Here is a 57643-nt window from a genome sequence, read left to right as displayed (position 1 = left end):
GTTTATTTTATAGCCTTTTTAAAGCTTATCTAAAGGTTAGTAATAAGCTTGTTTACCTTCAGCCATATCTACAATTGGCTGACAAGGTTCAAAGTGTTGATTTAGCTGAGATAAAGAAGTTAATCGTGATGCAAGCTCACTGGCACCTAACTTATCCATATAGCTAAATGGACCACCTAAGAAAGGCGGGAAACCAATACCAAAAATAGCACCGATATCACCATCTCTTGCACTGGCGATAATGCCTTCATCTAAACAGCGTGCAGCTTCATTTAACATTTGGCTCACACAGCGTTGTGCTATTTCTTCTTTATTTAATTTTGGTTCAAGCGTAATGCCTAAAAATTCATAAACGGATTCATCAACTTTTTTACCTTTAGACTTACCTGTGCCATAAGTATAAAAGCCAGAGCCAGTTTTACGCCCTAAACGTTTTGAATCAATCATTTTAGAGAATGCATCAGGTGCTTTAAATCGATCGCCTAGCTCTTTTTCTAAGATTGGCGCGATTTTAGACCCTATATCGATACCCACTTCATCTAATAAAGCCAAAGGTCCAACAGGGAAACCAAACTCAACTAAAGCTTCATCTATTTTATCAATTGGTTCGCCTGCTAATAATAAATTTGCAGCCTCATTTACATAAGGTGCTAAAATACGATTTACATAAAAACCTGCTTTGTCTTTAACTACAATAGGTGTTTTACCTTGGCGACGTGAATAGTTGACTACTTTTGAAATTGTCTCTTCACTGGTGTTTTCATGAGGAATAATTTCAACTAACGGCATTTTTTCAACTGGTGAAAAATAATGTAAACCTACTACATTTTCAGGTCTTTGTGCAGTTTGTGCTATTTGAGAAATAGGCAATGATGACGTATTACTGGCAAAAATAGTTTTTTCAGAACAATTTTCTTCAATCGCTGCAACCATATCTTGTTTTAGCTTTAAATCTTCAAATACAGCTTCAATTACCAGCTCTACATTTTTAAAACCGCTGTGATTAGTTGTGCCAGTGATACGGTTCATTTGCTGCTGTAAGTCAGTTTTGGATATAAAACGACGTTTTTGCTTTTTATCTAAAATTTTAAAACTGTAATTTAAAGCATTTGAAATGCCTTGCTCTGCCACATCTTTAATACGAACTTTACTGCCCGCTTTACACGCACTGACATGCGCAATACCTGCCCCCATTAATCCACCGCCTAATACAGCAATGCTATTAATTTTTTCACCTGACTCATCTGCCCATTCTTTTTTCATTTCTGTCGTAGCAAAGAAAATACCACGTAAAGATTTAGATACTTCGCTCATGCATAATGATGCAAAACCTTCAGCTTCAACAGCATATGCCGCTGACTTTTCCATCTCTACACTTGCACGCACCGCTTTGATAATTGCGATAGGCGCAGGGTAATGACCGCCGGTTTTCTTTTCTACATTTTCTTGGGCTTTCTTAAATATTAAGTTTCGACCAAAAGGATTTGACTCTAAAAGCTGGCTTAATTTATCTAATTTAGGTTTTACTGATTTAACTTTACCTTTTGCAATCCATTTAGCAGCAACATCAACTAACACTGCTTGTGGTACGCAATCATGAGCAAGGCCCGCTTTAACAGCTTGCTTAGCACGTACTTGTTTACCTGTTAGCATCCACTCTAGTGCTTTTTGAATGCCCACTAATTTAGGCAATCTTTGTGTTCCACCACCACCTGGTAGTAAACCAAGTTGCACTTCTGGTAAGCCAAGTTTTGTTTTATCTGAGTTACTACAAATTCGATAGTCACACGCCATTGCAAACTCTAATCCACCACCTAGCGCGGCACCATGAATCGCTGCAACTGTTGGGAAAGGTAGTTTTTCAAGATCACTAAAACTTGTGTGACATGTTTGTGATAAATATAACGCATCAGAATGTGACTCTGCGGCTTCTAACATTTTAATGTCAGCGCCAGCGATAAAGTTATCTGATTTACCACTGATAAATATCAAACCTTTAACTTGTGCATCAACTGCTTTGCTTATCACTTCGTTAAGTTCATCAACAAAGCTGGCACGCAGTGTATTCATTTTTTCGCCTGGCACATCAATCGTAACCAAGGCAATTTGTTGTTCATTTACTTCAAAACTAAATACAGAGTCTGTCATTTGGTTTTCACTCTCCATAACTATGCACTCTCAACAATAAATGCCGCACCTAAACCGCCTGCCGCACATGCTGTTGTTAAACCAATACCACCGCCTCGGCGTTTTAGCTCATAAAGTGTTTGTGTAATAAGTCTTGCACCGGTTGCTGCAAATGGATGACCATATGCAAGAGAACCACCATTTACATTGAATTTATCCATATCAATTTCACCAATTGCTTTAGATAAACCTAGTTTTTCTTGTGCAAATTTGTCTGATGCAAACATTTTCATATTCGCTAATGTTTGCGCTGCAAATGCTTCATGCATTTCAATTAAATCTAAATCGGCTAATGTTAAACCCGCACGACGTAATGCAATAGGCGTTGAATGCGCTGGACCCATTAGCATATCGTCATAAACATCTATGGCACTAAATGCAAAGCTTTTTAAATAGCCTAACACTTCATAACCTAATGCTTTTGCTTTACTTTCACTCATCATCAATACAGCAGCTGCACCATCAGTTAATGCTGTTGAGTTAGCAGCTGTTACTGAACCATGCTTTTTATCAAATGCAGGGCGTAATTTAGCATAACCTTCTAATACTGAGTTATGGCGAATACAGTTATCTTCGCTAATAAAGCCCTTATAAGGTGCAACATGTGCAGTCATTACTTCATCTGCAAATTTACCATCAGCCCAAGCTTTACTCGCTAAAGTATGAGAACGATGCGCCAATGCATCTTGATCTTCACGTTTAATCTCGTGAGTTTTTGCCATTTGCTCCGCTGTTTGACCCATAGAAAGGCCTGTTGAGTATTCAGCAACTGCTGGCGGAACTGGCATTAAATCTTTTAATCTTAATTTTGAGAATATTTTTAAGCGTTGCGATAAAGTACGCGCTTTATTTAAGTCAACTAAACTTCCCGCCAGTTTTTTACTTACGCCAATCGGTAAAACAGAAGAAGAATCAGCACCACCTGCAATACCAACATTAACAGTGCCCGCCATAATAGATTCTGCGACGTTAGCTATTGCTTGAAAACTTGTAGCACATGCACGTGATACAGAATAAGCATCAACGCCTACAGGCATACCTGTGCCTAAAACAATTTCACGAGCAATATTAGGTGCTTCTGGCATTTGCACTACTTGACCAAAAACCAGTTGATCTATTTCTTTTTTATCAAAGTTAAGACGCTCAAGCATCTCATTGACAACAAGCTTGCCCATATCAACTGCAGGTACATGATGAAAAGCACTTGCTTGTTTTGCAAAAGGTGTTCTAAGACCGCTTACTATAGCAATGCGATCTCCCTGGTGTGTTTTTAATTTTATTTGCCCAGTCATTTTTCTTCCTCGTTATACAGGTCAGACCTGTTAGTTATACCCTGATTCTAAACAAACTGCCTTTTTTTGCAAACACTTGTTGAAAATTAATTAACAAAGTCATAATAAAAGTAGTGTAAAAACATCAAATTTTCCTGCTAAATTAATGAAAAACAAAAGTGTTATCACTGGGTAACACATTCAGTACAAACGACAACAAACACTCACGCTTTATTGCTACTTATTAACCATGTAATCGGTAACAATTTCCGCAGATGAAAATTAAGATCCTTTGCAAAAGAGTGAGCATATTATGAAACTAGCACAATTTTTAAAAACTGAACTTGGCCGTGAATGGAATGCAAATAGTATTTCAGAAACAACTGAAGGCGCACTAAGCAAGCGTACTGCAAATAACTGGTATAACGGTGAAAAGCGTCCAATCTTAGATTTAGTTGTTGATGGATTAAAATACCGCCAAATGCAAGAACAAGTAAAAGCCGATTAGTATTATGACAAATGATGAAAAAGTAAAAGTTTTCATTACATTTACTCACTTTAAAAAGTGAATACTTAATAAAACAAGCTATTTGCCATGTTTTTTAGTCAAAAAGCTTGTTTTTAATAAAAATGAACCTTATAAATATCCCATAGTCTTAAACTGACAAATATGCCAATTTGGTAAAGGATTTATTGTCGCTATGGCCGTTGAAAAATTTAAACAATTACAAACTTATCTTAATACCCAAATTATTGGGCAAGAACGTCTTACTGATTCATTGTTAATTGGTATTTTAGCTGATGGACATTTATTAGTTGAAGGTCCTCCAGGACTTGCTAAAACTCGTGCAGTAAACGCATTATCAAAATGTGTTGAAGGGTCTTTTCAGCGTGTTCAATTTACTCCTGATTTATTACCTGCTGATATAACTGGTACTGATATTTATCGCCAGCAAACCAGTGAGTTTGTTTTCGAAGCGGGTCCTTTATTTCACAATCTTATTTTAGCCGATGAAATAAATCGTTCTCCTGCAAAAGTACAATCTGCATTACTTGAAGCCATGGCGGAGCGCCAAATTACCGTAGGTAAAACAACTTACCCGTTATCTGATTTATTTTTAGTGATGGCTACCCAAAACCCACTAGAGCAAGAAGGCACTTACCCGTTACCTGAAGCTCAGCTAGATAGATTTTTACTGCATTTAAATATTGATTATCCAGGGGCTGAAACTGAACTTGAAATCTTACGTTTAACCCGCGGTGAAGCTTTATCTGAGCAACAAGCACCTGCCCCACAAATATCTCAAGAGACTTTATTTGAAGCACGCAAAGACGTTTTAAAGCTTCACTTATCAGAGCCACTTGAACAATACTTAGTGCAGCTCATTATTGCGACGCGCCAACCAACAAAACTTGATGATACACTCGCAAACTGGCTTGAGTATGGTGCAAGTCCACGTGCTACTATCGCACTAGATAAATGTGCACGTGCACATGCTTGGCTGCAAGGTCGTGATTTTGTAACCCCTGAAGATATTCAAAGTGTTTTCCATAACGTATTACGTCATCGTATTATCTTAAGTTACGAAGCACAAGCTGATGGTATATCAAAAGATCAAGTACTTGACCGTATATTAGAACTTGTCGCCGTTCCATAAATAAGAGTAAGCAATGATAAATACAACTGAGCACTTGCAGTGGTTAAAAAGCTGTCAGGCCAATGGTGTTTCTCTTGATTTAAAAGAGCTTATCTATTACCGCGCAAAAGCGCGGTTATTGGATTTAACACCTCAAAGTCAAATTAAACATAAAATGGCTGGTCAATATTTAGCGCCTCAAAAAGGGCGTGGTATGGAGTTTGCTGAGGTAAGGCATTATCAACCTGGCGATGATATTCGTTCAATTGATTGGCGAGTAACAGCACGTACTGGCCAAACACATAGTAAAATTTATCAAGAAGAAAAAGAACGTCCTGTTTTTATCTTTACTGATTTTAGCAATACCATGTTATTTGGTAGCCAATTGTTATTAAAATCTGTTCAAGCTGCACATTTAAGTACGTTAGTTGCTTGGTCTGCAAGTGAACGAGGTGATCGTGTTGGTGGCTTAGTATTTAACCAAAATCAGCATTTAGAATTAAAACCAAGTTCAGGTGGCAAAGCCGTATTAAAACTAACGCATAATTTAATTACCAATCACCAAGAAGCACTAAAAACCCATGGTTCAGACTCAGTTCAAAACATTAATTGTTTTAGTGAAAACCTTAAACGATTAAATCAAATAGCAAAACCTGGCAGTTTGATTTATTTAATATCTGATTTTTGTCATTTAGGTACCGAGCAACAAAGTAATGAAGCTTTAAAACAATTACAGCTATTATCTCGCCACTGTGAACTTGTGGCGTGCCATATATCAGATCCCTTTGAAACACATTTACCAGATCATAATAGTGTGATTAAAGTGGATACCGGTAATACGCAATCAAGTTTGCCACTGATGAATAAATCATTTAGAAAGCAATTTAATAATCAAGCACAACAAACTTTAAATAACCGAATTGAAATGTTGAAAAAATCTGGATTACATATATTTTCATTTTCAAGCGCGACCCCTATAGAACAACAAATTTTAGGGAAGGCTTAATCATGGCTGATGCAAACACCTCCACTTCTCCATTAGAACAATTACATGATGTCATTGTTGTTGAACAGGTTTCAGCTTGGCCACCTGCACCTATTTGGTATATGGCTTTAATTCTTACACTGGGGCTTTTAACTGCTTTATTTATCTATTTAAAAAAACAAAGACAATACAAAAAAGCAAAAAAAGAAGCTGTTAATTTGGCGAATAGTTTAATGAGTAACAAAGGCAACTTAGATATAACGCATTTAAACGAATTACAACATATTTTAAAACGCTTAGCTAAGCACTATTATGGTGCACAAACAGCAGCATTAAGCGGTAAAAGCTGGGCGAAATTTGTAAATAGTAGCTGCAATACTCAATGTGAAAGTTCAGCGTTTAACCTGCTTTATCAGGCTAAACTCTCTGATGAGCAAATATCAGACTTAAAGTCTTTACTGCTCAGTGCAATAAAAAAAATGAACATAAGTAAAAGTCATATCAATCTCACTAAAGGAAGCTTTTAATGTTTGAAGTAAGCTGGCCTTGGGTATTTTTAGCATTGCCCCTCCCCTATTTATTAAAAAGATTTAATAAGCGTGCTGCTAATATCCCAACGCTTAAAATACCAAGTTTTGAGCATAATCCACTATTAACGGGTCATAATGAGCAAAAAGCACAAAAAGTCTCATTAATACATTGGCTATTTTGGATCTGTTTATGTTGCGCCTTATCAAATCCTAAATGGTTAGGTGAACCTATTAGCCTACCAAATGAAGGTCGAGACATCATGCTAGCGGTAGATTTATCGGGTTCGATGAAAGAGCAAGATATGGAATACCAAGGCCAGTACGTTGATAGACTCACTATGGTAAAAGCAGTATTAAAAAACTTTATAGAGCAACGTCAAGGCGATAGATTAGGATTAATTTTATTTGCTGATACTGCATTTTTACAAACCCCGCTTACCCGAGATTTAAGCACTGTTAGCCAAATGCTTGCAGAGTCACAAATCGGTTTAGTTGGTCGTGCAACAGCGATAGGTGACGCCTTGGGTTTATCTGTTAAGCGTTTCTCACAGAAAAAAGATAGCAACCGAATTTTAGTATTACTCACTGATGGTCAAAATACCGCTGGTAACTTATCTCCAGAAGAAGCTTTATTGCTCGCTCGAGAAGAAGGCATAAAAGTCTATACCGTAGGTGTTGCTGGTGATGGTGGTAATAACCGTTTTGGCTTATTTGGTATGAATACACTCTCATCAGGTTCAGGTTTAGATGAAAAACTGTTAACTGATATCGCAGAACAAACTGGTGGGCTTTATTTCAGAGCAAAAGATGTAGCTGGATTACAGCGTATCTATCAAGAGCTTGATACCTTAGAGCCGATAGCCAGCGATGTGCAAACGTTTAGACCGCAAACTGCGTTATTTTATTATCCACTATTAATCGCTTTATTTTTATTATTAATAGCTGGTATTAAACCTTGGTTTAATTATAAAAAACCAACCATAAATGGAGAACGCACCTAATGGACTTCAATTTAATGGAATTTGAATTTTTAAGATCTGAACTTTTATGGCTTTATATACCTGCTTGCATATTAATTACCTTAATTATGCTGCAAAAGCAAAAACATAAAGGTTCACAAACCGTGATTGCATCACACTTAGCACAGTTCATTATGTCTGATGGAAAAAAACAAACTAAGCCCAGTTCAATTTGGTTAGTGCTATTTTTATTAATTGGTGTATTAGCTGCCGCTGGTCCTAGCTGGCAAAAGCACAGTGTGCCTGTATATCAAGCAAAACATGCCCGTGTCATTGTCATGGACATGTCGTCTTCTATGTACAGCGAAGATATAAAACCAAATAGATTGAGCCAAGCACGATTTAAAACTTTAGATATGGTTGAGCTATTTAAAGAAGGTGAAACAGCTTTAATTGCTTATGCAGGCAGTGCTTTTACGATATCTCCACTGACAAGCGATGCCCAAACACTGACTAATTTAATACCCAGTTTAAGCCCAGAAATCATGCCAGAAAAAGGCTCTAATGTTCTTGCTGCACTCGTACTTGCAAAAGAGCTATTGCAACAAGCCGGTTATTTAAATGGCGATATTATTTTAGTAACCGATGGTATTGATAGTGAAGATATGAGCGATGTTTCTGACTACGTTGCTGATATGGATTACAAACTTAATATTTATGCGGTAGCCACCGAGCAAGGTGCACCAATAAAATTACCTCAAGCTGGGTTTTTAAAAGATCAATATGGTCAAATTGTAATACCTAAAGCAAACTTTTCCGCTTTAAATAATATCACTAAACAAGGTACTGGTGTGTTTTCTAATTATCAAACAAATAATTCAGATATCGCAATATTTAATAGCTCTTTATCTGCAGATGATTTACAACAGCAACTTGTTGAACAAGAAGAACAAACATTATGGCGTATTGACGGTGGGATTTATTTAACATTACTACTGTTACCCATCGCTTTATTGATGCTACGTCAAAACAGTGCCTTATTTATTTTACCTTTAGTTTTGATCAGTATGCCCTCAAAAAATGCGCATGCATTAAGTTTTGATGATGTTTGGCAATCAATATCACAAAATCAAGATCAAAAAGCATTAAAAGCCTATAAAAATCAAGATTATAAAAGCGCAACGGATACCAAGCTTAAAGATATTAAAGGTGCGGCACATTATAAAGAAAGTAACTTTGAAGCTGCATTGTCTGAGTTTGAGCAAGATACCAGCGACAAAGGCCTTTATAACCAAGCTAATACATTGGCACATTTAGGTAAGTATAAAGAAGCCATAGATAAATATGAGCAAGCTTTATCTCTTAACTCTGAGTTTTCACAGGCAAAAGATAACCTAGAAATTGTTAAGCAGCTTGAGCAACAAGAACAGCAAAAACAACAAGGCGATGATAAAAACCAAGACGGCGATCAATCTAAAAAAGATGATCAGCAAAGTGAAGGTGATAAATCAGAACAAAATAAAGATCAACAAGGCGATAAACAAGAAGATCAGCAAAACGGTGAGAAGCAAGATCAACAAAGTTCTGATGAGCAAGATTCTGACAAACAATCAGATAACTCTCAAGAAAGTAGCGCCGATAAAAAAGGATCTGAACAAGAAAACAAACCAGAACTAGACGAGCAATCACAAGAAGCAAAAGAGCAAGAAGCCCAGCAATCTGAAGAAGAAAAACAAACTCAGCAGCAAGCGCAACAAGAGGCTCAACAAACTACTCAAGAACAAGCAGAAAAAACCAAAGAAGAAATGTTGATGCGAGAAGTTGCTGAACTTAGCAACGAGGAAAAAGAAAAAGCGCAGCAGTTAAACCAAATTCTTAGAAAAGTACCTGATGATCCGGCTACTTTATTACGCAATAAAATGAGACTTGAGTATCAAAATAGACTCAGACAAAGAACACCTCAAGGAGTACAAAAATCATGGTAAGAAGTTTTACATTACTGTGCCTTTTAGTTTTAGCATTACCAAGCTTCGCTTTAACCGAGCTTACAGCAAGTGTCGATAAAAACCCCGTTCTACAAGGGGAATACTTTGTATTATCTATCGGTGCCGATGATACAGTTCAAGGCTCACAACCCGATACAGCCGCTTTACTTAAAGATTTTATTGTGGGACCAACAAGTGTTAGTAGCCAAACCAGTATTATTAATGGTTCAGTTACAAGAAAAACAGTTTGGAAAACTGAGCTTATGTCTCGTAAATCAGGCGTGTTTCAAATTCCTGCGTTTGAGCTAAATGACATAAAATCACAACCATTTAAATTAGAAGTAAAAGCCAGAGAAGCACAAAGCAGTAATAATAAAGATATATTTATTAAAACAAGCCTGACACCAAACACTTTATACGTGCAACAAGCGGGAGTTTATAACGTTAAACTATATCTTGCAAAAGATTTAAGTGAAGGAAGCTTAACAACACCTGAGCTTGAAAATGCTCAAATATCGCAACTTGGCAAACAGGTTGAATCAAACGAAATTATTGAAGGTAAACGCTATTTAGTTGTTAGTCGAGATTATCTTGTTCAGCCACAAAAAAGTGGCGAATTCACAATTGAAGCACCTGCATTTAATGGTCGTATAAGACAAAACTATCGCTCAATTGCAGTCTCCGCAGTAGGAGAAGATACACAGCTAACAGTAAAACCTATTGTAGATAACTATCAAGGCAATTGGCTGCCAAGTGAACTAGTTACTTTACACGAAGAGTTCCAACCAGATAATATGAGTGTAGAGGTAGGTACACCGATTACCCGCACTATCACACTTACTGCGGTTGGTATTACTAAAGAGCAACTTCCTGAAATAAAATTAACCAAATTAGATGGCATTAAAAGTTATCCTGACCAAGCAGAAAATAAAAATGTAGTAAGAGATGGTAGAATCATTTCACAGCGCATTGAGTCTTTTGCCTTATTACCACAAAAACCAGGAAACTATACCTTACCTGAAGTTAAAATTCCTTGGTTTAATACCGTAGTAAATAAAGTTGAATTCGCAACATTGCCTGCTAAACAAATCACAGTTACAGGCTCAGCGCTGACAACTCAAGCGCCTATCGTTTCAAATACAACTACTAACAGCGATAATCAAGCTCAAACATCTTCAGATTCAGCGACACCTACAATTATCACTCAAGTTGAACCGGTTTCATTGTGGATCACAGTATTAGGTTATGCTCTGTGGGTTATGACACTTATCACTTTAATTATTTTTAGGGTTCGAAACAAAAATAAAGTATTGATAAATAAAGAAGAAAAACCTCAAGATAAAACAAAAATGAATATTAAAGATGCTTTATCAAATCTAAAAATCGCAGAAAAACAAAGTGATCTAAAAGATTTTAATCAAGCTTTAAATACTTTTAGTAAAATAAAATGCAATTGTGAACAAGCAACAAGTTCACATTTAATCAATTTATACCAAAATGATGAACTGACTGCTCAAGTCCATAACCTGCAAAAAAGCCTATATTCTCAAGGTGCTGGTAATGTCGATTTAAATAAAATCATTTCTCTTTTACAACAGCCAGTAAAAGCGAAAAGAGGTGCTAAGCAAACATTAGAAACGCTTTATTAAATCACTTTAGTTCAGCGATTAAGAGCCGATTACTTAAAACCGGCTCTTCTTTTTTAACATTACGACTCTCCCGCTTCCCCTCTCTATTGAAACTATTGAAACTATTGAAACTATTGAAACTATTGAAACTATTGATTTAAAATGTAAAAATAATGAATTAAATCACCGCTTAAAGGAATAAACATGCGAGTTTTCTTATTAATTTTAATCATTACCAGTTGTAGTACTTATGCCGGAGTAACACCTTGGCTTGATTTTGAGCTAGATAATGGTCATATAAAAATTCCTGTTACTGTAAGTGGTATTGAAGCCAAAGCCATTTTAGACTCTGGCTCACAAGTTAATGCAATTAACCAAAGCTTTATAAATAAAAACAAATTAAAATATGGCTCGGGCCAAAAAATCATAATCAAAGGCGTTTACGGCCAAGAAAAAAAACCTACCTATAACAATGTTCCTACAGAATTATTTGGTACGCAATTTGATTTGGATAGTCTGGTTTCCATGCGCCTAGGAAAGGCAAGTAATGCATTATTAATCGGCGCTGGCTTTTTTGATAAATTTATTGTGCAAATTGATTATCCCAATAAAAAAATGCGTTTACTTACCCGAGATGCGGTTGATTTGAAAAAGTTAAAAAATATTCAAATGAAAGCCCACAAAGGGACTGGTATGCCAATCGTTAAAGTTAATCTTAACAACGAAAAAAATGTTTGGCTATTACTTGATACTGGCAATAGTGGTGGATTATTTTTAAAGCGCTCTATTGCAACTGGAAGTGGTTGGCTAGAAAAGTTTTCAGTTGAGGGTTCTCTTGCTATGGGTGCTAACACTTTTGGAATTAACGAAACCTTTCACCTTCCTAGCCTAAAGTTTGGCCCTTTTGAGCTTGAAAATATCTTAACTAGCGTACCTGCTGAAGGTCAAAAAACACAAAGTTTTTCTTCAAGTAGCGGCTCTTTAAGTCGAATAAAAGGAAAAAATATAAAGGGTTTGCTTGGTTATGATATTTTAAAACATTTCCTGATCACTTTAGATTATAAAGGTGGCAGAATGCATATTGGTCTGCCGCAATAAAGTTTGCACTCATATCTAAATATAAAAAAAGCCATCAATTGATGGCTTTTATCTATTTTAAAATACAAAGATTTATTGAGCGACTAACTCTCTAATAAGCAGTTGCAGCGTAAACTTGCCTCTAAACTCATTAATATCTAATACAAACGCACATTTTAAATTTTGTACATTGGCATTTGGCCATTGTTTAATATCTACATTAAAAGCAATGCCATCAATTAAAAATCCGGTTTGATGTTTTAATACCAATTTAAGATGTTTTTCGCCTACTATACGTTGTTGTACTATTTCAAAAACATGTTCAAACACTGGTTCAGGGAACTCTTGCCCCCAAGGACCAGCTTGTTTTAAGTATTGGGCAAAGTCTAATGTAAAGTAGCCACCTGGTAGTTCACCATCTGTAAGTACAATGCTTTCTCTTAAATCATCTGTGAGTTTATCGCTCACTGCTTTTACAAATATCTTCTCAAACTTTTCAAAATCAGCTTGTTTAATTGATAATCCAGCCGCCATAGCATGGCCGCCAAATTTTGGAATTAAACCTGGATTTGCAGTACTTATTGATTCTAAAATATCTCGAATATGTAAACCTGGAATTGAGCGACACGACCCTTTTATTTCAGGTTCACCTTCACTGCTATCACCACATGCGAATATAATTGTCGGTCTATGATATTTTTCTTTTAAGCGTCCAGCTAAAATACCGATCACACCTTGATGCCAATCATCTTGAAATAAGCACACGGCATCTGGTACTTGCTCATCTGTTTTACATAATTTATCTAAAACAGCTTGTGCTTCGACTTGCATACTTTGCTCTATTTCTCGGCGCTCAACATTTAATGCATCAAGTTCACCTGCGAGCCTTCTCGCATTATTAATATCAGGACTTAATAAACAAGCTATGCCTAAACTCATATCATCTAAGCGCCCCGCTGCATTAAGCCTAGGAGCAAGTGAAAAGCCAAAATCAGAGGCTGATAATCTTGCTTGATTGCGATTTGAGACTTCTATCAGTGCTTCGATTCCGGGACGAGTTACCCCATTTTTGATCCTAGCTAAACCTTGATGTACTAAAGTACGATTATTTGCATCTAATGGCACAACATCAGCAACGGTGCCTAATGCCACTAAATCTAATAAACTAGCAACATTGGGTGGTGTTTGATTATTTAGCTCAAACCAATTTTTCTCTCGTAATTCACTTCTTAGCGCTAACAATAGATAAAAAGCAACGCCTACCCCAGCAAGCGCTGTAGATGGAAAGTCACAATCTACTTGGTTAGGGTTAACAATTGCATCGGCTTTAGGCAGTTCATTACCAGGTAAATGGTGATCAGTAACAATGACTTTTATGCCAGCCGCTTTTACAATATCAACACCCGCAATACATGAAATGCCATTATCAACGGTAATTAATAGATCTGGCGCCATCTTCACAACTTCTTGAGCCAGTGCAGGGCTTAAGCCATAGCCAAAATCAAATCGGTTTGGTACTAAATAATCGACATAAGAAAAACCAAACATGGGTAAACCACTCATTAAAGTAGCTGTACTTGTTGCGCCATCAGCATCAAAGTCACCCACTATCAGAATTTTACTTTGGCTCACTAAGGCTTTTACTAAAACATCGCTTGCTTGTTCAATGCCCTTTAAGAGTTTAAAGCTATGTAAGGTCGCAGCGCTATTATCTAGCTCTTCATTTTGCTTTACACCACGAGAAGCATAAATCTGTTTAATAATCGGATCTAAATCTTGTGGTAAATGTGCGTCTTTGACACGTTCTCTGCTAATTATTTGTTTTTGCATAATATTCTTTTTATAAAATTCTGATATAAAAAAAGGCCTTTCGGCCTTCTTTTAAAGCAAATAAACGCTTAGTTCATTTGTTCTAAACGTTGCTTTAATGCAGCAGCTGGTTGGTAACCTGGAATTAAAGTACCATCATCAAAAATAATTGCTGGCGTACCATTTATGCCAAAGCTTTGACCTAACTGATAATGCTCTGCAACAGGTGCCGTACAGCTTTGTACATCAGCTACATCTGTACCTGATTTTGCATCTGTCATCGCTTTTAATTGATCGTCAGCACACCATACATTCATTAAATCAGTGTAACCTTCGCTTCTTACACCGCCTCTTGGAAATGCCATATAGCGTACTGTAATACCCGCATCTAGATAATCTTCTAACTCACGGTGTAATTTACGACAGTACCCACACGTAATATCTGTAAATACAGTAATTTGATGTTTTTCTTCAGGTGCTTTATAAACAATCATAGAGTCAGCATATTTTGCAACACCTTCTTTACGAACACCATTCAGTGCTTTTTCAGTTAAGTTTTCACGGTTTTCAATATCAATTAATGTACCTTGTAATAAGTACTGACCACTATCACTGGCGTACATCACACCTTTATCAGTAATTAATTCTTTTAAACCTAAGATAGGGCTAGGTTTAATATCTTTTACAACTAAACCAAGTTGAGAAAATTTTTCAACAATAGGATTTGTTTTAGATACTTCGTCTGAACTTATTGTACTTGGCGCAGAGGCAATACTCGTTAACGGTGTTAACGTCAGAGAAAAGGCCAATGTAGCTAATAATTTTTTCATTCTTTAATCTCTTTTCTATCTAAATATTTCATCTATCTATAAGACCCAGTATATCTGAGAATAATTCCCACGACTAGTAACTATATTTTTAAGCCCTAGGATGATGTTCTTGATGAATTGACTTTAATCTCTCATTAGCAACATGGGTGTATATTTGCGTTGTTGATAAATCGCTATGGCCTAACATCATTTGTACTACACGCAAATCAGCACCATGATTAATTAAGTGCGTAGCAAATGCGTGTCGCATAGTATGTGGTGAAAGATCACTTTGTATATCAGCCACTAAAGCATAGTGTTTAATTCTGTGCCAAAAAGTTTGTCGTGTCATACCTGTGCCACGTTTTGATGGAAAAACAAAATCTGTAGCATGTTTAATTAGCGCTAACCTTCCTTTAGATATAAATAGCTCCAACCAATACATGGCTTCTTCACCTAAAGGCACCAATCTTTCTTTATTTCCTTTACCTTTTACAAAAACCACTGCTTGCCTTAAATTAACTTGCTCCATTCTAAGGCCCACTAATTCACTTACCCTCAGACCTGAAGCATATAAAACTTCAAGCATGGCTTTATCTCTGAGCCCCATAGGCTCTTCCACATTTGGGCTAGCTAATAAGCTTTCAACTTCCTCCTCAGATAACGTTTTAGGCAAATTTTGAGATGCTTTTGGTTGCCCAATATGTGCCATAGGTGTAATTTCTAAACGTTTCTCTCGTACAAAATACTGATAAAACCTTTTTAATGCACTGATAGTCCGTGCAGTGCTTCTAGATTTAAAACCATTATCTTGACGATAAGCTAAATAGGATTGCACATCTAATTGATCTATTACTAATAACGCTTTGGGCGCGATAAAATCCGCAAACTTATTAATATCAGTACGATATGCACTGAGGGTATTTTCACTTAGACCTTGTTCTAACCATATTGCATCTAAAAAATCTTCTAACAATTCTCTATTAATAGCAGGCTGCTTAACTTGTTCGCTCAAGTGAGTTCCTTTTATTGTTCTTTTTAAGGTAAAATGCTCAGCCTATATAATAGCAACCAACTAAGAAGTAATAAACATCATGAAAATTGGTTTATTTTACGGCTCTACAACCTGTTATACAGAAATTGTAGCTGAAAAAATACGTGATATTTTAGGTGAAGACTTATTAACACTGCACAATATTAAAGATGAGCCACTAAAAGGCGCCGAACAATATGATTTTATTATATTTGGCATTTCAACTTGGGATTATGGTGAATTACAAGAAGACTGGGAATCTCAATGGCAAGACGTTGAAGCATTAGATCTAAATGGTAAAACAGTTGCTATTTACGGCATGGGTGATCAAGTAGGTTATACCGATTGGTTCCAAGATGCAGTAGGCATGTTACATGATAAAATAGCCAATCAAACAATCAATCGCATTGGCTTTTGGCCAAATACGCCTGATTATGAATTTGAAGCATCTAAGGCTTTAACTGAAGATGAGAGTCATTTTGTTGGTTTAGCACTAGATGAAGATAGCCAATATGATTTAACAGACGATCGCATGGCGACTTGGGTTGAGCAAATTCTAGTTGAATATCAAGGTTCTCTTTAATTGAGGTTGTGGATTAAGTTTTGCTCTTTAGTTTCAAAACCTCTCATTAGTACTTCTAAAGCCTTAATCATATCAGGGTGGGTTAAGGCTTGTATTAATTGCCTATGTACTAAATCTGAGCTAGTGTTTGATAGCGCTAAATACAAGCCTATTTTACTGATATAATACTCTTTAAATACGCCTACCCGTTCAAGTTTATCTATATTGATATCTAACTCAGTTAACTTGCCATAAACACCAAAAATACTGCCAACATATCTTTGAACATGACCTTTTATTAACGCTTCCAATGCTTGTTGTGAGTCTAAAAATTCATATACATTTTTGGGTTTATAATAACGCTTTAATAAGTCTGCTTTATGGGAATTTCTCTCCATTGAAACTAATATATTTTTGGGATCAACTGCATTCGCTTTTTTCCAAATATATTGTTCTCCACGATATATTTGTTTTAACCATATGAATTGAGTTTCTCTTTTGGGTGTTCTTGAAATAGATAAAATTAAACGATTCGGTTTTAGTGCTTCTTTTTGCATAATTCGAGCCCAGGGCAAGGCCTCAAATTTAATATCTAAATCTGTGTATTTAACTAATTGTTGTGTGAACGCAATTACTGGGCCATAACCAGTGCCATTTGATTTTACCATTTGGAATGGTGGATTATGCTCAAATACCACAATTAATTGCTGTGCTTTTAAAGGTAAACAGCATAAGCCTAAAAAAATAATCAATGTTTTGATGAGATAGCCAAAAAATTTATTTTAATCATCTAAATATAGTGTCAAATTTTAAACCTTACATTTTTAAATAAAAATCTTTAGTTAAATTAATAAAATCTTGAGAGTAACCGCCATTATCATGAATACATAGCTCACTCTGTTCAAGCGCGATGTTATTTTTACTGACCTCAATAAGTATCCTTTTTGCCGGTTTATTTTTTTTAGTGTAAACAAATACCAATTTATTAAAATATAAACCAAACGCTTTTACGAGTAATTTAATCTCATCTAAAGCATCAGATGGTAAAACTAAAGCAAGCCTGCCATGATCATGAGTAATATGACAAAACTGTTGAATTAAAGCTTTAAAACTTAAACTAGAAGTATGGCGCGCTGTATTTCTCGATTCATCGGGCCCTTTAAGACTGTTTACAAAGTATGGCGGGTTTGAAACCACTAAATCAAACTTTGTATCTAGTTTAAATTCATTAAAATCAGCATAGTAAATACTTATATTGTGCCACGGGCTGTTATTAAAGTTTTCAGTCGCTTGTAAAAAAGCAGCGTCATCAATTTCTAAAGCTGAAATATTTACATCAATCAAATCATGCTTTTGTGATCTTTGTTTAAGCATTAAAGCAATTAACCCCGTGCCAGTACCAACATCTAGGATGTTTTTACATTGTTCGATATTAGCCCACGAACCCAGCAATACCCCATCAGTTCCGACCTTCATTGCGCAGTTATTTTGTGCTAAATAAAATTGTTTAAATTGAAAACCTGACATTTTTATTTTAGATCTACCATTTACTAAGTATAATAGTCTTATTGTCCTTTATTTATGACGCCTTATGCAATTGCAATTCGCAGATCTTGAACTAGATGAAAAACTATTAAACGCTGTAAACAAGGTTGGCTATACCGAACCAACTAAAATTCAAAAGCTTGTGATCCCTCGCGCCCTTGAAGGTCGTGACATTTTAGCTTCAGCACCAACCGGTACAGGAAAAACAGCTGCATTTTTATTATCAGCAATTCAGTTTTTAATTGATTTCCCTAGACGTGATCCAGGTTTTGCTCGCGTTTTAATCATGACGCCTACCCGCGAACTTGCTTATCAAATTCACGAACAGTGTTTATTATTGTCAGCAAATACCAACTTGCAAGTGGGTGTGGTAACGGGTGGTATTAACTACGGCACACATAAAGATATCTTTGAAAAAAATAACGATATATTAATTGCGACACCAGGCAGATTAATGGATTACATGGAAGGCAATAATTTTCATGCTGAAAATGTAGAACTATTAATCCTTGATGAAGCTGATCGTATGTTAGATATGGGCTTTAAAAATGAAATGGTAAAAATCTGTGAAGAAGCTGAAAATCGCAGACAATGTTTCCTATTCTCTGCAACGCTTGAAGGCCATAATGTTGAGTTATTCGCAGATAAAGTATTAAAAGACCCAGCTTTGTTAGAAGCCAAAGTATCAACTGAAGCGCAAGGACAAATAAGCCAATGGGTTCATTTAGCCGATAGCCGACTTCATAAACTAAAGTTACTAACACGTATTTTAACAAGTGAAGAGCTCACTAAAGCCATTGTATTTGTTAAAACGAGAGAGAAATTAGAACAACTTGTAGGTGAATTATATAGCCAAGGTATTAAAACTATTTGGCTACGTGGTGAAATGCCACAAGATAAACGTATGCGTTCTCTTGAAAACTTCCATCTAGGTAAAGCTGATATTCTGGTTGCTACTGATGTTGCCGCACGTGGCTTAGATGTTGCTGATGTAAGCCATGTTATAAACTATGATATGCCTTATAGTCCAGATATCTATGTACATCGTATTGGCCGTACAGGACGCGCTGGTAAAGATGGTATCGCGATTTCTTTAGTAGAAGCACATGATATTGCTATGGTAGGTAAAGTTGAGCGTTACACTGAACAACAGCTAAAACGTAAAAACATCAAAGGACTCGCTCCAAGGCATAAAGAAGCTAAGCCACCAGCGAAAAAGAAAAAAGATCCTGTGAAAATGAAAGCCAAGAAAAAGGCTAAGAAGAAAGCAGCTAAAGCGAAGAAGTAATATTTTTTAATTTACCAAGCTTTTAATATAAAAACCTAACTAACTTGTTAGGTTTTTTATTAAAAGCTTACTGTTACTGCGATATTTTTTTGAAATTCACTAAAAGCACTTTCATTAAAGCCTGTTGAAAGTGGGTTCATAAAGCCATGTTGATACTTGGTATGGCTTATTTTTAATAACTCATAATTTGTTAAGCTTGCTATCACATCTTTCACCTCAAAATGACTTTCTGTTTGAGGAAATATAATATGTGATTCTATATTAAGCTGAATATCTAAATGGTTTCGAATTTGTGACGGATAATAACCAATAAACTGACATGCTTTATCTGATTTATAACCATCTAGCGCACGCCAAATAGCACTGGCTCCGGCACTAAATCCTAAAAGACATATATTATGGCCTTTATTATCTGTAATCACTTGTTTAATTAAAGATAAATAATGTTCATGACCGCCTAAGCTCATATACTTTTCATATGCTTGAGTATCATTATAAAATTCAAAGATTTGTCCTTGATACGGGTCAACTAATACAAGTTCAACATCTTGATTTAACATTTGAGCTAAAATTGATTTTTGCACAGTGGCATATTGCTTAAACTCAGTTGTACAACCAAAAATGTCAGGAACAAGTATTAGTTTCATTACATCACCTCTAAAATCAATTGTGCTCTATATTACTTGAACTGCTCAGCGCGAAGAAATACAGGTTCATTTTCTTTCGCCGTCATTTCAGGGCTAAAATAATAACCAGCAGAATCAAATTTCTTTAAATCTTCAACAGTTTTAATTTTATTTTCCATAATATAACGTGTCATTAAACCACGTGCTTTTTTAGCGTAAAAGCTGATCACTTTATATTGACCATTTTTACAGTCTTTAAAAATAGGTGCAATTATTTGACCTTTTAATGCTTTTTTATCTACCGCTTTAAAATACTCATTGGATGCTAAATTAACTAAAGTATCTGTACCTTGTTGCTCAAAAAGTGCATTTAATTTTTCAGCAATTAACTTACCCCAAAATTGATATAGGTTTGTGCCGCGCGGATTTTCAAGCTTAGTGCCCATTTCTAAACGATAAGCTTGCATTAAATCTAACGGTTTTAAAATACCGTATAAGCCAGATAAAATACGTAAATTATCTTGAGTATACTCAAGCGTATCTTCATCTAAACTTGTTGCATCTAAGCCTGTGTATACATCGCCATTAAATGCAAAAATTGCCTGCTTAGCATTCTGGATATTAAAAGGTTGTGACCATTGTGCAAATCTAGCAGCATTCAAACCCGCTAGCTTATCGCTTATTTTCATTAAGCTGCCAATGTCTTGAGGCGCTAGCGCTCTACACACTTCAATCAACTCTTGGCTATGTGTTAGTAATTCTGGATTTGAATGTTTTTCAAACGCTACTGGTGTTTCATAATCTAGGTTTTTAGCAGGGGAAATTACAGTGATCATATTAAACCTTATATATATTCGCTGCAAAAGCGGATATGTATTGACTTGTATTTAGAATAATGACAATTTCATCATTAAACGCGAACAAAATCACGTGTTTTATTAACTTGCCTTCACTTAAATTAATTTTTCGTTTTTTTAAGCGGACAATTGACCTGTTAGTGACCTGTAACTTAAGTGCAATATTAGGCATGTATATTCAAAGTGTATTCTTTTTGGAATGAGGAATAAAAAATGACAGCAGTATTAGCGGCATTAAAAGCCCAATCAACTATCGTAGCCGACACCGGCGATATTGAAGCAATTAAACAGCACAAACCACAAGATGCGACTACAAACCCATCTTTATTATTAAAAGCCAGTGAAATTCCGGCTTATCAAACCTATTTAAAACAAGCTTGGCAGTTTGCAAAAGAATGTGAATCTGACACAGATAAACAATTAAGCCTAGCATGTGATTATTTTGCTGTATTAATTGGTAAAGAAATTACTGAAGTTGTTCCAGGATATATTTCTACAGAAGTAGATGCGCGCCTTTCTTTTGATACAGAGGCTACAATCGCAAAGGCTAAAACATTATTATCTTTATACGAAAAAATTGGTGTATCAAAAGATAAGATCCTAATTAAAATTGCATCTACTTGGGAAGGTATAAAAGCCGCAGAAATATTAGAAAAAGAAGGCATTAAATGTAATTTGACGCTACTTTTCAGTGAAGCGCAAGCACGCGCTTGTGCTGATGCTAAAGTATTTTTAATCTCTCCATTTGTTGGTCGTATTTTAGATTGGCATGTTGCCAATGGCATGGAAAAACCAACAGATCCACTACAAGATCCAGGTGTACAATCTGTACGTAGTATCTACAGCTTTTATAAAAGCCATGGTTACGAAACAGTTGTTATGGGTGCAAGCTTCAGAAACACAGGTGAAATCTTAGCGCTTACAGGTTGTGATAGATTAACAATCGCGCCAGCATTATTAGATGAATTAGCCACTTTAAAAGATGTACCTAACTATACTTTAGAAAAACCAACTGAAATTTCAGCTAAGCCAGCACCATTAACACAAAGCGAATTCCGTTGGTTACATAACGAAGATCCTATGGCAACAGAAAAGCTAGCTGATGGCATTAGTCAATTTGCTAAAGCGCAAGTTGAACTAGAAAAAAGATTCAGTGAGTTAAAGCTATAGTTTCTTAACCCGTTATACCAATTCTATTCATATAGGTTCATATTTTAAATAGAATTGGTATTAATTAAACGAAGAGAAATACATGATTCAAAACAGTAAGGACGTCTGCGTATTTAATGCGCTTGAAACTGCTGCTACTGAAATAAAAAAGCGTCATTTAATGACGCTTTTTTCTGAGCAGCCAAATAGAGCACATACCTACAGTCTACAATTTGATTCATTTTATTTAGACTATTCAAAACAAGCAATCAACGATAATGCATTTAAAGCATTGATCAATTTCGCCCAACATCAACAGCTAGAAGCAAAACGCGATGCGATGTTTCAAGGTGATAAAATAAATCATACAGAAGAGCGCTCTGTACTGCATACCGCACTGAGAAACTCTAGCCAAATAATTTCAAAATTCCCAGATATCACTAAAGAAATAGAGTCAACAAAAGTAAAAATGCTAAATTTTGTTGATTCAGTCAGATCACAGCAGCATTTGGGTCATACAGAAAAAGCCATCACCGATGTAATAAGTATCGGCATAGGTGGATCTTTTTTTGGCCCTAAAATGCTACAAAGTGCTTTAGTTAAAAATGCCTGTAATAAAATAAAAGTACATTATTTAGCAAATATAGATGGCGACCAAATTGCTCATGTACTTCATAATCTTAATCCTGAAACGTGTTTAGTGGTGGTTGCGTCTAAATCTTGGACAACAGCAGAAACACAATTAAATGCTCAATCAGTTTTAAAATGGTTTCAAGATACACTGCCTCAAAAACAAGCAATACAAAAACATTGGGTTGCGTTAACAGCAAAACCTGAGCAAGCACAAGAATTTGGTATCGCAGAGCAAATGACTTTTCCTATGTGGGATTTTGTAGGTGGCCGATACTCAGTTTGGTCAACAATAGGATTGCCATTAGCTTTAAGCATAGGTTCAAAAGCTTTTACTCAAGTGCTTGAAGGTGCTGCATCTATAGATAAACACTTCTTAGAAGCGCCTTTAGATAAAAATATGCCGGTGATTATGGCTTTATTAGGTTATTGGCAACAAGAATATTTTGGTCTCAATAACTTAATGGTTTTACCTTATAGTCATAGTTTAAAAAGTTTACCTGCTTACCTTCAACAGCTCGATATGGAAAGTAATGGCAAAGCTGTTAATAGCAAAGGCGATAACATAACAAATTCAGGGCCTATTCTTTGGGGTGCTGAGGGTACAAACTGTCAACATTCATTTATGCAGCTTTTTCATCAAGGCAAACAATCAGGCATGATAGATTTTATTTTACCTGCAAAAGGTCATGACACATATCCTGAACAACATAAACTCATGGTGGCAAACTGTTTAGCGCAAGCACAAGCTTTATTACAAGGTAAAACGCTCACTCAAGCTAAAACTGAATTACTTGATTCTGGCCTAAATGAAGAACAAGCTGAAAATTTAGCAAAACATAAAACTATGCCAGGCAATACAAGTTCAAATATGCTGATTATTGATGACATTACGCCTCATAGCATGGGCGCATTACTTGCTTTGTACGAACATAAAGTATTTTGTCAGGGCATTTTATTCGATGTAAATAGCTTTGATCAATGGGGTGTAGAGCTAGGTAAATCACTCGGAAAGAACCTACTTATCAGTATGAATACTGGCAATATAGAGAATTTAGACCCTTCAACTGCTAAACTTTTAGAATATATAAATATAAACTAATAAAAACAATATACTAGCAAACTTAAAATTAACTTTTAAGTTTGCTAGTATATTAAAGCCTTGTCGTAGATCAAAAAATGTAACAATTCAATCACGCTATTTTCATATAATCGTTTCAAAATCACTCGCTGTATGATATATATGCACTGTGCTTTATTTTCGGACTATTTAATTCTTTTTTATACAAAAATTGAATTAAAAACGTCCTAGGATAAGTAATTCCAAGGTAAATAAAAAGGAGTGACCATGGATAGTCTAGATAATGTGACAATTTTAGAAAGTGCACAGCCAAAAACAAAAACAACTAAGCAAAATAAAAAACGTAAATGGCGTGAAATAGAAGCATATAAGGATAAACAACTCTTAGAAAAAGAGCTGGAAGACTTAGATTGGTCTTTCGATTTGGATTAAACCCCACTTTAAAATAAATTTTAAAAGGCTCCTAATAGGAGCCTTTTTTATTTTGACAATGCTCCTATTAGGAAATCGCATTCTCTGGTAAATGCCAATTAATTTCAGTCTTGCCTTGTTGTTTTAATAAGTTATTTGTTTGTGAAAAATGCTTACAACCAAAAAAACCACGGTATGCAGATAATGGCGATGGATGTACACCTTTTAATACATGGTGTTTTGTGTCATCAATATTTTTACCTTTTTTATGAGCATGTGCCCCCCACAGTAAAAATATAATACCTGACTTTTCTTGATTAAGTGTTTCAATCACTTTATCAGTAAATTTTTCCCAGCCTAAACTTTTATGAGAATGCGCTTTTCCTTGCTCTACAGTCAATACCGTATTTAAAAGTAATACGCCCTGCTGTGCCCAAGACTGTAAATAACCATGCTCTGGAATAATAAAATCTTCGATATCAGTGGCTAACTCTTTATACATATTCACTAAAGAAGGCGGCGTTTTAACACCAGGTAAAACTGAAAAACACAAACCATGTGCTTGCCCTTCTCCGTGATACGGATCTTGACCTAAAATCACAACCTTCACATCATCAAACTTAGTTGCATCAAATGTACTAAAAACGTCTTTATCACATGGAAAAACTTCAACACCTTCAGCTCTTCTTTGACTTACATACTCAAATGTTTCTTTTAAATAATCTTTTTTTGATTCTGAATCGATTAGTTTTGACCAACTCATCATAATATAAATGTGCTCCGCAGCTTTATTTAAGGCCATTGCATGGCTAGATAAGGAATAGGCTATTAGTTTATCAGAATGTACTTATCTATCACGTTAGTTTAAGCATAAAAAAACCACTCAATACAATTAAGTGGTTTTTATTATGAATTTCGTCAAATAGTGACTATCAATAAAACTGCGCTTTATTAAGCAAGCTTAGCTAATATCGCTTCTCTTAATACATAGTAATCATTAACTAAATCTTCAGCTAAACAAGGCTGTGCGAGTGCATCTGCCAAAGGTTTTGGCATATCTAACTCTATATTTAGAATATCTTCAACGCTTTCTTTAAACTTAGCAGGATGTGCTGTTGATAAGAAAATACCAACACCATCATCTGCCATATCACGTTTTAAACCTTCATAAGCGATTGCAGTATGAGGTTCTGCGATATAGCCTTTTTGATGTACTTCTGTCATTACAACTTGTGTTTGTGCCTCATCAACTGTTTGTGAATAGAAGTTATCATATGAGAACCAGTTATTATCTAACATCGTTTGTACACGAGGCCAGTTATTTGGGCGGCTCACATCCATTGCATTTGATAATGATTCTTTAGTATCTACAGGAGACCATTCTTTGTTTGCAATAAAACGTGGCACGGTATCATTTTGATTTGTTGTTGCAGACAATTTATCTACTGGTAAACCGATAACAGAACCTATCATAGCAGCACATACGTTACCAAAGTTACCACTTGGAACAGAGATATGCGCTTTAGCACGTTTTTCTTTCGGCAACTGCGCTATTGCTTCAAAGTAATAACAAACCTGAGCAACCAAACGACTGATATTGATTGAGTTTGCAGAGTTTAATCCTAAACGCTCTTTTACTTCATCATCTAAGAATGCTTGTTTAACCAGTGATTGACAATCATCAAAACAGCCATCTACTGCATAACAGTGAATATTTTCACCTAACGTTGTAAATAGCTTCTGCTGAGCGAGTGATACTTTCCCTTTAGGGTATAAGATCACAACATCAATGTTCTCTTTTTTATAAAAAGCGTGAGCAACAGCAGCCCCCGTATCACCACTTGTTGCTGTTAGGATAGTTGTTTTTCCATCTTTATTGAATGTCGCTAAACATTCAGCCATAAAACGACCACCAAAATCTTTAAATGCTAGAGTTGGACCGTGAAAAAGCTCAAGACAATGCATGTTTTCTTCAACTTCAACGAGTTTCACATCGAAGTTAAATGCATTTTTCACCATTTGTGCAACAGTATCTTTTGGTAATTCATCACCAATTAAGTGAGATAAAATAACACTACTTCTAGTTACAAAGTCTAAATCTAATAAAGCATCAATCCCTTGTGGGAAAGAGTTTTCTATTTTCTCTAATTTAATTGGAAAAAATACACCTTGATCACGACCTAAGCCTGTTTTTACAGCTTCAACAAATGAAACCTGTTGTGAGTTATCTTTTAAATTATGCAGTTTCATCTGCTTCTCCATTTATTTCGTGTGAAGCCAGCTCTCTTGTCCCAGCTTCATCTAACTGACATATATGACAAAAACCTTCGTCATTTATATAATTTTTTTGTAACCAATCAGCACATAAATTTGCTTCTTCGATATTTGTACACACAGCAAATAATGTAGGTCCTGCACCTGATATGCTCATAGCCTTGGCACCGAGCTCAGGTAAAGCTTGTTTTGCTTCACTAAAACCTTTGATTAAAGGTGCGCGATGCGGCTCTGCAACATCATCTTGCATCAATTCTAGTGCTTTTTGATATTCTCCAGCTTGACCACTTGATTGTAATAGCGCTATAAAAGCAGATAAACGCTGGGCAAATTCTACACTTTGGTGCATACCCAGTTGTTTAGGTAATACTGAACGTGCTTTAGATGTATTTAATGAAAAACCAGGGAAAGCAACAACATAATACCACTCTTTTGGTACTGATATTTCAATTGAACGACCAGGGATAAGCTCACCCGTTAGCTGCAATCCACCTAAATAACATGGGCTAATATTATCGTAATGGCGACCACCGCTTACTATGGCTTCAAAGTCAGCCATGAGTTCAATTAACTCATCTTGGCTTAGCTGAGTTTTAGCAAATTTATCAAGTGCAGCAAATGTTGCTACAACAGAACACGCACTTGAACCTAAACCTGAACCTATAGGTAAGTTCTTTTGTAATTCAAGCCTTACCGCTTGCATATCCGGTTTTATATTTTTCTTAAAGTGCAATAAACATAAGTAAGATAAGTTTTCATTAGCTTCACCCGGCAGCTTATCTGCATAAGCACCTGTACATACAAACTCATCCTGCTCTGATGCAGTTACTTTTACAACATCGCCTAGTAACTCGCCTGTTATAGGTTTTAATGCCGCACCTAAAGAATCAAAGCCAACTGCAAAGTTACCAATTGAAGCGGGTGCATACACATGTAAGTTATTTTCTGACATGATGAACTCCTAACGTGATAGCGTTTTTAATATATCAGCAAATACACCTGCTGCAGTTACTTCAGCACCTGCACCATAACCACGAATAACAAATGGTTTTGGTTGGTAGTATTGGCTTAAAATTGCTAATGCATTTTCGCCATCACGGATATCGTTTAGTGCATGTTCCTTCGTTACCGCTTCAATACCCACTTTACAGTGACCATCTTTAATTGTACCAACATAGCGTAAAACTTTACCTTCAGATGCCGCAGCCTTAACTTTATCGTTAAATTGCCCATCTAATTTTGGCAGCTCTGTCATAAACTCTTCTACAGAGCACTCTTCACAAAAGCCTTCAGGCACAACTGATTCAACTTCGATATCTGATAACTCAAGCTCTAATCCTGATTCACGAGCAACAATTAATAACTTACGTGCGACATCAGTACCCGATAAATCATCACGCGGATCAGGTTCAGTAAAGCCACTGTCTTTTGCTTTTTGAGTTGCTTGTGAAAGTGTTAAACCATCTTCCAACAAACCAAACATGTAAGATAATGAACCCGAAAGTATGCCGCTAAAGCTAATTAATTCATCACCTGCGCCAAACAATAATTGTAAGTTATCTAATACAGGTAGACCTGCACCAACGTTTGTTTCATACAAAAATTTACGATTATTCTTCAAACTTGATGCTGTTAACTCGTGGTAATAAGCTTGAGAACTTGTATTGGCCTTTTTATTAGCGGCAACAACATGGAAGCCAGCTTCAAAGTAAGATAAATATTGATCTGCTAATACAGATGAAGAGCTACAATCTACAATTACAGGGTTGATCAAATGATTTTGCTTAACAAACTTTTCTAATGTTGCGATATCAAAAGACTGTTCAGAGTCAGCCAACTGCCCTTGCCAATTAGTAAAGCTAACACCTTCTTTGTCTAGTAGTAATTTTCTAGAGTTTGCTACGCCATAAAGATTAAGTTTAATATTTCTCTTTTCTAACCAAGCTTGTTGTTTTTCTAACTGCTTAACTAGCTCTGCACCTACTAAACCACAACCTAATAGGAATACGTCAATTGAAGGTATATGAGTGAAAAAGTTTTCGTGACATACTTTAACTGCATCATTGCATAATTCGCCATCAATCACAGCTGAAATGGCACTTTCTGTAGAATCTTGTGCAATAGCGACGATATTTACTTGTGCTTGAGATAGAGAACCAAAGAACTTAGCAGCTAAACCTTTGTGCGCTTTCATGTTGTCACCAACAAGCGTGACAATTGCTAAGTCTTTTCTAACTTGAATCGGTTCAATTAATGCCGCTTTCGATTCAAGTTCAAGTGCTTGCTCTAACGCATTTAATGCAAGCTGTAAGTCTTCTTCATGAACACAAAAACTAATACTGAATTCACAAGATGATTGTGTGATAAGAACAATTGATACATCATCTTTTGCTAAGGCATCAAATACACGCGATGCCATGCCGACTTTGCCTTTCATGCCAGGGCCTGAAACAGTCAGCATCGCTAAATCTTCTAAACTCGATAATGCCTTAACCGTTTTATCATCACCGGCAACGTCACTTATCAAAGAGCCAGGTGCATCTGGGTTATGGGTATTTTTTATTTCACAAGGAACAGACGCTTTCGCACAAGGAAGAATTGTTTTAGGGTGTAATACTTTTGCACCGAAATAAGATAACTCCATCGCTTCTTTATATGAAAGATTATCTATTTTTACAGCTTTAGTGATAAATCTTGGGTCGGCACTGTAAACGCCATCTACATCTGTCCATATTTGACAAACATCGGCTTCTACACTGGCAGCAGCAATTGCTGCTGAGTAATCAGAGCCATTGCGACCAAGCGTTGTTAACTCACCTTTATCATTGCTCGCAGTAAAACCAGGCATAATATAAACTTTGCTTGGTGCCTGAGACATTTGCAGTTTAAAACCTTCTTTAGATGCTGAAACACTTGCTACGGCATCTAAATAACCGCCTTGAGATGAGATACATTGAGTTGCATCTAAATAAGTCGGTTTAAACTCAACTAATAATGCTTGCATTAAAGCGACACTGATACGCTCGCCAAAGCTGATCACAAAAGCTTTTACCGCATCTGGACATAAACCTAACAATGCAACACCTGATAGCTTTTGTTGTAATTGTGAAAAATCAGGCCAGTTTAATATTTCAAAACCTGCTTGTTCAACTTCTTGTTTAAGATTATCGCTGCGCTCAACAAGTGCAGTCCATTGAGTTTCAAATGGTTGACTGTCTTGAGCTAACTCAGCCAGTTCAACTAAACTATCAGTCATGCCTCCTGGCGCAGATAATACTAATAACATCTCTGATTTAAGCTGTGATTTAACTAAGCTTGCCACTTTACTTAAACATTCATAATTGGCTAAAGATGACCCACCAAATTTTAATACTCTCATTATTCCCCATTCCCCGTTCTATAAATTCAAAAATTAAAAGGCTAAAAACAAAAAAGGCCTGAGCTCTTGGGGAGCACAGGCCTTTTTTCTATGTGTACAGACCTATGCCACTATCCTGAAAGGATGTTGGTTGTAATAATAATTGAGGTCAATACAAAATTTATAGCGTTCATACGTCTAGACTGCCTGAACTTAGGTTGTTATGTCAATGTAAAAATAAGAATAATTTATCTATTTTAGATCTAAGGAAGCTTACTTGATGCCAAATTTATGCAAAGTTGAAATTAATTCATCTTTAGAGACTGGTTTTTCAATGAAGTTTAAAGCGCCAAGCGCTTTTACTCTTTGCTTCATTTCAGGTTGAATATCTGCGGAAATAACAACGGTGAAACATTCTATTTTTTCAGATTTAATGGTTTCAAGTACACCTACACCATCAATAATAGGCATCGTTAAGTCTAAACATAATAAGCCTACTTCTTGATTGCGTAAAATGTCTAATGCTTCTTGCCCATTACTTGCTTGCATAAAGTGAAATATATCATTGTCTTTGAGAATACGGATCACTTGCTTACGGGCGACCATAGAATCATCACATACTAGAACTGGAAATATCATGTTATTTTTACATTTGCCTTTAAAACAGCACTATTAAAGCGAAATAAAGTGCCGTAATAGTCTCACACATGTTTCATTGATTGAACTAGATATTTCATGGTTTTGATATAAACTATAAAAATATTTGATAAAGCAGCAATTTTTATTTATTTTTGCTATGTTTATATAGCGCTTTGTAAAACTAATTAAAGGAATTTCAGTTAATTCATGTTACAAAAAAGCCTTTCAAAAAAATTATTAACAAATGTATTGTCAGTATATTTTTTACTGACATTTATTGTGACATGTGGCCAAGTTTTTGCTGAATATTATAATGCAAAAGACTTTATCCGTGATGAATTAACAACTCTGCAAAAAACCTTTTCCGGTAGTTTAACTCGCGCTATTTGGGAGTTAAATACACAACAAACAGTAACAATCGCAGAAGGTTTATTAGCGATACCATCAATTGAAGGCATCATCGTCAGAGACGATAGTGGTGAAGTGATTTCACAACTTGGTCGTTCTTTAGATATTGTAGAGCTATACAGTGAACAGCTAGTTCAGCATTCATCACTTATTGAAGATGCGCCATCTGGACTGTTTGGTTACACTTTCCCACTTATCTTTGAATTTTCTGGTCGTGCAACGCAGGTTGGTGATGTCACTTTATTCTCCAGTCGAGAAGTTGTTTTAAGCCGTATCATGATATCAATATACTTTTTGATCGGTAATGCCTTTATAAAAACCACCTTCCTCATTATTTTATTCTTATTAGCCTTTAGGCGTTTATTAACTGAACCTCTGACCGATTTAACACAACAAATCGAAGACTTAGAATTAGATGATTTAGAAGGCCGAAAACTTGAAATCCATACCAGAGAACATAACGAACTTAAAATAATGGAACTATCATTCAATAATATGATAGACAAAATTACGGACTATAAAGCGCAGTTAGAATCAACGCAAAAAAAATTATTGGAAAGTAATGAAAAACTCGACCAACAAAATCTAGTATTAGAGCAAGAAGTAGCCAGAAAAACCTCAACATTAAGTCAAGCCATGATGGACTTGCAGCAACAAAAGTACGAATTGGAAAAACAGAAAATTACTCTAACCGAAGAAATTGAATTACGAAAAGATACAGAACAAGAATTAAGAACCAAGCATAATGAATTACAGCGTTATATTGATGAATTAAACCAAGCACAAGAGCGCTTAGTTAGTTCTGAGAAAATGGCAGCATTAGGTGGTTTAGTTGCAGGTATTACTCATGATATAAATACACCCGTAGGTATAGGTGTTACTGCGACCTCTTTTTTACAAGAACGCCTCATACAAATAGAAACTGCATATAAAGAAAAAACGCTCTCCCCTAAAGCGCTTGAGGACTTTATTAATGATGCAATGCAAAGTACTGGACTACTGACAACAAACTTACAGCGTGCTTCTGAACTTGTTGCTAGTTTTAAACAAATCGCTGTAGATCAAGCTAGTGAAGCCGTAAGAACGATAAATATCAAAGATTATTTAAAAGAAATTATACGTTCATTGCATCCAAAACTTAAAACAACCCAACATAAAATAAATCTCGATTGCCCTGAGGATTTAATTTTAAACTTGCCTGCAGGTGCGATAAGCCAAATATTTACAAATCTAATAATGAATTCAATTATTCATGGATTAGAAGGTGTCACTTTAGGTGAAATTAATATAACCATTACCGAAGATAATGACTTAGTGAAAATTAAATTTAAAGACAATGGCAAAGGTGTTGAATCATCTCAACTCTCTAAACTATTCGACCCATTCTTTACAACTAAGCGTGATCAAGGTGGTAGCGGATTAGGTACACATATTGTTTTTAACTTAGTAAAACAAACCCTATCAGGTGATATTGAGGTAAGTTCTAACTTAGGTGAAGGTTTAACTTATGATATTTCATTTCCAAAAAACATGCCTACTCCTATGAGTATTTTCACTGAGTAATGTGAACAACTTAATCATCAAGGCTTAAATCTATCCATGATTTAAGCCCGTTAATAATTAACTTTGTTTAATTAGTTTATTTTTCAAACTAATTCCTGCTTCATCAATTTATTCTCTTTCTTTGTCTTAAATAAACTTGTTATTATGGCGAATATCCAAGCCACAGAATGTGAATTCAGCTTAATATAGTTAAGTGGCTTAACTTATCCAATTGGTATTAAATATTAGGAATATATATATGTGGTTTAGTAACCTGATTTGTTACAAATTTAAGCAAGACATTTCATACCAACAAGAAGAATTCGAAAAAGCATTAGAGCAAGATATTTTTCGCCCATGTGGCAGCCAAGATTTAAGTACTTTTGGTTGGACTAAAGCACTTGGTAAGCATGGTCAAATGCTGTCTCACTTCTCACAAAAATCTATCTTAGTATGTGCAAAGCGTGAAGAAAAAGTGCTACCAGCAGCGGTTGTAAATGAGCTAGTTGCAGAAAAAGTAGAGCAAATAGAAGCTGAAGAAAACCGTCCTGTTAAGAAAAAAGAAAAAGACGAAATCAAAGAAAACTTATTACATAGTTTACTACCTCAAGCATTTAAAAAGTCTAGCCTACAATTTGCATTTATTGACTTAGAAAAAGGCTGGTTAGTTGTAAACTCAGGTAGCTTTAATAAAGCTGAAGAATTACTTGCGTTATTACGTAAATCTCTAGGTAGCCTTCCTGTTGTACCTGCATTTGTGAATTTCGATTTAGGTTTATTTTTAACTGATTGGTTAAGCAAAATGGCACCACCTGCAGGCTTTGAAATTGGCTTAGACGCTGATTTGCAAGAACCTGATGAAAATGGTGCTCAAGTTAAATTAAAACAACATGACTTATCATCTGATGAAGTTCAAAATCACCTTGAGAATGGCAAGCAAGTAACTAAACTCGCTTTAGATTGGAATGAACGCATCAAATTTATGTTAGTTGAAGACGGCAGCATTAAACGTATTAGTTACTCTGAAGTATTAAAAGACGAAAATGCCGATATTCCAAAAGAGGATATGCTGGTAAAACTTGACGCTGACTTTATGCTAGCAAGTGAAGAATTAAAGTTAATGCTTGAAGATCTATTATCTAGTTTAGGCGACGCTGAAGAAGAATAGATATAAAAAGGTGACAATTGTCACCTTTTTACTTATTTATTTCGATTAAGAAAATGCTGATTTGACATCGTTACGAATATTTAAGTAATCATCTTCTTGTAACATCTCTATTGAAGGGATAATGCCCTTTTCGACATAAGAGCCTAACATTTCATCTTTATTACTGACTTTCAACACGCCTTCTTTTATCGCACCAATACGGATAAAGTCTACATAACACGCGTTACTCGGGCGATAATTAGGGTTTGACCAACTTTCAGCAACTTCAACAAAATCATCAGTAAAGCCCCAAGCTCGCATAATTGAACCGCCGATTTTACCGGCAAGTTTTTTAATTGCTAAAGCTAAAAATGCAGGGTTGGCAAAAACTTCTGGATGACGCTCTGCTTCAGTTAAAATAGGTAAAACGCCAATATTATAAACAAGCGCAGCTAAAGTGATGGTATCTAAGTTTAGTGAAGTATGTTTATTATTTTTCACATAAATTTGAAGTAAAGCAATCGCACTAGAAGCAACTTCTAAGGTTTTTTGCCAAGATTTATCTAAATAATTTTTTACTAAATCATTTTGAGATACAAACAGTTGCTCCATTGCCATTGCGGTTGCAATATTCTTTATTTGCCTTAAACCAATTCGTGTAACAGCCTGATTTAATGTTGATACTTTAACTGTCCTTCCTAAAAAGGCACTGTTTGATATTTTAATCATTCTTGCAGCGAGAGCTGGATCCTGACCGATAACATCTGCCATTTCCATCAAGTTAACATCAGGGTCATCAGCAGACTCCCTGACCTTAACAGCAATTTCAGGCAAAGTCGGTAATACAAGTGTATCGTTATTAATTTTTTCAATTAAGATCGTAAGTAATGCATTCTCAGTTGACATAAACCCATTTCCTTTTGCTATCCCACACTTGGGAATATAATTTTTATTATCTATCTCAAGTATTGACTAAGTTCACGATAAAGTTAAGAAAAATTTAAATGTTTTTTTAATTTAGTAACTTTACAGGCTTTGTGTTCACCATTACTCTAAGAGCCTTATAAAATAACAAGCGAACTAAAAATGAAATTTAACAAAATTAGCTTAGCACTCATACTTGCAAGCGCAACACTACTTAGTGCATGTGATAAAACTCAAAATGCACCAGCAGAAACTCCAAAGGTTTCAACTGAGTTAGTTTCAAGCTCTCAGGATAGATTAGATATCTATACAACTGTCGCTTTAACAGCAGATTTATCAACACTTTCTGACAATCAAAAACAAATGCTTGTTAAATTGATCGATGCTTCCAAAATTATGGACGACCTTTTTTGGCAACAATCTTTTGGTGAAAAAAAATCAGACTTTTTAGCTAAGATTTCTGATGATAAAGTAAAGAAATATGCTGATGTAAACTATGGTCCTTGGGATCGCTTAGATGGCGATAAAGCATTTTTAACGGGATATGAAGAAAAACCTTTAGGTGCGCAGTTTTATCCTGCAGATATTACCAAAGAAGAATTAAATAAAGCACAAATAACAGATAAACAAGGTTTATATTCTGTTGTTCGTCGTGATGCAAAAGGCGCTTTATATTCTATCCCTTATTCAAAAGCGTACAAAAAGCAACTAACTAAGGCGTCAGAGTTATTAAAACAAGCATCAAAACTTGCAGATGATAAAGAGTTTGCTGATTACTTAAATCTTAGAGCAAAAGCCTTATTAACAGATGATTATCAAGCGTCCGATTTTGCTTGGATGGATATGAAAAATAACCCAGTTGATGTAGTTATTGGCCCAATCGAAAATTACGAAGATCAATTATTTGGTTATCGTGCTGCTTTTGAATCTTATGTATTAGTTAAAGATTTAGCCTGGAGTGAAAAGCTTGCTAAGTACGCAGCTTATTTACCCGAATTACAAAAAGACTTACCCGTAGAGCAAAAGTATAAACAAGAAGTGCCGGGCTCTGATGCCGATTTAAATGCATATGATGTGATTTATTACGCTGGTCACTCTAATGCCGGTAGTAAAACAATTGCTATCAACTTACCAAATGATGAAGAAGTGCAACTTAAAAAAGGTACTCGTCGCTTACAACTTAAGAATGCGATGCAGGCAAAGTTTGATAAAATTCTAGTGCCAATTGCACATCAACTGATCGTGCCAGAACAACGTAACAACATTACTTTTAATGCCTTTTTTGCTAATACCATGTTCCATGAAGTTGCTCAAAAGGCGAAAACTTCCAAAACGGCTTACATTTAATTCTTGAACTTTTTTTTGCCTCGCATATACTGAAAGAGCGATTATTTATTTTCACTTACTTATGGAGCGGGTATGGCAAAGAAAAGAAAAAAAATCAAAATCGATCTCAAGAGAACACGGGGGGTAACTGAAATCCCGATCTCTGACAAAACTAACCTCCCCTCCTACACTCGATACGTTGATACCCCTTTAAACAAACAACGATACTTTTTTGAACTTCCGTTGGATAAATCTGAAATTGAGGATGAAGACAATCCTGATAAAAAGTTTTATCGTCTCGGTAAAAAGTTCTACGGCAGATCCTGCTTCCATATAGTTACAGACGGAATTCCTTTAGTCGGCGAAGATATCGCAAAAACGTTTGCAAGAATTTTGATTAAAAAATATGCCAACAAAGAATTGAGCAATAGCTTTTTTAGCAATGCCTCATCTACAATACACCTTTTCTTCACATACCTTTCTACCCTAGATAATCCACCAGCTCTGTTTACCGACTTAATTCAGATACATTTTTCTGGTTGGGTAAATGGATTCGACGATACCACAGCGGGGAAGCGGCACAAAGACACTCTACAAGCGCTCGTAAAACAACACCCACATGGAAAAAGTCTAAATCTGGACAGGCTGTGGATTTTTCATAATGTGCATAATGAAATTAAAGTAGAAGAACTTCCTGATTTTGATAAATTGGTAGGAGAAGATGATTACTCCGACTCAATAATGTTTCAGGTTTTGGCATTTCTCTGTTTCGATTTTGAAAAAATCGAAGACCGATTTTACCGACTCAACGAAATGACATCAGAAAATCTCGGTGAAAATTACTTCCCACTCGGCTCTATCAATACGGATAGCGAAAGATTGATGGGCTTATTCAATAGTGGAGATGAAGGTCACGAGATATTACTGAACAACATATTTCTGGCAGTTCAGGATGAAAAAATAAATGGTCGTAAGCATCGTTCAATATCTAATGGCGCTAATTATTTACAAAACCTGCGACGAGTAGCTGAAAGTAAAACATTTGCAAAAACCTATGGCAAGAGTTTACTGCCTGAGTTTTTAACTTACTTGGCAAATGGCATGTGGCCCAGGTCGAACATTCAGGGTGTAAAACGGAACTATGTTCCGTTTTACACCCTGACCAGTAACCATCATCAAACAACGACAATTATATACACTCTGATATCTTCTGGTATTAATAAAGAAGTTGTACTAAGTCTCCAAAGAACAATTAATGGTGTACCGTGGTACGAAAACTTTGATGTTGAACTCGGAATTACAGAAGATTCAGCCATCCGTGATAGGCAAATTGTCATCTATGGCGAAAAACATAAAGGGAAAGGTGCGTACAAGTCTATTCCGGTAACCATCACGGTTAACAGCCCTCTATATCGCTATCTTAAAATGTTTGATGAAACGCGTGCCCCAGATAGAAAGTATATTTTCAACACTAATGACCTCAACAATGAATTAGAGCTTTTTTGTGAGGCATACCCGATATTTGATGAGGATGGAGAACGACTAAAATCCCTTTCACCAAACAAATTCAGAAAAACGTTTGCAGGACACAAACTGTTGAAATTGATTGGTGAGGTTAAAAATGCTGATGAGTTAGTTGTGAAACTAAAAGATGCTTTAAATCATAATCGTTTTGACACAACCTTATTTAGTTACATTATGAAATCAGGTATTGGAAACACAGCACTAAATACTGCTATCGTGGCACTAACAAGCGACCTACTTGAAAAAGCGCTAGCCTTTCAAGGCAGTGTTTGTGAAGACCATGAGAAAAAGGCCAGCAATAAGAGAGTCTTTTTATGCGAATGCAACGATCCAGCCAATCCTACTCACGGACTCCCCATTGCAAGGCAGTGCAACCGATATGATATGTGCCTTGGATGTGAGCGGAGTGAAGTCTACTCGAATCATCTACCAGCAATTTGTTATCGATTGCTTCAATTAGAAGAAAAACGAATTGAGAGTCCAGAGGACTTCGCGGCTACCCTTGAAGACCGGAGACAAATTGCTATGGATACGATTGCCACTTTTCGACTCAAGCATTCGCGTGGTGAAACAGTAGTCGAGGAAGCTTATCAAGTTGCTAATCAGGCGATGGCAGACAATACGCCTCTACTGCCTCCTATTATCCAAAGCGGAGCTATATAATGGAATTTGAACTAAGTGTCGTTAATCATGATGAATCGCAACGTGAACTCGGATACAAGCAGTGGGAGTGCGTAAGAGCGCTAGAGGAGCATTACAAGCATTGCGACATGTCTGCCATATCCGATGTGTCAAGTTTTAGTGATGACGTCTGGTTGACAGGAGAGCGGCTCTCTACTAATTTTAACTGGTTTAATAAGTTGCCAGAAGAACGCCACCGCCCGTTGAAGTTACTGGTCAAAATAGTTACTTATCATGCAATCACCCATGAACGAAAAGCCATCTCCGGTATTCACAGTAAGGCACTAGGGTTCTTAAACTTCTTTATTGAAGTGTGCGAATCAAAGTCTGTTCTTATCTCGGAGCCAAACCAACCATTCAATTATCTTTGGCTCTTAACCAATGACGATGTTGTTTTTCTTATTACAGATCGCTTGAGCAAAGTAGGTACATTTTCAAAAAGCATACTAGAGTTCATCGACCATATGAATTTCGTACCAGCCAGTGCATTCCCTAATGCGGAGTTCTTGAATGGTAAATTTCCAAGCCCTTGGGTTGAAGATAAGTTAGGTGCAGAAGAATGGCTAGTTCAATTTAAGAACGGACTAGGGTTCAATACTGAAACTAAACCCTATTCAGCTCTACAGTTCGAAGTGGTCAGTCAAATAGTAAAAGCAACTTCACCATTTGTTGATGAAAACTTTGATACGCTGAAAAAGGCGTTGAACATATTGAAAGATGAGCTTAGCGACTATGACTATACCGAAAATAAAAGACAAGACGGACTGAATAGAGCCTCCCCTCGCCTCATCAAATTAAAAAATAAGCTTTCGAAGATCCTGCCGCTGGAGTTCTCAGATAGATACAAAACGCCCTGCGTAACGACGAGTTGGTATTCTCAGTTTATCCTACTGATTCAAAGTGCTGCATCTTGGCTGATACTACTAACAACAGGCTTACGCAACACCGACATGAGAGGATTAAAGAATGGATGCTGCAAACCATCTAAGCGCCATGACTTTATCAACTACCTGATTGTAGATATAAAGAAAACCAAGCTTCGTGGATATGTGCTTCCCGTACCTGAACAAACGCGCCGTGCCGTTGAGCTTCTTGAGCTAGCGAAATTTGATCAAGACTGTGACTGGTTACTCACAGGTCAAAAAAAATTGGTAACAGAACGCAAATCTGACATAGCAATTGAACGTGGTGCACAGAGTCGAATGCGTGATACCAAAACATTTAACACCCTATTACAGAGTCTCGCCAAACACTACGACATATCTCTTGACACAGTAAGTCCTGATGATGACGAAGCAACAGCTCATTGCGTAAGAGCTACCCTGGCTGGCTGGATTGGTTCAAATAGCCAAGCTGCAATTTTAATCCTCAAAAAGCTTTTTGGTCATTCCAACGCTTTAATGCCAGATGCTTATTTAGCTCATAACCCACTTATCATTGAGCAACGAAACAAAAATATCAGTAAAGCACAAGAGAGTCTTGCTGAGGATATGGCTGTGGCCCTGATTAATAAAAAAGTATCTGGGAACAAAGGTAACCAACTCCTTAAGGGGGTTGAACATATCAAGAAACAGATACAGCTTGAAGATAGCATCGAAATGAAAAGTCTCACAGAAATGGAAATGTTTACGACTCTCAAGCAACGAGTCAAACAGATGCTACTCACTAGGGCTAGAGAAGGGCAGATCTACGCATTGCTTACGCCAATGGCTGCGATATGTATGAGAGCTTGTTCAGATACGAGAGATACCGCGTGCGCCAAACTCGCAAACAACCAAGTCAGAAAGGAAAAAAGTATTGATAAAGCCATTACTGACGTAATGGGAACATTACCTAACCCAGCTTTTTGTGTTGGGAAAGAATGCTCTGATGCCCTGATAGGACATCCTTGGAGCAAAGACTTGTTGGGAACATTCGACTTTTATGTAACTTATTTAGAAGCTGTAGGCCACAACAATCTTGACTTGGACGATACTGCAAAAGGTTTCGTGAAAACTTATGGCCCGATATTAAAAGATATCTACCAGGAAGATCGGGAGGTTGGATATTTTGGCTAAAAAAGAATATGACAGCAGAACCCACGACGAAAAAATATCAGATCTACGGGCGGTGTTTGAGCGGCTTAAGATTCAGGCTCTCGCAACTGGAAAAATTAGCGCCTGCTCAATAAAAAAGGTTTGTGACGGGGCCAATGTGTCTGACACCTATCTCTATACTGACAAGTTGGATTCACCAGAGTTGAATGCCAAGTACCACAAGATAAAAGCAGACATTACTGGCTTTAAAAAAGACTTCAAAAAAAATAAAGGTAGCATTCAAGCCGATTCTGAAATTGGTCGAGCACAGGCCGAAAAAACTACAATGCAGAATGAGAGGGACGAAGCACAGAGGCAGTATGTAGAGGTTCTTCAGCAGGTGCAGGGACTTAAGAACCAGGTGCACAAGCAAAAACAAACGATTAAAGATACTGCTGACCACTCGGTTGGCGTTGCTTATAACAACCTCCTACAATCACCGCAGAGTACGAAAAGCCCATCTTTTTCTCATGCAAAAATAGTTTCACCAGATACCCACTTGTTGGTTGACGGAAGGTATTGTTTCCATGACAAAAACCTCAGAAATTTAGCTTGGCGTTCGTCAGTTTATGAGTTGGAAGAGCTATTGAAGCGACCGCTTGCACAGAGGATCTACATGCTCGTGGGGCCTCCATGTGCGGGTAAAAGTGATTGGTGTAAAGCTTCTGACTATTTCTCTGACAGACATCCAGTTGTGATTGATGCAACCAATCTAACAAAATCAGAACGAATAAACTGGTTTACCGTTATTTACAAATACATTCATACAAATGACATCAAAGTGTGTGCGGTTTTTTTCGATGTACCTTTCGAGATCTTGCAAAAAAGAAACAATAAGCGCTCAGCAGATAAGCGGCTTGATAATGACGAGTTGCTCACTAAATTAAGAACTCTTGAGCCAGTAGATGTGTATGAGGGTTTTGACGAAATAAAGGTGATTAGATATGGATAAGGCACAGCTGATCAGCCAGTATGAAGCTGGAACGATAGGAAAGCAGCAACTCGGCCAACTTCGTCGAATGGTGCTGGAGCCATTGATTGAGAAGATACTCAGCTCCAGCGTTCAGGATGCATGTGACTGGCTTGATGATAAAAAGTCTAAGCTTTGCACAAAAAAAATCGCAGCTGCGGTTGGCTATGACATTAAGCCAGTTAATGTCAGGCAATCATTTAAGCCAGAGCTAGTTAGCTGTCAAAAAAAGCTTAAGAAACGAGGTGTAATTGTTACTGACAGCAAAACGACTAAAGAAATTGGTGATGAGAACGCGAGGGATTTCTTAGAATTTATGGATCTTCGGCTTTGTAATAAATCATACCGCTGGCCGATAAACAATAAGGGGCAGTTATACAGGAAGGCGATTTGGGCGTATTTTTTGGATCTGCCAGTAGTCGATGTCAAGAATACTCCTGAGATGCTCTCACGCAATGAAGACGTCAAAAACATGCTTTCTTCTGTAGATGTGAAGATAGTCGAAGGGAAAGTGAAAACACTGGATCATTCATCAGAAGCTGCGCTTGACGAAGTATTGAACAACATGACTTCGCGTTCCATATCTACTTTGCGACAGCAACTCAAAGAAGTTCGAGAGAAAGTTAGCTTTGAGCGTGAGGAGAAAAAAAGGCTTGCAGAAGAAAACGAAGAACTACTTAAAAAAGTAGCTTTCTATGAGCAAAAAGACAAAGCATTAATAAGCGGTTCTGGAGTGGCTTCATTAAAAAAAGCAGGAGTCCATTAATGCTACATCAAACAGGTACAGTGACGAAAGTGCATTTTGAGTCTGATGACATACAAATATTTGCAGTGAAGTCTTTGGGTAAAAAAACTCGTGTCCGTCTTGAGGATAAACATTTGCGAGTGGCGGTAGGAGATCATGTAGTTGTTGAAGGGAGTGTTAATGTTCATGATACGTATGGTGAACAGCTTCATGCGAACAACATTACATACATTCCTGTAACAAATGAATTGCTGGCTGATTTCATGACCTCAGGAACTGGGGTTGGCCCAGTTATATCAAAGCGGCTTCTTAGAGCTTTCCCAGTTACATTAATAGAGCTGCTAGAGAAGCGAGACATTGACACTCTATGCACTGTCGAGCGCGTTTCTCAGGGTTTGGCATTGGTCATTTGCCGCAATTGGCATAAGCAGAATGGAAAGGCTCAACTAATTGAATTTATGGATGGTGTTCTAAAAAACACGCCACCATCAAGCCGCAGGCGAATAAAAAATGCAGCTAAGAGTGCATTTGATTTTTACCACGAAGAAACAGTCAAAAAGCTCAACGATGACCCATTTCGCCTGTGGGCTTTTAGCTCATTTAAAGAGGCTGATATACTCAGAAAGGCCATGAACATTAAATTAGACGATGAACGACGTCTAGTTTGTGCTGTTGAAGAGGCAGTCTACAGAAAACTGGAGGAAGGGAGCACACAAGTCCATCCATTAGAATTCAAAAGCAAACTCGATAAGATTATTGGCGAAGAGCTATCAATAAAAGCTTTAATTGCAGCTAATAATGCAGCAAACACCTTACCTCCACGTATTATTGTAAGAGATACCGGAGTGCGAAGAAATGCATTGTGCAAATGGTCGGAAGACATGCAACGTGAGTCAGCACACCAACATCTATACACGCAAGCATATTCGCTACCTGGGCCTGAACTTATGGAGAGATATGTCTCAGAGCAATTAGTTAAAAGAATTCAAGACACAGTTTCGCCAATCAGTGTTCCTGATACCTATATTTCAACATACAAGCTCCCATCCGATCATCATTTAAGCCTAGACCAACAACGAGGCGTTAAGACTATCTTGGCGAACTCGGTATCGTTAATATCAGGCGGAGCCGGAACTGGCAAAACCAGCGTTTTGTATTGTGTAAACGATTTAATTAAACAAAACGGCCACGGAGTTTTGCAGGTTGCTCTTGCTGGAAAAGCAGCCCAGCGACTAATTCAACAAACAAATGACGCCGCATACACGATAACAAGTTTGCTGCAAAAGATCGTTGATGAGCCAAGTTTTCTTGATAGATATGAGTGCCCTGTATTACATATCGATGAAGCATCAATGGTCGATCTCCAAACGATGTATAGAGTTCTTGTTGCATTTGAAGGCAAGTCGGTTCGCCTGGTGTTTATTGGTGACTGGGCGCAACTCGCACCTATTGGCCCTGGCCTAATTTTTCATGTGCTCATGAAGTCAAAACAAGTTGCTAAAGTTGAGCTTAAGCAAAATTTCAGAAGCAAAAGCGGCATCGTTCATGCCTCGGAGAAAATTAAAGCTGGCGAAATCATTGAATCAAACGGTGAAGTTGAGTGTATTGAGTACGGTGAAGACGAGGATGTTTTTGACATTATCAAAGCAAAATATCTGGAGCACAGCCGTAATAACAATGAAGTTCACGTTGTTGCGGCAAGGAAGAAAACCACAGCTGAGAGCAACGTCATGTTACATAAATTGCTAATGCAACGCGCCAAAGTGATTAAGGCTACTCCACAGTTTCGCGTTGGCGATTCCGTTATTTATAAAAAAAATAGCATATCCCTAGGGCTTGTTAATGGTTCGACTGGCAAAATTGTTGCCGGAGAGACAGTAGCCAATAACGGGGATGTTGCAGATATGGTTGTGGACTTCAATATAGAAGGCGTAAAAGCTTTGATGCTGGAAGATGTTCAAGATGAGTACCGTGGTGATTACACCCTTCAGCATGCCTACGCCATCACTTGTCACAGCGCCCAGGGGAGCGAATTTGATACTGTCATAGTAGTTGTTGAAAACTCCAAGCTAGTAGAAAGAAGTTGGTTATACACCGCTATCACGCGAGCCAAGAAGAAGGTAATCGTTATCTCTAAAGTTGGGGCTATGAAGACTGCTCTCAAACGAGGGTTTCGATTTGAGCAAATTAGTGTAGGTTTTAATATATGACCATTAAACTAAATCACCAATGCAAAGGTTCAGAATACCCCATCCCTTACCGTGAAGGCGGGGAGGTACATACTGACTTGTTAAGTTATTTAATATGCAGAAAAGAGAACCGCTCTCGGCTAGGTGGTAATTTAAGGCCAGCTAGTGATCGAACCATTCTTAATAAGGCAAATCACATAGTTTTCTTATTAAACCTTTTCGAGGAATCAGACCTTGATTATAGGGAAGCAGAGTTTAAAGATGTGGAAACGATTATCGAGAGTTTGTATCACGAATATGATTGGGAGGGTGACAGCTTAAAAGTTTACGTTTCAACATGGAGAGCGTTTTATGATTTTTTAACACTGGAGGCTGTTGACCACAACATGATCTTCCCTGAAAGGGGAACGGTAATGTTTGAGAAAGACAAAGATAATGATTTCCAATCCCACACTAAAAGAACACATAAAGCGGCGATTGAAACCGAAACAGCTGTGCCGGACGAATATTGCGAACACAAGGATGATTATCGAAATGATGTTATTTCAATGAGGCAATTTTGGAAGTTATACGAATACCTCTACAAGAATGAAGATCCAGTATACGCAGTAATGGCTGCAACCATGCTACAAACATTCCTACGCATCGGTGGCGTAATGCAATTCCCTAAAGGGGTTAATAAACGCAATCCAATGTGGCGAACACTCGATGAGATGAAAGATAAGAAACAGGTGTGGCAAAGCTTATCATACCGAAAAAAAGGTGGAGCTATTGGCACCTGTATTGTTCATAAAGAAACTCTCCAGATGATTCACGATGAATATCTATCGGAGCACTATAACAAATACAATGATCTGTTCATAACTAACTATTGCGAAACCTTACACGCTTACAAAAAAGGAATTACCCCCTCAGATTCCTTTACCTGGCTAAATAAGCATGGAACGCCTGTTTCCATTCGCTTACTCCAACAAGCTTTTGAAAGAGCATCGGCAGCATTAGGGTTTAGTGTTCACACTCATACGATGCGTCACACAGGTGCTACACAGTTGCTTTACAGATGGGGAAAAGAGAATGGAATAGAGGTTACCGAAGCAATTGCAACAGATATACACTCGTGGCTTAAATTGCAGTTGGGGCATGCCGATATGGAAACCACTTACAGATACATTAGAACCGTATACAGATTAAAAGCTCAGGATGCAATCTCAGAGTTGTTACCAGCAACACTTACCATATCTGAGGAGCAGTCAAAAGCAAAGAACCCTGAGTACGCATCTGCATTGGGTGCTATGGAAAGGGGAATAAAAAGGCATGAAGAATATATGCGAGGTATTGAATACAAGGCTTGTTCGTATTAAATTTTGATGGCAGAGAAGTGAGGGAACTTGTTTTCGAGTGGAACGAATCGAACCAAGCGTAGCGCGGTAGTGCCTGAAAATACCCTTTCGAAAATTAACTAACATTAATACCTAAAGCTTGAGTTATCCTAAGAACAATACTCCATAGTTTTGTTCTTAAGTCGATTAACATAGAGTTATAGGTGTAAAATCGCTGACTAAATTCTTAAAAAAATTCAAGCTTAATTCAAGATTTAATAAAAAGAGGTAATAAATGTCCTTCAACAAAGCAAAATTAGCAAAAGTCTGTATCTCTCTAATAGGGCTGGGAGTCATGGCTGCCTGCTCAGAGATAACTAGTACAAAAAATGTCGCACCGACGAAGTTTGAATACGTTGGTGAAAAATCGCGACTAAACATATATGCCCCCTTCGAATTGACGGCTGACTTAAGCGGGTTCTCTGATAATCAAAAACAAATGCTAGCAATACTTATTGATGCGTCTAAAGTCATGGACGACTTATTCTGGAAGCAAGCTTTTGATAAAGACAAAAAAACATTCTTGTCAACAATTGCACAGCCTGAGGTACGTTCATTTGCAGAAATTAACTATGGCCCCTGGGACAGACTGGCAGGGGATAAATCATTTATTTCCAATTTTGGTGAAAAGCGACCTGGTGCTGAGTTTTACCCCTCTGATATGACAAAAGAAGAGTTTGACGCTTCAAATTTCACCGATAAAAAAGGTCTTTATTCTGTGGTTGAACGTGACAAACAAGGGAATCTAGTCACAACACCATATTCAGAAATTTATTCCGAAGAACTAACTAGGGCGGCATCTCTTTTAAGAAAAGCATCTCGATTAGCTGATAATAAGGAGTTTTCCAACTATCTATCTATGCGAGCAGATGCATTACTTAGTGATAATTACCAAGCGTCAGATTTTGCTTGGATGGACATGAAAACCAACCCGATCGAGGTGGTCATTGGCCCAATTGAAACATACGAAGATCAACTTTTCGGCTACCGTGCTGCATTTGAAGCGTATGTTCTCATAAAAGATACTACATGGAGCGAAAAGCTATCTAAATACGCAAGTTACTTGCCTGAATTACAAAAAGGTCTCCCTGTTCAAGATCAATACAAAGCAGAAGTGCCAGGTACTGATGCAGATCTTAATGCTTACGATGTTATTTACTACGCTGGTCACTCAAATGCAGGCAGTAAAACCATAGCGATCAACCTGCCCAACGATGAAGAGGTTCAATTAAAAAAGGGAACAAGACGCTTACAACTTAAAAATGCTATGAAAGCTAAATTTGACCAAATTTTAGTCCCAATTTCTAAGAAGTTGATCACTCCAGAGCAACGCAATCATATAACTTTTAATGCTTTTTTTGCCAACACCATGTTTCATGAGGTTGCACATGGATTGGGCATTAAGTCGGTAATAAACCGCAATGAAACTGTTAGGCAGGCACTAAAAGAACACGCTTCAGCCTTAGAAGAAGGTAAAGCAGATATCCTTGGCTTATACATGGTAAGACAACTGCTTGAGAAAGGTGTTATTACTGAAGGTCAGCTACAGGATTACTACGTAACTTTTATGGCTGGTATTTTCCGTTCTGTTCGTTTTGGAGCCTCTAGCGCTCATGGTAAAGCAAACATGGTTAGATTCAATTACTTCTCTAAACATGGAGCGTTCAGCCGTAACCAAAATGGACAATACAGTGTCAATATGGAAAAAATGACCCAAGCTATTGATTCACTATCTGAATTGATATTAACACTGCAAGGGAATGGGGATTATCAAGGTGTTGATAGTCTTGTTAAGTCTAGCGGCATAATTAAAGAAAATCTTGCTCAAGATCTTGAGCGTCTTTCAGAGGCCAATATTCCAGTCGATATTACTTTCAGTCAAGGAAAAACTATCTTAGGACTTTAGTTGCTATTCGTATCGAAGCCACCTTTACAGTGGCTTCGATCATCCTAATTGTACCTATAAAGCTAATCATGTGTACAAGCTAGGATCTGAGCTGACAGCAGGCCATTTGTCGATATTGACCGTCGGTTCTAATTTATGCGTAAACAGATTTATGTATCTAACATATCCCATTCGTCTCCCAGTACCCATCTTAATGCCGATAACTTGCCATTTATCATTCCCCATTCAAAATCATCTTCTGGAATAAGATCTAAATATTCCTTTTCTACTATTTTAGCTGAGGACTTTGCCCGCGCTAGAACATCTTCGTGTATGACTCTAGAGCCTGAAGCTTCTGATTCGGGTGGTACTATTTCAATTTCACCTGAGCTAATTCTATTTAGTAAATTCAAATGTCGATTGTACCAAATTTTCCTGTCAAACTCTGTCATATAGTCCAAAATTTCAGAAAGAGATCTAGTTTCATCTCCTTCCCAATTTAGCTCAAATTCATACTCCCCCAATAAAGCGTCATCGATCTTATTAACTGCGGAAACAAGATCTAGAAAGTAATAAGAATAGTCATCAAAAATATCAGAAAAATCTTCATGTGGTCGGCGTCTATCTATAGCGCTAAATTCATTGTGGTTTTCTGAAATAAAATAAAAATTACTATCTCCTAAATCATCATCATTTCTTTGAATATTTCTCTTAAAAGCACCAAATGACTCAATCAATAATGCATCAGCGAAGTTGTTTTTAGAGTTATGAAACGGCGCTTTTTTATCCAGTGCTCTTTGTACTACTTTAAGTTTGATATCATCCGTAATTTCAAACTGAATACATTTATCCATAAAACTAATCAACCTGTTAGCTATTCTGTCAGTCACATCAGACATTATTGGAAGTTTTGCATTTATCTCATTTAGCTCAGTTAAAATTGCTACTTGATTGGCAGTACCATACTCTTTAACTACATGCTTAACTTGCTTAAATTCATGATCAAGCCGTTGACGAGCACTTTTAACGACGCGCTCTTTATTTCTAAGAAACTCATCTTTTACTAGTTGCGGAACAACAAAATGAACATCACAGCTCTCATGAAGGTCTTCTAATGCTGCAACAATATAATTTGCATTTCGATCTTTAGCTAAATTTAGCCAAATACACGTATCAATAAAAAAGTAATTCAATTTTTAACTCCATTTCATAATCGTTTTGCTAGCTAGGCTTACTCATTCAAATACAACTCCGCCATATCATCGAGCTTAGCTTTGACTTCTTTCCAGTTTGGCATTACCTGCGTTAACAAGCGCCAGAACTTGTCGCTGTGATTGTGCTCGGCTATATGGCAAAGTTCGTGGAGAATAACATAGTCAATGCACTCTTTAGGTGCCTTAACTAGATGTGGATTAAGCATTAAGCTGCCTTTAGTAGAGCAACTTCCCCATTGTTTTTTCATAGCCATAATACGAAATGAAGGTAAGCCTTCTACCCAAGTCGCTTTAGTAAGCATTTCATGTAACCGATCATGAAAGATTGCATTGGCTTTTCGGGTATACCACTTATCTAAAAGTGTTTTAACTTGAGATACCCGATCACCCTTTACTTGCTTCAATTTGACAGTCAATTTACCTCGGTGCAATTTCACATTTGAGGCATGTTCACCATCAATTATCACCTTCAAAACATAGCGTCTGCCAAGGTAAAACTGAGTTTCGCCACTGACATATTGCCTTGGCATTACATATTCATGCTGCGATTCAAATTCTACAATACTCTCCCATATCCAACGGGCGCGTTTGATCATGGCTTCTTGAATCACCTCAGAAGTTGCATTATGGGGTACTGATGCAACTACGCGTTGATCTGGATGAACTTTGATCACAATTTTTCTAGGTTTAGGCTTGGAGCTATTATCATCTACAATACGGCGAATAATGTCATAGTTAATGATTTCTTCGCCGTAAGCAAATACACCTTGCTCTTGGGTTGTTTTCTGTATTTCACTCATTAAAACGATTTATCCACGAGACAAGCCTAATCTGGTAATTTTAAGGACTTCTTCAATTAACTTCTGAGCGTTTTCAATGCCTAAATCAGCAAACAACATAGGCAACAATTTAACGCTTATCGCGTTTTCAATTTCACCAGGGTTTATCGAAAACTCTGCGACAGCTGTTTTAACAATTTCGTCAATATCGAACGCATACTTAACAAACTTGTCTTCATCAATATCACTACCTGTATGAGCGTCTTTTTCAAATAATTGTTTAAACAATCCAAAGTAAGCTTGCGCATGTTTGTTTTGCTTTCCATCATCACCAGTAAAAGCACTTGGCATACCTTCAACTTTGCGCTCTTTAACCTCCTGTTCAAAATCAGCAAATAACATGTATTGTTTAACAGGCGCATCAAACATTGCCTTAGTCTCATCAATGGCTTTTTTAAGTAAGTTTGAGAAATACTCTTGCGCATAGGGATCATCAGCCAAGTCTTGTTCGATCATCTTAGTGATCCTGCCTGTGATCTTATCTGTCTGGTTGCGAGCTTCGTCATCAGTTAAATCTTGAGGTTTAACATCCTTACCCAAGTTATCAACTAAATACACACCATCCGGTTCTTTAACTTCAATACCAGCGATATGTTTATCTAAAAGCTGGCGAATATCTTCTGCATAGACGTCATAATCTACCGTTTCGTTCGCATCTTCACGAATTTGCTTTCGCAAGTTAACAAACATTTTAAGTGTTTCTTTGTAGTGATCGCGTTTGTTGTCAAAGCTTTTATCATCAAAGAATGTTGCTGACTGTAAAGCTACTTTCATACAGTTAGAAAAGGCGGTTAAAGCAGCATAAAATTCGTCACGCTTTTTGAGGTTTTTATCTAACAATTGGCCTTTTACATCTTCAATTTTTGGTGCGAGTGCTTGGCGTAAAGCGGCATGATCTTTTTTGTTTTTAACACCTTCAAAAATAGCCCAGAGATCGTTATACAGCCCAGGGAGTTTTTTATATTCGGTGTCCATGCGGTTGTATAAACCTTTCAAGTCATCAACATCAAAACCATTTTGATTTCGTTCAGCAAGCTCTTGATATTTTTCAATTGTCATATCAAGTTCTTTTAAAATACCTCGATAATCAATTAAGTAGCCAAACTGTTTTTTACTGTGTAAGCGATTAACACGAGCAATAGCTTGAATTAAACTATGTTCTTTTAAAGGTTTATCGATATACAATACTGTGTTTTTAGGCTCATCAAAGCCTGTCAGAAGTTTATCGACAACTATCATAATATCAGGGCCTTCATCGCGACCATAATCTTTGATGATTGCTTTAGTATACGCTTTTTCGTCTTGTCCATAAGTGTCAGCAACATTATTAGTCCACCAATTTTGAACAATATCTTTGCTTTCTTGATCAACTACCTCATGCCCCTCTCGCGTATCAGGAGGCGACATAGCTACAACAGATGTAACTTTGCCTATTTTATCTAAAGCTTCCTTGTATCGTATTGCTGAGGCTTTAGAGTCACATGCTAACTGACCTTTCAATCCCTGTTTCTTAAAGTTTTGAAAATGATCAGAAATATCATGCGATATTAACTCTATTCTGCCTTCAGTTTGGTATATCTGTCCTTTTTGAGAAAATTTCTTCTTTAAATCAGTTTTTTGTTTTTCGGTAAGTTTTTCAGTGATCCGGTCAAACCAAGCATCAATGGCTTTGTCATTTACGTTTAAATCAGCAATACGCTCTTCATAAAGTAACGGTGTCACGGTTTTATCTTCAACAGCTTGTTGCATAGTGTAAGAGTGAATAATAGAACCGAATTTATTTTCAGTTTTATCATCTTTTAGCAGTGGAGTACCTGTAAATGCAATAAACGCTGCTTTAGGTAAGGTTTGTAACATACGAATATTGTTTTCACCATTTTGACTACGGTGACCTTCATCTACTAATACTAAAATATTTGGGCTATCGTTGAAGCATTCTTCATATTTGATTGCTGAACCAAATTTATTAATGATTGAAAAAATAACTCGCTCATTACCTTTACCAATCTGCTGCGCTAAACGCTTACCCGATGTTGCCATCGCTTCTTTTTGATCGCGAGCCGTTAAAACGCCACCAGAAGCAAATGTACGGCTTAATTGGTCTTCTAGGTCAACTCTATCAGTTACAATAACAACTCTGCACTGAGCCAGTTCCTGAAGCCATATCAGTGCTTTTGAGAGGAATACCATAGTAAAAGATTTACCACTTCCGGTGGTATGCCAAATAACACCGCCATTTCGAGCGCCTGGTCTGGTTCCTGTTTCGTCATAACTAGAGATACGTTCAACAAGTGCTTTTATACCAAATACTTGTTGGTATCGGGCAACTATTTTGCCTGCTTTTTTATCAAAAAGCGTATATAAACGTGTCATTTCTAATAAACGGTCTGGTCGTAATAAGCTAACTATTAATCTATCTTGATCTGTTACTGTAAGTTCACCTCCAGCCAATAACGACAAATATTCATCTTTTGCAGCTGCTGGTCGATGGCCGAAAATAGCATCTAATTGCTCAGTGCTTAATCCTGAATTTTTTAATCGAACAAACTCAGCTTCAATTATTTCTTCTTCCTTCCATTTAGCCCAGAATTTTTCAGGTGTGCCACATGTCCCATATAAACCATCATGACCATTTACAGCCAGCAATAACTGACTATAAGCAAATAAATGAGGAACTTCAGTTTGCCCTTGATTACGAATTTGCTGCGATACTGCTTCACTTAATGTTGATTTGCCTTCAGTGGAAGAATCAGGGCGTTTAGCCTCAATCACTACCCAAGGTAAGCCATTTACAAAACACACAATATCAGGGATGCGGCTACCCGTACCTTCAGCATTTTTCACAATCATCTCTTCAGTACAGTGGAAGAAGTTGTTTGAAGTGTTTTGCCAATCAATCAATTGAATAGTTGGTGAAGCTTTTTTGCCATCAATAAATTCAGTCACTCCAACGCCATACATTAATGCGTAATAAAGCTTCTCATTCGCACTTTTTAACCCCTCATTCATGGCAGGGTTAAGTTCATGCATTATTTTGTCAATAGCAGCATCAGATAGATGGTGATTTTCACCTGCAAACGGGAAGGTTTGTTTGCTTAAGAATTCACGCATCACTGGAAGCAGCATTACTTGGCTTGTAGACTTGCCCGTAATTGAATTACCCCTAACTTGTTCACAAGCACTAGGAGGGATAAACGAGTATCCGAGCTTAGTTAACAGCGTAAGAGCTGGAATTTTCGAACTGAATTCTTCTTTAAAATTTGCTACTGATAAGGTCATATTGTTCTACTTTTTCATTTGACAGTATTGGTTATAATTTAATTCAATGGTTGATGTTAAAGGAGTAGTATTAGGTAATAAAACAACCTCACTCTCCCCGCTTCTCATCCAAGCAATATCGCTGTTCTTTACAGTTGCTTTAATGACTGCTCGTTTATTCTTATCACTGTTGAAATGGGTAAAAGCAAATGTTTTGGCAACATCAAGTTCCGAACTCCAAGACTGCCTATAACATTTACTTTCAAACTCTTTTAAAGAACAACCTCTAAATACGGTTATAGTCTGAGGTAGATCAGAGTAGTCTTCCACAGGCAAATCAATTTCCACTATTGGAAACCAGTTATCACCACCCCGATGAGTATGTTCGTATATGGCCTTGTGTAATTCTTGCCCTTTCTTGGTATTCAATTCTCTAAAACAATCAAACATTACTTGCATAAAGTCATTTTGTTCATCATTACCGTCTTCATAATAATGAACTTTTCCATCTAGCTTCCCAGGTTTCTTCGAGTCACTATACATGTTTGAAAGTAATCTATTCACTGTGCTTTTAAAGTTCTCGTCAAGACTGTAATACTTAGCAAGAAAGTGTTTAATGTTGACGTTCATTTCATTGCTTAAGCAATCTAAAACTACTTGTGGTGGTTCAATTTTTTTCATTTTAAACTGCTTATTTTAATTATTTAGATTCAGAGCTAGTTAAATTCTATTTATCAAAGACGATCAAATATTGAGCCTTTACTTGGGGTAAATAGCTTCTCATAAAATTTAGTTGCATAATCATCTGTCATGCCTGAAATAAAGTCACAAATAACACGCATCTGAGCTTGCTTTTCATTTCCTTTATTTACTCCTTTAGCGGCTTTTTCCCATCGCTCTAATGTAGGCTTTGGCAAAAACCTTTTTGGATCTGTAGCTAGGGCTTGGAATAGCTCAATTATTAACTTTTGCCCTTTAAATTCAAGTTGTTGTACATTTTCATCAAGAATAACTTTATATAGCACTATATTGAATATTTCTTCGCGAAGGGCTTCAACTTCTTCAGGAAGTTTAACTCCAAACTTTAACAATGGGTGTTCACAACCAGATTTATTCTCACAAATCTTACTGCTAGTGATCATAATATTCACTAATGCGCCAATAGCATCCTTTCTTTCGTGGCTCGATTCAAATAAAGCATGAAGAATAGATTCATATTGAAGATCTTTTCTATCACCAGCAACATCATTGAATAAGGACTCTTTACCTTTAAAGTGCGATTCCCAGTCTCGTTTTGTTATCATGCCTAGTGATAAAGCGTCTTCTAAATCGTGAAGACTATAAGAGATATTGTCAGCTAAGTTCATTATTGTGCAATCAAGTGACTTAAACTGGCTTTTCTTATGTGTTTCAATTTTATTACCATCATCGTCTAGCTTAATTTTTTCAGCTTCAGCTTGGGTAAACTTTTGAATGTCTTCATCGCCAAATTCTTCCAAAATAAAATCTACGATATCTTGGTCATCATTATGAAAACATTTTGGCGGCTTTTGTGGTTTTGCTTCAAATAACCAATAAGGGCGGTTTTCATCCTTATTCATTTTATAGGCTTTATCGTTAACTAAATCTTCATATGACATAGGATATTTAAGAACTCCTAGTAGCATTCTGCGTGTTGGGTTCAATCCGAACTCACCTGTGTATTTATCTAGTTTCCCTAAAATTCTTAATGTTTGCCCGTTGCCTTCAAAACCACCGTATTCACGCATACAATAATTAAGAGCAACCTCGCCACCATGACCAAAAGGTGGGTGACCTATATCATGAGCAAGACAAATAGCTGAGATTAAAGCAATATCTGGCAGGTGTTTTTTATATTCTTCATTTGTATTTTCCTTCAAATGCTGCACAATCCCACGGCCAATCTGCGCAACTTCCATTGAGTGAGTAAGTCGAGTGCGATAAAAGTCACTTTCACCAAGACCTAATACCTGTGTTTTCGATTGTAAACGACGAAAAGCAGCAGAATGTATTAACCTTGCTTCATCGCGATCATATTCACTTCGTGCATCATCAGGGCGTTGTTCTTGAAATTTTCTTCTTTGTTTCATTTTTTCTTCTAAAATCATTTTTATTCCTTTAAATTAAATTTTTACTCTGCGCTTACCCGTTAACAATTGCTGCATTAACGCTTTTTTCTCTTGTTTTAAATCACCAAGTTGTTGCTCAAGTAATTTGATTTCTTTATCTGCGTTAGTTAATACTGACGCAATCTTTTGTTGTTCTGTAATATTCGGAACTCTTAGTTTCAAAGCATCAATGTCTTTAGGGTAGATATGAGGTTGAGCACCCCCGCTTTGAAAAGAATAAATTTTTTGTTGGTTTAATAACAAATATTGGTAAATGAATTGTATGTCGGTACATTCATTCTCTTTTACAACAGAACAATCTGAAGCCCATATTTTATTTTCATGGTAAGCGACAAAACCAGCATATGCACCACTCGCGCTGATAGTGATAACCTTTTCATTTGTATACTGGCTGTGTTTATATGGACTTGTTTTCCCACCTGCAATGACGGGGTAATCTCCAAGCTCTAAATTTTTACTGCTAAGCGCTTTGCCTTTTCTGATAGTAGCTATTTCAGATACATGTTTAATTTCCCACTCACCCTCAAACGGCTTATTTGAATCATCAAGTAGGCGTTTTCTTCCTGTGAGCAGTTGTTGCATTAGCGATTTTTTCTGTTCTTTACTGTTGTCTACAAGGCGCTCGGTGGCGCAAATCGCTTTATCCCAAGTTGATAGGATTTTAGCAATCTTGTGTTGCTCTCCAATGGGTGGTGTTAGCAATTTATAGTTCTTTAATTCACCAGAGTTCAAGTTTGGCTTTCCGCCTCCAGCTGAAAGTCGGTTTACTTCTGAAATTCCTCTTTCGGAATTAATGTGTAAGCCTAAAAATTCAGATGATAGTTTTGCTGGGATTGGCCTTGCAATAAGGGTTGTAAAAGTTAATGCTCCATCAAACTCTTTTGGTACAACGCAAGCTTCACCGATGTTAGAACCAGTTCTAACAGCAACAACATCACCAGAATATACTTTTTTTGATTTGTTTTTTTCAGCAAATTCATGATCAATGTAAACGACTGATTTAGTATTAAAGAAGTTACGTTTAATATTCTGATTTCTAATAAGCTTGGTGCCTGCACTTCTCATGTATGGTGTTACAGAAATAGCTAAACCTACCGCTATTTTTTCACATAACTCAGAAAGTTTATTTTCACTCCAACTACTAGGCACCATAACCCAACTCCTTTAAGTAGCCTTCCATTTCTGCTTCAATTGTTTTTAGTTCACTTTGCAGTTGCACACGTTCAGTACGTACAGCAACTAAATCAATCTCAGCTTCTTCTTCAAAGGTATCGACATAACGAGGAATATTTAGGTTAAAGTCGTTTTCTTTAATCTCATCAGCGCTCGCTAGGTAAGCATATTTATCTACACTTTCACTGGCTTTATAGGTGTCGATAATTTTTTGAATATTCTCTGCCGTTAGCTGGTTTTGATTTTTTCCTGATTTAAATTCTCGACTGGCATCAATAAACATAACGTTCTTATCTGTTTTATGCTTTTTGAAAATAAGAATGGCAGCAGGAATACCTGTGCCGAAGAATAGTTTTTCAGGTAGGCCGATAACCGCGTCTAGCAAGTTTTCTTCTATTAATTGTTGGCGAATTTTACCTTCACTTGACGCACGGAATAGCACGCCATGAGGAACTACAACCCCCATTCTGCCACTTTCCGGTTTTAGGGTTTCAATCATGTGACTGATAAAGGCATAGTCACCTTTTGTTTTAGGTGGTACGCCGCGACGGAAACGACCATATTCATCATCAGCAGCCCCCTCATGACCCCACTTATCAAGTGAGAAAGGAGGGTTTGCGGTAACGATATCGAAGTGTAATAAACCAGTGCCTTCTTTATCTAACAGCATAGGGTTGCGAATGGTATCACCCCATTCAATACGGTGGTTGTCTTCACCGTGTAGGAACATGTTCATTTTAGCAAGTGCCCAAGTAGAGCCAATAGCTTCTTGTCCGAATAAGGCATACTTTTTAGACCCTGAATTTTTGCGCACCATAGCGCCACATTTCATTAGTAGCGATCCTGAACCACATGCTGGATCACATATTTCATCACCTTCTGTTGGCTCTAAAATAGCTGCCAATAAGTCTGATACTTCTGGTGGCGTATAAAATTCACCTGCTGATTTACCACTACCAGCGGCAAAGTGTTTGATCAGGTATTCGTAGGCGTTACCTATGATGTCGAGCGAACCAACACGACTAGGGCGTAAGTTAAGAATATCTTTACCAAAGTCTTCTAAAATATGGCGAAGAATTTCATTTTTTTGCTTTTCTTGGCCGAGCTTATCAGTATTAAAACTGATGTCTTGGAATACGTTTTTTAGCTTAGTGCCGTTGGCTTCCTCAATAGCATGAAGTGCTTTGTCTATACGCTGACCATTACCTGCTTCATGGCGTTTTTCGTACAAATCCCAAAAATTTGACCCTGCTGGCATTACAAAACGTTGTTTTGCCATCATTGCAAGAATAAGCTCAGGGTTATCACCATATTGCTCAACAAGCTTGTCATATTCATCTTGGTAAACATCAGAGATGTACTTTAAGAACAGCATAGTTAATATGAAATCTTTATAAATTGATGGATCTACCGTGCCTCTAAAGGTATCGCAGGCAGCCCATACCGCCTTGTTAATTTCGTCTTGGTTTATCTGTGTTGTTGTCATCTTATAAGTCCTTAAATTTAAATTCTTTCTAGCTCTGGTTACCAGAATCTAATAATTCTTTGGCAATGCCTTGCATCTGCTTAGATCTGTTATCGATTAAAGCATTTAATAAATGCTTTTCTTGTTTAACTTTGTTATCAAACTCAACTATTATGTTTTGTTTTTCAATATTTGGGATAACTAAGGGAGTAGCCTCTAATACAGCTCGCCTAATACTTGTTTGTGCACTGCCTTCTGCTGAGTTAGCAAAATAACGCTGTGCGCCATCTTGGTTTAATTGCCAAGCAATAAACTCAGGTAAAACCGATTTATCAGTTACTTTAATTAAAAAATAATGTGGTGCACAGACTGTTGGTCTATCAATATCTCCAACAAATCCAGCTAGGTTACGCTCGCCC

The 57643-nt window shown here is 36.9% G+C and carries 45 protein-coding genes and 1 pseudogene (1 of these 46 cut by a window edge); 23 read left to right on the top strand and 23 right to left on the bottom strand.

Translation table 11 applies throughout. From position 1 onward, the window contains the following. Positions 1-36 precede the first annotated feature (36 nt). Positions 37-2148, bottom strand: a complete 2112-nt coding sequence (gene fadJ, locus KO527_RS07900; protein WP_216039773.1) for a fatty acid oxidation complex subunit alpha FadJ — start codon at positions 2146-2148, stop codon at positions 37-39. Positions 2149-2168: 20 nt separating this feature from the next. Beyond that, positions 2169-3479, bottom strand: coding sequence for an acetyl-CoA C-acyltransferase FadI (fadI, locus tag KO527_RS07895; RefSeq protein ID WP_216039772.1), 1311 nt, complete (start codon positions 3477-3479; stop codon positions 2169-2171). Positions 3480-3771: 292 nt separating this feature from the next. Between fadI and KO527_RS07890 the strand changes: the two genes are divergently transcribed. The 8 genes from KO527_RS07890 to KO527_RS07855 all read left to right on the top strand — a co-directional run bounded on the left by KO527_RS07890 (position 3772) and on the right by KO527_RS07855 (position 12280). Beyond that, the gene (locus tag KO527_RS07890) at positions 3772-3966 is read left to right on the top strand and encodes a hypothetical protein (RefSeq protein ID WP_216039771.1); all 195 of its coding nucleotides are present in this window, start codon (positions 3772-3774) and stop codon (positions 3964-3966) included. A 193-nt stretch (positions 3967-4159) separates the two neighbouring features. Beyond that, a complete protein-coding gene (locus tag KO527_RS07885) occupies positions 4160-5116 on the top strand; it encodes a MoxR family ATPase (RefSeq protein ID WP_042142454.1) in 957 nt (318 codons plus the stop codon). 13 nt (positions 5117-5129) lie between these two features. After that, complete coding sequence (locus KO527_RS07880; protein ID WP_216039770.1) at positions 5130-6101, top strand: DUF58 domain-containing protein; 972 nt, start codon at positions 5130-5132, stop codon at positions 6099-6101. 2 nt (positions 6102-6103) lie between these two features. Further along, positions 6104-6607 (top strand): DUF4381 domain-containing protein, encoded by a 504-nt coding sequence (locus KO527_RS07875; protein WP_216039769.1) that lies wholly within the window; start codon positions 6104-6106, stop codon positions 6605-6607. After that, entirely contained in the window at positions 6607-7611 is a 1005-nt protein-coding gene (locus tag KO527_RS07870) for a VWA domain-containing protein (RefSeq protein ID WP_216039768.1), read from the top strand. The genes KO527_RS07875 and KO527_RS07870 overlap by 1 nt, the downstream gene beginning before the upstream one ends. Beyond that, positions 7611-9554 carry a VWA domain-containing protein gene (locus KO527_RS07865; RefSeq protein ID WP_354668607.1) on the top strand — a complete coding sequence of 648 codons (1944 nt, stop codon included), beginning with the start codon at positions 7611-7613 and terminating at the stop codon, positions 9552-9554. Before KO527_RS07870 ends, KO527_RS07865 begins: the two co-directional genes overlap by 1 nt. Continuing rightward, the gene (locus KO527_RS07860; protein ID WP_252733541.1) at positions 9548-11203 is read left to right on the top strand and encodes a BatD family protein; all 1656 of its coding nucleotides are present in this window, start codon (positions 9548-9550) and stop codon (positions 11201-11203) included. The genes KO527_RS07865 and KO527_RS07860 overlap by 7 nt, the downstream gene beginning before the upstream one ends. Positions 11204-11386: 183 nt before the next feature. Continuing rightward, entirely contained in the window at positions 11387-12280 is an 894-nt protein-coding gene (locus KO527_RS07855; protein ID WP_216039767.1) for an aspartyl protease family protein, read from the top strand. A gap of 72 nt (positions 12281-12352) precedes the next feature. On the opposite strand, the gene recJ is transcribed toward KO527_RS07855, so the two are convergent. From recJ to xerD, 3 genes are all read right to left on the bottom strand, one after another. Next, the gene (gene recJ / locus KO527_RS07850) at positions 12353-14089 is read right to left on the bottom strand and encodes a single-stranded-DNA-specific exonuclease RecJ (protein WP_216039766.1); all 1737 of its coding nucleotides are present in this window, start codon (positions 14087-14089) and stop codon (positions 12353-12355) included. 68 nt (positions 14090-14157) lie between these two features. Then, on the bottom strand, positions 14158-14898 hold the full coding sequence (gene dsbC, locus KO527_RS07845) for a bifunctional protein-disulfide isomerase/oxidoreductase DsbC (RefSeq protein WP_216039765.1): 741 nt from the start codon (positions 14896-14898) through the stop codon (positions 14158-14160). A gap of 88 nt (positions 14899-14986) precedes the next feature. Then, on the bottom strand, positions 14987-15892 hold the full coding sequence (gene xerD / locus KO527_RS07840) for a site-specific tyrosine recombinase XerD (RefSeq protein ID WP_252733533.1): 906 nt from the start codon (positions 15890-15892) through the stop codon (positions 14987-14989). A gap of 79 nt (positions 15893-15971) precedes the next feature. Here xerD and fldB point away from each other — a divergent pair, with 79 nt between their 5' ends. Continuing rightward, positions 15972-16493, top strand: a complete 522-nt coding sequence (fldB, locus tag KO527_RS07835; protein ID WP_216039764.1) for a flavodoxin FldB — start codon at positions 15972-15974, stop codon at positions 16491-16493. Here fldB and KO527_RS07830 read toward each other — a convergent pair. Together KO527_RS07830 and KO527_RS07825 are read right to left on the bottom strand one after the other, a co-directional pair. Continuing rightward, on the bottom strand, positions 16490-17224 hold the full coding sequence (locus tag KO527_RS07830) for a transporter substrate-binding domain-containing protein (protein WP_216039763.1): 735 nt from the start codon (positions 17222-17224) through the stop codon (positions 16490-16492). The two genes, fldB and KO527_RS07830, sit on opposite strands and share 4 nt — an antisense overlap. A gap of 64 nt (positions 17225-17288) precedes the next feature. Beyond that, on the bottom strand, positions 17289-17999 hold the full coding sequence (locus KO527_RS07825) for a methyltransferase (RefSeq protein ID WP_216039762.1): 711 nt from the start codon (positions 17997-17999) through the stop codon (positions 17289-17291). Positions 18000-18069: 70 nt separating this feature from the next. Between KO527_RS07825 and srmB the strand changes: the two genes are divergently transcribed. Then, positions 18070-19305 carry an ATP-dependent RNA helicase SrmB gene (srmB, locus tag KO527_RS07820; protein WP_216039791.1) on the top strand — a complete coding sequence of 412 codons (1236 nt, stop codon included), beginning with the start codon at positions 18070-18072 and terminating at the stop codon, positions 19303-19305. A 59-nt stretch (positions 19306-19364) separates the two neighbouring features. On the opposite strand, the gene KO527_RS07815 is transcribed toward srmB, so the two are convergent. After that, a complete protein-coding gene (locus tag KO527_RS07815; protein WP_216039761.1) occupies positions 19365-19952 on the bottom strand; it encodes a hypothetical protein in 588 nt (195 codons plus the stop codon). A gap of 32 nt (positions 19953-19984) precedes the next feature. Then, complete coding sequence (gene yaaA / locus KO527_RS07810) at positions 19985-20767, bottom strand: peroxide stress protein YaaA (RefSeq protein WP_216039760.1); 783 nt, start codon at positions 20765-20767, stop codon at positions 19985-19987. 234 nt (positions 20768-21001) lie between these two features. Here yaaA and tal point away from each other — a divergent pair, with 234 nt between their 5' ends. The 3 genes from tal (at position 21002) to KO527_RS07795 (ending at position 24080) form a co-directional block, all read left to right on the top strand. Further along, positions 21002-21958, top strand: coding sequence for a transaldolase (gene tal, locus KO527_RS07805; protein WP_216039759.1), 957 nt, complete (start codon positions 21002-21004; stop codon positions 21956-21958). An 82-nt stretch (positions 21959-22040) separates the two neighbouring features. Next, positions 22041-23669, top strand: coding sequence for a glucose-6-phosphate isomerase (pgi, locus tag KO527_RS07800; RefSeq protein ID WP_216039758.1), 1629 nt, complete (start codon positions 22041-22043; stop codon positions 23667-23669). Between the two features lie 246 nt (positions 23670-23915). Then, positions 23916-24080 (top strand): DUF3545 family protein, encoded by a 165-nt coding sequence (locus KO527_RS07795; protein WP_216039757.1) that lies wholly within the window; start codon positions 23916-23918, stop codon positions 24078-24080. A 67-nt stretch (positions 24081-24147) separates the two neighbouring features. On the opposite strand, the gene ung is transcribed toward KO527_RS07795, so the two are convergent. The 5 genes from ung to KO527_RS07770 form a co-directional block, all read right to left on the bottom strand. Continuing rightward, positions 24148-24825: a uracil-DNA glycosylase gene (gene ung, locus KO527_RS07790; protein ID WP_216039790.1), complete on the bottom strand. Its 678-nt coding sequence runs from the start codon at positions 24823-24825 to the stop codon at positions 24148-24150. 185 nt (positions 24826-25010) lie between these two features. Beyond that, entirely contained in the window at positions 25011-26309 is a 1299-nt protein-coding gene (gene thrC, locus KO527_RS07785) for a threonine synthase (RefSeq protein ID WP_216039756.1), read from the bottom strand. Then, on the bottom strand, positions 26296-27285 hold the full coding sequence (gene thrB, locus KO527_RS07780; protein ID WP_216039755.1) for a homoserine kinase: 990 nt from the start codon (positions 27283-27285) through the stop codon (positions 26296-26298). Before thrB ends, thrC begins: the two co-directional genes overlap by 14 nt. A gap of 9 nt (positions 27286-27294) precedes the next feature. After that, on the bottom strand, positions 27295-29712 hold the full coding sequence (thrA, locus tag KO527_RS07775) for a bifunctional aspartate kinase/homoserine dehydrogenase I (RefSeq protein WP_216039754.1): 2418 nt from the start codon (positions 29710-29712) through the stop codon (positions 27295-27297). 252 nt (positions 29713-29964) lie between these two features. After that, positions 29965-30330, bottom strand: a complete 366-nt coding sequence (locus tag KO527_RS07770; RefSeq protein WP_216039753.1) for a response regulator — start codon at positions 30328-30330, stop codon at positions 29965-29967. Between the two features lie 207 nt (positions 30331-30537). On the opposite strand from KO527_RS07770, the gene KO527_RS07765 reads away from it, so the two are divergent. Both KO527_RS07765 and rdgC read left to right on the top strand, forming a co-directional pair. Then, entirely contained in the window at positions 30538-32301 is a 1764-nt protein-coding gene (locus KO527_RS07765) for an ATP-binding protein (RefSeq protein ID WP_216039752.1), read from the top strand. 238 nt (positions 32302-32539) lie between these two features. Continuing rightward, positions 32540-33448, top strand: a complete 909-nt coding sequence (rdgC, locus tag KO527_RS07760) for a recombination-associated protein RdgC (RefSeq protein WP_216039751.1) — start codon at positions 32540-32542, stop codon at positions 33446-33448. Positions 33449-33493: 45 nt separating this feature from the next. Here the strand turns inward: rdgC and KO527_RS07755 are convergent, their stop codons facing one another. After that, positions 33494-34333 carry an HDOD domain-containing protein gene (locus tag KO527_RS07755; RefSeq protein ID WP_216039750.1) on the bottom strand — a complete coding sequence of 280 codons (840 nt, stop codon included), beginning with the start codon at positions 34331-34333 and terminating at the stop codon, positions 33494-33496. Between the two features lie 180 nt (positions 34334-34513). Between KO527_RS07755 and KO527_RS07750 the strand changes: the two are divergent. The 8 genes and pseudogenes from KO527_RS07750 to KO527_RS07715 form a co-directional block, all read left to right on the top strand. Next, positions 34514-35662 (top strand): annotated as a pseudogene (locus KO527_RS07750) (Zn-dependent hydrolase); the annotation flags it as partial. Positions 35663-35770: 108 nt separating this feature from the next. Further along, positions 35771-37864, top strand: a complete 2094-nt coding sequence (locus tag KO527_RS07745) for a hypothetical protein (protein ID WP_216039748.1) — start codon at positions 35771-35773, stop codon at positions 37862-37864. Then, positions 37864-39939, top strand: a complete 2076-nt coding sequence (locus KO527_RS07740) for a tyrosine-type recombinase/integrase (protein ID WP_216039747.1) — start codon at positions 37864-37866, stop codon at positions 39937-39939. The genes KO527_RS07745 and KO527_RS07740 overlap by 1 nt, the downstream gene beginning before the upstream one ends. After that, the gene (locus tag KO527_RS07735; protein WP_216039746.1) at positions 39932-40909 is read left to right on the top strand and encodes an ATP-binding protein; all 978 of its coding nucleotides are present in this window, start codon (positions 39932-39934) and stop codon (positions 40907-40909) included. Before KO527_RS07740 ends, KO527_RS07735 begins: the two co-directional genes overlap by 8 nt. Beyond that, positions 40902-41693 (top strand): hypothetical protein, encoded by a 792-nt coding sequence (locus KO527_RS07730; protein ID WP_216039745.1) that lies wholly within the window; start codon positions 40902-40904, stop codon positions 41691-41693. The genes KO527_RS07735 and KO527_RS07730 overlap by 8 nt, the downstream gene beginning before the upstream one ends. Further along, the gene (locus KO527_RS07725; protein ID WP_216039744.1) at positions 41693-43882 is read left to right on the top strand and encodes an ATP-dependent RecD-like DNA helicase; all 2190 of its coding nucleotides are present in this window, start codon (positions 41693-41695) and stop codon (positions 43880-43882) included. The genes KO527_RS07730 and KO527_RS07725 overlap by 1 nt, the downstream gene beginning before the upstream one ends. Beyond that, a complete protein-coding gene (locus KO527_RS07720) occupies positions 43879-45222 on the top strand; it encodes a site-specific integrase (RefSeq protein ID WP_216039743.1) in 1344 nt (447 codons plus the stop codon). Before KO527_RS07725 ends, KO527_RS07720 begins: the two co-directional genes overlap by 4 nt. Before the next feature lie 253 nt (positions 45223-45475). After that, positions 45476-47146: a Zn-dependent hydrolase gene (locus KO527_RS07715; protein WP_216039742.1), complete on the top strand. Its 1671-nt coding sequence runs from the start codon at positions 45476-45478 to the stop codon at positions 47144-47146. A 149-nt stretch (positions 47147-47295) separates the two neighbouring features. On the opposite strand, the gene KO527_RS07710 is transcribed toward KO527_RS07715, so the two are convergent. The 8 genes in view from KO527_RS07710 to KO527_RS07675 are tightly spaced (at most 53 nt apart) and all read right to left on the bottom strand, a layout consistent with a single transcriptional unit that may run on beyond the window. Beyond that, the gene (locus KO527_RS07710) at positions 47296-48318 is read right to left on the bottom strand and encodes a PIN domain-containing protein (RefSeq protein WP_216039741.1); all 1023 of its coding nucleotides are present in this window, start codon (positions 48316-48318) and stop codon (positions 47296-47298) included. A 38-nt stretch (positions 48319-48356) separates the two neighbouring features. Beyond that, entirely contained in the window at positions 48357-49139 is a 783-nt protein-coding gene (locus KO527_RS07705) for a SprT family zinc-dependent metalloprotease (RefSeq protein ID WP_216039740.1), read from the bottom strand. A 9-nt stretch (positions 49140-49148) separates the two neighbouring features. Continuing rightward, positions 49149-52457 (bottom strand): HsdR family type I site-specific deoxyribonuclease, encoded by a 3309-nt coding sequence (locus KO527_RS07700; protein ID WP_216039739.1) that lies wholly within the window; start codon positions 52455-52457, stop codon positions 49149-49151. 6 nt (positions 52458-52463) lie between these two features. Next, a complete protein-coding gene (locus KO527_RS07695; RefSeq protein WP_216039738.1) occupies positions 52464-53117 on the bottom strand; it encodes a hypothetical protein in 654 nt (217 codons plus the stop codon). A gap of 53 nt (positions 53118-53170) precedes the next feature. Next, positions 53171-54565, bottom strand: coding sequence for an anti-phage deoxyguanosine triphosphatase (locus KO527_RS07690; protein ID WP_252733531.1), 1395 nt, complete (start codon positions 54563-54565; stop codon positions 53171-53173). 15 nt (positions 54566-54580) lie between these two features. Then, the gene (locus tag KO527_RS07685; RefSeq protein ID WP_216039737.1) at positions 54581-55738 is read right to left on the bottom strand and encodes a restriction endonuclease subunit S; all 1158 of its coding nucleotides are present in this window, start codon (positions 55736-55738) and stop codon (positions 54581-54583) included. Further along, positions 55728-57245 (bottom strand): type I restriction-modification system subunit M, encoded by a 1518-nt coding sequence (locus KO527_RS07680; RefSeq protein ID WP_216039736.1) that lies wholly within the window; start codon positions 57243-57245, stop codon positions 55728-55730. The genes KO527_RS07685 and KO527_RS07680 overlap by 11 nt, the downstream gene beginning before the upstream one ends. Before the next feature lie 28 nt (positions 57246-57273). Then, positions 57274-57643, bottom strand: the 3' portion of a protein-coding gene (locus tag KO527_RS07675) for a restriction endonuclease subunit S (protein WP_216039735.1). It continues 215 nt past the right edge of the window; only the last 370 of its 585 coding nucleotides appear in the window; the start codon falls outside the window, past its right edge — the gene reads right to left on this strand; its stop codon occupies positions 57274-57276.

Source organism: Pseudoalteromonas sp. C2R02 (assembly GCF_018860845.1).
GTDB lineage: Bacteria > Pseudomonadota > Gammaproteobacteria > Enterobacterales > Alteromonadaceae > Pseudoalteromonas.
Note: the sequence above shows the minus strand (reverse complement) of the source record. Positions and strands in the feature narration are given on the sequence as shown.

Coding starts and splice junctions, on each gene's coding strand:
- fadJ (WP_216039773.1), bottom strand. CDS start 2,148: ATGACAGACTCTGTATTTAGTTTTGAAGTAAATGAACAACAAATTGCC.
- fadI (WP_216039772.1), bottom strand. CDS start 3,479: ATGACTGGGCAAATAAAATTAAAAACACACCAGGGAGATCGCATTGCT.
- KO527_RS07890 (WP_216039771.1), top strand. CDS start 3,772: ATGAAACTAGCACAATTTTTAAAAACTGAACTTGGCCGTGAATGGAAT.
- KO527_RS07885 (WP_042142454.1), top strand. CDS start 4,160: ATGGCCGTTGAAAAATTTAAACAATTACAAACTTATCTTAATACCCAA.
- KO527_RS07880 (WP_216039770.1), top strand. CDS start 5,130: ATGATAAATACAACTGAGCACTTGCAGTGGTTAAAAAGCTGTCAGGCC.
- KO527_RS07875 (WP_216039769.1), top strand. CDS start 6,104: ATGGCTGATGCAAACACCTCCACTTCTCCATTAGAACAATTACATGAT.
- KO527_RS07870 (WP_216039768.1), top strand. CDS start 6,607: ATGTTTGAAGTAAGCTGGCCTTGGGTATTTTTAGCATTGCCCCTCCCC.
- KO527_RS07865 (WP_354668607.1), top strand. CDS start 7,611: ATGGACTTCAATTTAATGGAATTTGAATTTTTAAGATCTGAACTTTTA.
- KO527_RS07860 (WP_252733541.1), top strand. CDS start 9,548: ATGGTAAGAAGTTTTACATTACTGTGCCTTTTAGTTTTAGCATTACCA.
- KO527_RS07855 (WP_216039767.1), top strand. CDS start 11,387: ATGCGAGTTTTCTTATTAATTTTAATCATTACCAGTTGTAGTACTTAT.
- recJ (WP_216039766.1), bottom strand. CDS start 14,089: ATGCAAAAACAAATAATTAGCAGAGAACGTGTCAAAGACGCACATTTA.
- dsbC (WP_216039765.1), bottom strand. CDS start 14,898: ATGAAAAAATTATTAGCTACATTGGCCTTTTCTCTGACGTTAACACCG.
- fldB (WP_216039764.1), top strand. CDS start 15,972: ATGAAAATTGGTTTATTTTACGGCTCTACAACCTGTTATACAGAAATT.
- KO527_RS07825 (WP_216039762.1), bottom strand. CDS start 17,999: ATGTCAGGTTTTCAATTTAAACAATTTTATTTAGCACAAAATAACTGC.
- KO527_RS07815 (WP_216039761.1), bottom strand. CDS start 19,952: ATGAAACTAATACTTGTTCCTGACATTTTTGGTTGTACAACTGAGTTT.
- yaaA (WP_216039760.1), bottom strand. CDS start 20,767: ATGATCACTGTAATTTCCCCTGCTAAAAACCTAGATTATGAAACACCA.
- tal (WP_216039759.1), top strand. CDS start 21,002: ATGACAGCAGTATTAGCGGCATTAAAAGCCCAATCAACTATCGTAGCC.
- pgi (WP_216039758.1), top strand. CDS start 22,041: ATGATTCAAAACAGTAAGGACGTCTGCGTATTTAATGCGCTTGAAACT.
- KO527_RS07795 (WP_216039757.1), top strand. CDS start 23,916: ATGGATAGTCTAGATAATGTGACAATTTTAGAAAGTGCACAGCCAAAA.
- ung (WP_216039790.1), bottom strand. CDS start 24,825: ATGATGAGTTGGTCAAAACTAATCGATTCAGAATCAAAAAAAGATTAT.
- thrC (WP_216039756.1), bottom strand. CDS start 26,309: ATGAAACTGCATAATTTAAAAGATAACTCACAACAGGTTTCATTTGTT.
- thrB (WP_216039755.1), bottom strand. CDS start 27,285: ATGTCAGAAAATAACTTACATGTGTATGCACCCGCTTCAATTGGTAAC.
- thrA (WP_216039754.1), bottom strand. CDS start 29,712: ATGAGAGTATTAAAATTTGGTGGGTCATCTTTAGCCAATTATGAATGT.
- KO527_RS07770 (WP_216039753.1), bottom strand. CDS start 30,330: ATGATATTTCCAGTTCTAGTATGTGATGATTCTATGGTCGCCCGTAAG.
- KO527_RS07765 (WP_216039752.1), top strand. CDS start 30,538: ATGTTACAAAAAAGCCTTTCAAAAAAATTATTAACAAATGTATTGTCA.
- rdgC (WP_216039751.1), top strand. CDS start 32,540: ATGTGGTTTAGTAACCTGATTTGTTACAAATTTAAGCAAGACATTTCA.
- KO527_RS07755 (WP_216039750.1), bottom strand. CDS start 34,333: ATGTCAACTGAGAATGCATTACTTACGATCTTAATTGAAAAAATTAAT.
- KO527_RS07745 (WP_216039748.1), top strand. CDS start 35,771: ATGGCAAAGAAAAGAAAAAAAATCAAAATCGATCTCAAGAGAACACGG.
- KO527_RS07740 (WP_216039747.1), top strand. CDS start 37,864: ATGGAATTTGAACTAAGTGTCGTTAATCATGATGAATCGCAACGTGAA.
- KO527_RS07730 (WP_216039745.1), top strand. CDS start 40,902: ATGGATAAGGCACAGCTGATCAGCCAGTATGAAGCTGGAACGATAGGA.
- KO527_RS07725 (WP_216039744.1), top strand. CDS start 41,693: ATGCTACATCAAACAGGTACAGTGACGAAAGTGCATTTTGAGTCTGAT.
- KO527_RS07720 (WP_216039743.1), top strand. CDS start 43,879: ATGACCATTAAACTAAATCACCAATGCAAAGGTTCAGAATACCCCATC.
- KO527_RS07715 (WP_216039742.1), top strand. CDS start 45,476: ATGTCCTTCAACAAAGCAAAATTAGCAAAAGTCTGTATCTCTCTAATA.
- KO527_RS07705 (WP_216039740.1), bottom strand. CDS start 49,139: ATGAGTGAAATACAGAAAACAACCCAAGAGCAAGGTGTATTTGCTTAC.
- KO527_RS07700 (WP_216039739.1), bottom strand. CDS start 52,457: ATGACCTTATCAGTAGCAAATTTTAAAGAAGAATTCAGTTCGAAAATT.
- KO527_RS07695 (WP_216039738.1), bottom strand. CDS start 53,117: ATGAAAAAAATTGAACCACCACAAGTAGTTTTAGATTGCTTAAGCAAT.
- KO527_RS07690 (WP_252733531.1), bottom strand. CDS start 54,565: ATGATTTTAGAAGAAAAAATGAAACAAAGAAGAAAATTTCAAGAACAA.
- KO527_RS07685 (WP_216039737.1), bottom strand. CDS start 55,738: ATGGTGCCTAGTAGTTGGAGTGAAAATAAACTTTCTGAGTTATGTGAA.
- KO527_RS07680 (WP_216039736.1), bottom strand. CDS start 57,245: ATGACAACAACACAGATAAACCAAGACGAAATTAACAAGGCGGTATGG.